This is a genomic window from Natronobacillus azotifigens, assembly GCF_026805325.1.
GTDB lineage: Bacteria > Bacillota > Bacilli > Bacillales > Amphibacillaceae > Natronobacillus > Natronobacillus azotifigens.
In genome coordinates this window covers 1-57,671 of the sequence record NZ_JAPRAT010000002.1, presented here as the reverse complement: position 1 = coordinate 57,671, position 57,671 = coordinate 1, and the positions used below count along the sequence as shown (strand labels likewise).

Annotated in this window: 63 protein-coding genes, 1 pseudogene and 1 riboswitch (1 of these 65 running past the window's edge); of the genes and pseudogenes, 11 read left to right on the top strand and 53 right to left on the bottom strand. The window is 36.1% G+C overall.

Translation table 11 applies throughout. The annotated features are described in order from the left end of the window. The 5 genes from OWO01_RS01310 to OWO01_RS01290 form a co-directional block, all read right to left on the bottom strand. Nucleotides 1–25 carry the start of a lysophospholipid acyltransferase family protein gene (locus tag OWO01_RS01310; RefSeq protein WP_268778616.1) on the bottom strand. 557 nt of this gene lie to the left of the window's left edge, so 25 of the gene's 582 nt are visible here — the first part of the coding sequence; its start codon is at nt 23–25; the stop codon falls past the left edge of the window. A gap of 2 nt (nt 26–27) precedes the next feature. After that, nucleotides 28–705, bottom strand: coding sequence for a (d)CMP kinase (gene cmk, locus OWO01_RS01305; RefSeq protein ID WP_268778615.1), 678 nt, complete (start codon nt 703–705; stop codon nt 28–30). 42 nt (nt 706–747) lie between these two features. Beyond that, a complete protein-coding gene (locus OWO01_RS01300) occupies nt 748–1,416 on the bottom strand; it encodes a flagellar brake protein (RefSeq protein WP_268778614.1) in 669 nt (222 codons plus the stop codon). A 375-nt stretch (nt 1,417–1,791) separates the two neighbouring features. Then, entirely contained in the window at nt 1,792–3,126 is a 1,335-nt protein-coding gene (gene ypeB / locus OWO01_RS01295; protein WP_268778613.1) for a germination protein YpeB, read from the bottom strand. Between the two features lie 18 nt (nt 3,127–3,144). After that, nucleotides 3,145–4,347 carry a cell wall hydrolase gene (locus tag OWO01_RS01290; RefSeq protein WP_418936188.1) on the bottom strand — a complete coding sequence of 401 codons (1,203 nt, stop codon included), beginning with the start codon at nt 4,345–4,347 and terminating at the stop codon, nt 3,145–3,147. A 379-nt stretch (nt 4,348–4,726) separates the two neighbouring features. On the opposite strand from OWO01_RS01290, the gene OWO01_RS01285 reads away from it, so the two are divergent. Further along, nucleotides 4,727–5,698 carry an asparaginase gene (locus OWO01_RS01285; RefSeq protein WP_268778612.1) on the top strand — a complete coding sequence of 324 codons (972 nt, stop codon included), beginning with the start codon at nt 4,727–4,729 and terminating at the stop codon, nt 5,696–5,698. A gap of 221 nt (nt 5,699–5,919) precedes the next feature. Here the strand turns inward: OWO01_RS01285 and OWO01_RS01280 are convergent, their stop codons facing one another. Then, nucleotides 5,920–6,504 carry a genetic competence negative regulator gene (locus OWO01_RS01280; protein WP_268778611.1) on the bottom strand — a complete coding sequence of 195 codons (585 nt, stop codon included), beginning with the start codon at nt 6,502–6,504 and terminating at the stop codon, nt 5,920–5,922. 387 nt (nt 6,505–6,891) lie between these two features. Between OWO01_RS01280 and OWO01_RS01275 the strand changes: the two genes are divergently transcribed. Genes OWO01_RS01275 through OWO01_RS01265 form a run of 3 tightly spaced genes read left to right on the top strand, consistent with a single transcriptional unit; the run spans nt 6,892 to nt 7,962 of the window. Beyond that, entirely contained in the window at nt 6,892–7,083 is a 192-nt protein-coding gene (locus OWO01_RS01275; protein ID WP_268778610.1) for a spore coat associated protein CotJA, read from the top strand. 23 nt (nt 7,084–7,106) lie between these two features. Continuing rightward, nucleotides 7,107–7,376: a spore coat protein CotJB gene (locus OWO01_RS01270; RefSeq protein ID WP_268778609.1), complete on the top strand. Its 270-nt coding sequence runs from the start codon at nt 7,107–7,109 to the stop codon at nt 7,374–7,376. A 16-nt stretch (nt 7,377–7,392) separates the two neighbouring features. After that, on the top strand, nt 7,393–7,962 hold the full coding sequence (locus OWO01_RS01265) for a manganese catalase family protein (RefSeq protein ID WP_268778608.1): 570 nt from the start codon (nt 7,393–7,395) through the stop codon (nt 7,960–7,962). Nucleotides 7,963–7,976: 14 nt separating this feature from the next. Here the strand turns inward: OWO01_RS01265 and OWO01_RS01260 are convergent, their stop codons facing one another. Genes OWO01_RS01260 through OWO01_RS01245 form a run of 4 tightly spaced genes read right to left on the bottom strand, consistent with a single transcriptional unit; the run spans nt 7,977 to nt 11,732 of the window. After that, a complete protein-coding gene (locus OWO01_RS01260; RefSeq protein ID WP_268778607.1) occupies nt 7,977–8,567 on the bottom strand; it encodes a hypothetical protein in 591 nt (196 codons plus the stop codon). Then, nucleotides 8,560–9,150 carry a CPBP family intramembrane glutamic endopeptidase gene (locus OWO01_RS01255; RefSeq protein ID WP_268778606.1) on the bottom strand — a complete coding sequence of 197 codons (591 nt, stop codon included), beginning with the start codon at nt 9,148–9,150 and terminating at the stop codon, nt 8,560–8,562. The genes OWO01_RS01260 and OWO01_RS01255 overlap by 8 nt, the downstream gene beginning before the upstream one ends. Beyond that, nucleotides 9,147–10,667: a RecQ family ATP-dependent DNA helicase gene (locus OWO01_RS01250; RefSeq protein WP_268778605.1), complete on the bottom strand. Its 1,521-nt coding sequence runs from the start codon at nt 10,665–10,667 to the stop codon at nt 9,147–9,149. Before OWO01_RS01250 ends, OWO01_RS01255 begins: the two co-directional genes overlap by 4 nt. A 6-nt stretch (nt 10,668–10,673) precedes the next feature. After that, entirely contained in the window at nt 10,674–11,732 is a 1,059-nt protein-coding gene (locus OWO01_RS01245) for a YpbB family protein (protein WP_268778604.1), read from the bottom strand. A 131-nt stretch (nt 11,733–11,863) separates the two neighbouring features. Between OWO01_RS01245 and OWO01_RS01240 the strand changes: the two genes are divergently transcribed. After that, nucleotides 11,864–12,103 carry a ferredoxin gene (locus OWO01_RS01240; RefSeq protein WP_268778603.1) on the top strand — a complete coding sequence of 80 codons (240 nt, stop codon included), beginning with the start codon at nt 11,864–11,866 and terminating at the stop codon, nt 12,101–12,103. 118 nt (nt 12,104–12,221) lie between these two features. Here OWO01_RS01240 and OWO01_RS01235 read toward each other — a convergent pair whose 3' ends face one another. From OWO01_RS01235 to OWO01_RS01085, 31 genes are all read right to left on the bottom strand, one after another. Beyond that, a complete protein-coding gene (locus OWO01_RS01235) occupies nt 12,222–12,461 on the bottom strand; it encodes a hypothetical protein (RefSeq protein WP_268778602.1) in 240 nt (79 codons plus the stop codon). Nucleotides 12,462–12,992: 531 nt separating this feature from the next. Continuing rightward, nucleotides 12,993–13,280 (bottom strand): DUF2178 domain-containing protein, encoded by a 288-nt coding sequence (locus tag OWO01_RS01230; protein WP_268778601.1) that lies wholly within the window; start codon nt 13,278–13,280, stop codon nt 12,993–12,995. Nucleotides 13,281–13,297: 17 nt separating this feature from the next. After that, a complete protein-coding gene (locus OWO01_RS01225) occupies nt 13,298–13,510 on the bottom strand; it encodes a helix-turn-helix transcriptional regulator (RefSeq protein WP_268778600.1) in 213 nt (70 codons plus the stop codon). Between the two features lie 480 nt (nt 13,511–13,990). After that, on the bottom strand, nt 13,991–15,205 hold the full coding sequence (locus tag OWO01_RS01220) for a hypothetical protein (RefSeq protein ID WP_268778599.1): 1,215 nt from the start codon (nt 15,203–15,205) through the stop codon (nt 13,991–13,993). Beyond that, the gene (locus OWO01_RS01215) at nt 15,198–15,734 is read right to left on the bottom strand and encodes an RNA polymerase sigma factor SigX (protein WP_268778598.1); all 537 of its coding nucleotides are present in this window, start codon (nt 15,732–15,734) and stop codon (nt 15,198–15,200) included. Before OWO01_RS01215 ends, OWO01_RS01220 begins: the two co-directional genes overlap by 8 nt. Before the next feature lie 69 nt (nt 15,735–15,803). After that, on the bottom strand, nt 15,804–16,289 hold the full coding sequence (locus OWO01_RS01210; protein WP_268778597.1) for a DUF6580 family putative transport protein: 486 nt from the start codon (nt 16,287–16,289) through the stop codon (nt 15,804–15,806). A 7-nt stretch (nt 16,290–16,296) separates the two neighbouring features. Further along, the gene (locus OWO01_RS01205) at nt 16,297–16,677 is read right to left on the bottom strand and encodes a DUF4430 domain-containing protein (RefSeq protein ID WP_268778596.1); all 381 of its coding nucleotides are present in this window, start codon (nt 16,675–16,677) and stop codon (nt 16,297–16,299) included. Nucleotides 16,678–16,759: 82 nt separating this feature from the next. Continuing rightward, nucleotides 16,760–16,926, bottom strand: a riboswitch (cobalamin riboswitch). Beyond that, nucleotides 16,923–18,665 (bottom strand): ATP-binding protein, encoded by a 1,743-nt coding sequence (locus OWO01_RS01200; protein WP_272505964.1) that lies wholly within the window; start codon nt 18,663–18,665, stop codon nt 16,923–16,925. (Overlaps the previous riboswitch by 4 nt.) Further along, nucleotides 18,665–19,381, bottom strand: coding sequence for a response regulator transcription factor (locus tag OWO01_RS01195; protein ID WP_268778594.1), 717 nt, complete (start codon nt 19,379–19,381; stop codon nt 18,665–18,667). Before OWO01_RS01195 ends, OWO01_RS01200 begins: the two co-directional genes overlap by 1 nt. A gap of 103 nt (nt 19,382–19,484) precedes the next feature. Continuing rightward, nucleotides 19,485–20,228 carry a pseudouridine synthase gene (locus OWO01_RS01190; RefSeq protein WP_268778593.1) on the bottom strand — a complete coding sequence of 248 codons (744 nt, stop codon included), beginning with the start codon at nt 20,226–20,228 and terminating at the stop codon, nt 19,485–19,487. Nucleotides 20,229–20,349: 121 nt separating this feature from the next. Beyond that, entirely contained in the window at nt 20,350–20,880 is a 531-nt protein-coding gene (locus OWO01_RS01185) for a spore maturation protein (RefSeq protein ID WP_268778592.1), read from the bottom strand. After that, on the bottom strand, nt 20,881–21,465 hold the full coding sequence (locus tag OWO01_RS01180; RefSeq protein WP_268778591.1) for a nucleoside recognition domain-containing protein: 585 nt from the start codon (nt 21,463–21,465) through the stop codon (nt 20,881–20,883). 1 nt (nt 21,466) lies between these two features. Next, nucleotides 21,467–22,363 (bottom strand): D-alanyl-D-alanine carboxypeptidase family protein, encoded by an 897-nt coding sequence (locus OWO01_RS01175; protein WP_418936187.1) that lies wholly within the window; start codon nt 22,361–22,363, stop codon nt 21,467–21,469. Nucleotides 22,364–22,664: 301 nt separating this feature from the next. Further along, nucleotides 22,665–23,270 (bottom strand): SMC-Scp complex subunit ScpB, encoded by a 606-nt coding sequence (scpB, locus tag OWO01_RS01170; protein ID WP_268778590.1) that lies wholly within the window; start codon nt 23,268–23,270, stop codon nt 22,665–22,667. Next, nucleotides 23,267–24,013 (bottom strand): segregation/condensation protein A, encoded by a 747-nt coding sequence (locus tag OWO01_RS01165; RefSeq protein ID WP_268778589.1) that lies wholly within the window; start codon nt 24,011–24,013, stop codon nt 23,267–23,269. The genes scpB and OWO01_RS01165 overlap by 4 nt, the downstream gene beginning before the upstream one ends. Before the next feature lie 168 nt (nt 24,014–24,181). Continuing rightward, the gene (locus OWO01_RS01160; protein WP_268778588.1) at nt 24,182–24,538 is read right to left on the bottom strand and encodes a GNAT family N-acetyltransferase; all 357 of its coding nucleotides are present in this window, start codon (nt 24,536–24,538) and stop codon (nt 24,182–24,184) included. Between the two features lie 169 nt (nt 24,539–24,707). Continuing rightward, nucleotides 24,708–25,142: a peptidylprolyl isomerase gene (locus OWO01_RS01155; protein WP_268778587.1), complete on the bottom strand. Its 435-nt coding sequence runs from the start codon at nt 25,140–25,142 to the stop codon at nt 24,708–24,710. Between the two features lie 15 nt (nt 25,143–25,157). Further along, nucleotides 25,158–26,456 carry a diaminopimelate decarboxylase gene (lysA, locus tag OWO01_RS01150; protein ID WP_268778586.1) on the bottom strand — a complete coding sequence of 433 codons (1,299 nt, stop codon included), beginning with the start codon at nt 26,454–26,456 and terminating at the stop codon, nt 25,158–25,160. 186 nt (nt 26,457–26,642) lie between these two features. After that, complete coding sequence (locus tag OWO01_RS01145) at nt 26,643–28,112, bottom strand: spore germination protein (RefSeq protein WP_268778585.1); 1,470 nt, start codon at nt 28,110–28,112, stop codon at nt 26,643–26,645. A 377-nt stretch (nt 28,113–28,489) separates the two neighbouring features. Continuing rightward, the gene (gene sigF, locus OWO01_RS01140) at nt 28,490–29,239 is read right to left on the bottom strand and encodes an RNA polymerase sporulation sigma factor SigF (protein ID WP_268778584.1); all 750 of its coding nucleotides are present in this window, start codon (nt 29,237–29,239) and stop codon (nt 28,490–28,492) included. Nucleotides 29,240–29,254: 15 nt separating this feature from the next. After that, nucleotides 29,255–29,695 carry an anti-sigma F factor gene (gene spoIIAB, locus OWO01_RS01135; protein ID WP_268778583.1) on the bottom strand — a complete coding sequence of 147 codons (441 nt, stop codon included), beginning with the start codon at nt 29,693–29,695 and terminating at the stop codon, nt 29,255–29,257. Further along, entirely contained in the window at nt 29,692–30,045 is a 354-nt protein-coding gene (spoIIAA, locus tag OWO01_RS01130; protein ID WP_268778582.1) for an anti-sigma F factor antagonist, read from the bottom strand. The genes spoIIAB and spoIIAA overlap by 4 nt, the downstream gene beginning before the upstream one ends. Nucleotides 30,046–30,149: 104 nt before the next feature. Further along, complete coding sequence (locus OWO01_RS01125) at nt 30,150–31,316, bottom strand: D-alanyl-D-alanine carboxypeptidase family protein (protein ID WP_268778581.1); 1,167 nt, start codon at nt 31,314–31,316, stop codon at nt 30,150–30,152. A gap of 119 nt (nt 31,317–31,435) precedes the next feature. Next, complete coding sequence (xerD, locus tag OWO01_RS01120) at nt 31,436–32,323, bottom strand: site-specific tyrosine recombinase XerD (protein WP_268778780.1); 888 nt, start codon at nt 32,321–32,323, stop codon at nt 31,436–31,438. 2 nt (nt 32,324–32,325) lie between these two features. Continuing rightward, nucleotides 32,326–32,544: a DUF4227 family protein gene (locus OWO01_RS01115; RefSeq protein WP_268778580.1), complete on the bottom strand. Its 219-nt coding sequence runs from the start codon at nt 32,542–32,544 to the stop codon at nt 32,326–32,328. 334 nt (nt 32,545–32,878) lie between these two features. Then, nucleotides 32,879–33,316, bottom strand: a complete 438-nt coding sequence (gene fur / locus OWO01_RS01110; RefSeq protein WP_268778579.1) for a ferric iron uptake transcriptional regulator — start codon at nt 33,314–33,316, stop codon at nt 32,879–32,881. A 694-nt stretch (nt 33,317–34,010) separates the two neighbouring features. Beyond that, nucleotides 34,011–34,652, bottom strand: a complete 642-nt coding sequence (spoIIM, locus tag OWO01_RS01105) for a stage II sporulation protein M (protein ID WP_268778578.1) — start codon at nt 34,650–34,652, stop codon at nt 34,011–34,013. Nucleotides 34,653–34,786: 134 nt separating this feature from the next. Next, nucleotides 34,787–35,950: an endonuclease Q family protein gene (locus OWO01_RS01100; protein WP_268778577.1), complete on the bottom strand. Its 1,164-nt coding sequence runs from the start codon at nt 35,948–35,950 to the stop codon at nt 34,787–34,789. Between the two features lie 177 nt (nt 35,951–36,127). Continuing rightward, nucleotides 36,128–36,688 (bottom strand): NUDIX hydrolase, encoded by a 561-nt coding sequence (locus tag OWO01_RS01095; protein WP_268778576.1) that lies wholly within the window; start codon nt 36,686–36,688, stop codon nt 36,128–36,130. 91 nt (nt 36,689–36,779) lie between these two features. Continuing rightward, nucleotides 36,780–37,124, bottom strand: coding sequence for an iron-sulfur cluster biosynthesis family protein (locus OWO01_RS01090; RefSeq protein WP_268778575.1), 345 nt, complete (start codon nt 37,122–37,124; stop codon nt 36,780–36,782). Between the two features lie 15 nt (nt 37,125–37,139). Beyond that, nucleotides 37,140–37,931, bottom strand: coding sequence for an SDR family NAD(P)-dependent oxidoreductase (locus OWO01_RS01085; RefSeq protein ID WP_268778574.1), 792 nt, complete (start codon nt 37,929–37,931; stop codon nt 37,140–37,142). Between the two features lie 209 nt (nt 37,932–38,140). On the opposite strand from OWO01_RS01085, the gene OWO01_RS01080 reads away from it, so the two are divergent. Genes OWO01_RS01080 through rnz form a run of 3 tightly spaced genes read left to right on the top strand, consistent with a single transcriptional unit; the run spans nt 38,141 to nt 40,858 of the window. Continuing rightward, nucleotides 38,141–38,887 (top strand): glycerophosphodiester phosphodiesterase, encoded by a 747-nt coding sequence (locus OWO01_RS01080; RefSeq protein ID WP_268778573.1) that lies wholly within the window; start codon nt 38,141–38,143, stop codon nt 38,885–38,887. A gap of 16 nt (nt 38,888–38,903) precedes the next feature. Next, a complete protein-coding gene (namA, locus tag OWO01_RS01075) occupies nt 38,904–39,923 on the top strand; it encodes an NADPH dehydrogenase NamA (RefSeq protein ID WP_268778572.1) in 1,020 nt (339 codons plus the stop codon). Nucleotides 39,924–39,925: 2 nt separating this feature from the next. After that, nucleotides 39,926–40,858 carry a ribonuclease Z gene (gene rnz, locus OWO01_RS01070; protein WP_268778571.1) on the top strand — a complete coding sequence of 311 codons (933 nt, stop codon included), beginning with the start codon at nt 39,926–39,928 and terminating at the stop codon, nt 40,856–40,858. A gap of 7 nt (nt 40,859–40,865) precedes the next feature. Here the strand turns inward: rnz and OWO01_RS01065 are convergent, their stop codons facing one another. The 3 genes from OWO01_RS01065 to OWO01_RS01055 all read right to left on the bottom strand — a co-directional run bounded on the left by OWO01_RS01065 (nt 40,866) and on the right by OWO01_RS01055 (nt 44,149). After that, nucleotides 40,866–42,113 carry a DNA polymerase IV gene (locus OWO01_RS01065; RefSeq protein WP_268778570.1) on the bottom strand — a complete coding sequence of 416 codons (1,248 nt, stop codon included), beginning with the start codon at nt 42,111–42,113 and terminating at the stop codon, nt 40,866–40,868. A gap of 401 nt (nt 42,114–42,514) precedes the next feature. Then, nucleotides 42,515–42,799 carry a hypothetical protein gene (locus OWO01_RS01060; RefSeq protein ID WP_268778569.1) on the bottom strand — a complete coding sequence of 95 codons (285 nt, stop codon included), beginning with the start codon at nt 42,797–42,799 and terminating at the stop codon, nt 42,515–42,517. Nucleotides 42,800–43,018: 219 nt separating this feature from the next. Beyond that, the gene (locus tag OWO01_RS01055) at nt 43,019–44,149 is read right to left on the bottom strand and encodes a M20/M25/M40 family metallo-hydrolase (protein ID WP_268778568.1); all 1,131 of its coding nucleotides are present in this window, start codon (nt 44,147–44,149) and stop codon (nt 43,019–43,021) included. A 159-nt stretch (nt 44,150–44,308) separates the two neighbouring features. On the opposite strand from OWO01_RS01055, the gene prli42 reads away from it, so the two are divergent. Continuing rightward, entirely contained in the window at nt 44,309–44,455 is a 147-nt protein-coding gene (gene prli42 / locus OWO01_RS01050) for a stressosome-associated protein Prli42 (RefSeq protein ID WP_268778567.1), read from the top strand. Nucleotides 44,456–44,599: 144 nt separating this feature from the next. Here the strand turns inward: prli42 and OWO01_RS01045 are convergent, their stop codons facing one another. After that, nucleotides 44,600–45,106, bottom strand: a complete 507-nt coding sequence (locus OWO01_RS01045) for a L,D-transpeptidase (protein ID WP_268778566.1) — start codon at nt 45,104–45,106, stop codon at nt 44,600–44,602. 60 nt (nt 45,107–45,166) lie between these two features. After that, the gene (locus OWO01_RS16045) at nt 45,167–46,108 is read right to left on the bottom strand and encodes an aromatic acid exporter family protein (protein WP_268778565.1); all 942 of its coding nucleotides are present in this window, start codon (nt 46,106–46,108) and stop codon (nt 45,167–45,169) included. Nucleotides 46,109–46,565: 457 nt separating this feature from the next. Between OWO01_RS16045 and OWO01_RS01035 the strand changes: the two genes are divergently transcribed. Further along, nucleotides 46,566–46,898 carry a DUF5634 family protein gene (locus OWO01_RS01035; protein ID WP_268778564.1) on the top strand — a complete coding sequence of 111 codons (333 nt, stop codon included), beginning with the start codon at nt 46,566–46,568 and terminating at the stop codon, nt 46,896–46,898. 76 nt (nt 46,899–46,974) lie between these two features. Here OWO01_RS01035 and OWO01_RS01030 read toward each other — a convergent pair whose 3' ends face one another. The 7 genes from OWO01_RS01030 to safA form a co-directional block, all read right to left on the bottom strand. Further along, entirely contained in the window at nt 46,975–49,053 is a 2,079-nt protein-coding gene (locus tag OWO01_RS01030) for a methyl-accepting chemotaxis protein (protein WP_268778563.1), read from the bottom strand. 668 nt (nt 49,054–49,721) lie between these two features. After that, complete coding sequence (locus OWO01_RS01025) at nt 49,722–50,972, bottom strand: dihydrolipoamide acetyltransferase family protein (RefSeq protein ID WP_268778562.1); 1,251 nt, start codon at nt 50,970–50,972, stop codon at nt 49,722–49,724. 19 nt (nt 50,973–50,991) lie between these two features. Then, nucleotides 50,992–51,975, bottom strand: coding sequence for an alpha-ketoacid dehydrogenase subunit beta (locus OWO01_RS01020; protein ID WP_268778561.1), 984 nt, complete (start codon nt 51,973–51,975; stop codon nt 50,992–50,994). A gap of 13 nt (nt 51,976–51,988) precedes the next feature. Beyond that, nucleotides 51,989–52,981 carry a thiamine pyrophosphate-dependent dehydrogenase E1 component subunit alpha gene (locus OWO01_RS01015; RefSeq protein WP_268778560.1) on the bottom strand — a complete coding sequence of 331 codons (993 nt, stop codon included), beginning with the start codon at nt 52,979–52,981 and terminating at the stop codon, nt 51,989–51,991. A 14-nt stretch (nt 52,982–52,995) separates the two neighbouring features. Continuing rightward, the gene (lpdA, locus tag OWO01_RS01010; protein WP_268778559.1) at nt 52,996–54,417 is read right to left on the bottom strand and encodes a dihydrolipoyl dehydrogenase; all 1,422 of its coding nucleotides are present in this window, start codon (nt 54,415–54,417) and stop codon (nt 52,996–52,998) included. A 244-nt stretch (nt 54,418–54,661) separates the two neighbouring features. Further along, nucleotides 54,662–56,020, bottom strand: a complete 1,359-nt coding sequence (locus OWO01_RS01005) for an aspartate kinase (protein WP_268778558.1) — start codon at nt 56,018–56,020, stop codon at nt 54,662–54,664. Between the two features lie 205 nt (nt 56,021–56,225). Next, nucleotides 56,226–56,822 carry a SafA/ExsA family spore coat assembly protein gene (safA, locus tag OWO01_RS01000; protein WP_268778557.1) on the bottom strand — a complete coding sequence of 199 codons (597 nt, stop codon included), beginning with the start codon at nt 56,820–56,822 and terminating at the stop codon, nt 56,226–56,228. Between the two features lie 592 nt (nt 56,823–57,414). Between safA and OWO01_RS00995 the strand changes: the two are divergent. Continuing rightward, nucleotides 57,415–57,671, top strand: a pseudogene (locus OWO01_RS00995) (transposase); the annotation flags it as partial.

The following is a 57,671-nucleotide window of genomic DNA, read 5'->3' as shown; positions in this document are numbered from 1 at the left end:
TTTTTGCAAATTTATAAAACAGCATCTCTATTCTCCTTTACGCTTTACTATTTCTAGTATTTTTTCACTTACTTCTTGAATAGATAGTGATGTTGTATCAATTTCAATAGCATCTGAAGCTTTAACTAATGGAGAAATTTCACGTTCTGTATCTAATTGGTCTCTTCTTTCAATCTCATTTTCTAACTGTTTTAGATCTGAAGGGTAACCTTTTTTTGTATTTTCCTTATGCCTTCTTTCTGCACGTTCTTTTACCGATGCAATTAAGAATATTTTGACTTCTGCATCAGGAATAACATGGGATCCGATATCACGACCATCCATAACAACACCACGTTTTTTCGATAATTCACGTTGTCTCTTGACCATCTCTTTTCGAACCAAACCGTGTTGAGCTACAACAGAAACTTTATTTGTAACCATTTGATTTCGAATATCCTCTGTTACATCGGTGCTATCTAGAAATACCTTTTGTTCTTTGGCCCCTTGTTGAAGATCGATAGTAGTTTTTTTCAATAATTGATAAAGTTCTTCACCATTGTCCAAGTCAATATCATTAATTATTGCTTTATGTGTGATAGCACGATACATTGCCCCAGTATCAATATAAATATATTGTAATTTTTTTGCTACAATTTTTGCCACGGTACTTTTTCCAGCTGCCGCTGGTCCGTCAATGGCTATGGCTAATTTACTTTTTAACATGTTTTTCTCCCTTTCACAACAATGGACATCTTATTTCCATCATTAAATCCCTGATTCCAATTGATTTCTGCGTTCTTTTAACTGCGTATCGAAACAAAATTGTATAATTTTATCTCGGTCTTTTTCTCCAATATCTTTGAATTTAACCGATAATAGCTGTTTGTTCTGATGATTTTTCTCGTGAATTCGAATAGCTTCCGCTTCTACAGATACATATAGATTGCTTGCTTTCGTTGTCGGAATAACGATCCATATCGCTAATAACTGACCGGCTTTCATTTTATGATTTTCAGGTAACAAAATCGCCAGTCCTCCACCACTGATATCGGTTGTTAACGATGTAAATGGGAGAAAGTTATTCTCCGGATGATGGACAGAGACATCAAGATTAGCATCGACACGAACATACTCACGGCGCTGAATTTTTTGTATTTTAGAAAAATCGATATGTAATAATAGCATTGGAATTTTATTCTTCTTCTTCCCCTTAATTTCCGTTTCAAACGTATAAACAGAATCATGCTCACCAACGAAATACGCAGAAAACGAACTTCCTTTAGGGAAAATATCCGTACGACCTGTTTTCACATTAATAGGATAATCAATATAAATAGTATGGCTCTTTAACTCCACGATTCTACAACGATAACGTTCGCACACACCATCAGGCCCTTCACGTTCAAGCGTTAAGTTTGTACCAATCTTAATCAATTTGTTCCCCTGCCTTCACTATCAATAATTATGTATACTGTTATTATTGCAAAAAAGATAGGGATTGCGCAAGTTGATTATTTTATATTTGTATAAGTATCTTTTTTTTGAATATAAACCTATGTTTGCGATTTTACTTTTTTTAACAAAAAAACGACATGTTATCAGTTTGTCAACAGTTAACTAAATACAAATAAATCACATTTATGTTGTAAAAAAAGAAAACGACGTATGCCGTTTTCTTTTTTCTTTATTCCTTTATCTTTATTTTGGAATAACAGATGTTAGAGCCCTGATGACATAGGAGTATCTAGCTCATCCTGTAATTGAATGATCAGTCGGAAAAAGCCACCGATTTACTCTAGTTTTCCTTTATTAACCCCATTTTGATTCCACATCATTCAATCTTTCTACATAAACTTCCATGCCAGTTTCAGCGTCAATGACAATTCGATAGGTATCATTATCAATCGTACCAAGGAAAGTGTAAGCTACCAATTCATCTCCACGATTATCTTCAACGATAGCCAAATGATAATCTTGAATCGTTACAGATGGATTAACCTTATCTTGTGCTTCTTCTAATGTTAATTTAGGTTCATCTATTTCTCTTTCTTTATGGTTTCGATAATAATCTCTCGTAGTAAATCCTAGTATATCTCCATTATCTAACGCAACTTTCACTTGAACTCGGTCAGGATAAACATGGTAATCGTCTTGTTGGTAAATAAACTGAAACACACCCGAATCACTATACTGACTACCTTGAAGAAGAATCATATTTTCTAATCCTTGATCAGCTAACAATTCTTCTGCTCTATGCTGTGCGTCATTCAAACTTATTTGAGTTTCATTTACATCTCTATTCAACATAAATGATAAGATATGCCCACCCTGTTTAGACAGTGTCACATAACCATGCTCCTCTTGGCCGTCAAAGGAAGCACTATAGGTTGGAAGCTGTGCACCCTCACCACTCTCTGCGATAGATAGAGTTAAATCATCATTTAAATTAAATTCCTCTCTAACTTTTTCCTCTGCTTCTCTTTCAGAAAGTGTTCTTCCAGAAATATTTAGATAACCATCATGCTGTTCAGGCATCCCAGCAATTAAATTAGGAAATTGTGCTTCTGAATAGCCTTGCACCGCATGCTCTACCGTTTCAAAACCGTTTATAATTAGGTTATCATAAGGTCCTTCATTGGACAGTAGCGCTAATTCAACATCCATCCACCTTAGATTCTCGTTCAGCACTTGATGTTGTACGGTTCTTAATTCTTGACGAATTTCATCTGATGATACATATAGTTGGCGTAGCTTTTCTACCTCATCTTCAGAAAGTGGATCGTGTTCTAGATTACGAACAGCTACTTCATAAGTAAAGTTACCTATTTCTGATAAGAATTGTTCCGTCTTATTAAAGGGAAGCAACGCAAGTGGTAATTGTCCTACGTCCATTTGTGCTTCAGATGTTAATCTCCAAATATCAATTAATTGTGGTGAGAGCTGCTCATTTGTATTTAAAGCAAGTGTCGTACCAATCTTATCATGCAATAGATCCATGTGATAAGTCAGATCATGAAATGCTCGTTGATAATTGTTTTCCGCTTGAATCATCATCGCATTTTTCTCTTGATGTTCCTGATAACCCCAAGCGCCTGTTCCAATCACTGCAATTGCTAATATTCCTACTAAAATCCATCGTCTCATTTTTATACCACCTCTTTCTTAATCACAAAAAATATGCTTACCTATTCTCTTAATTTGTGGTCTAGACCAAATCCAACTAGACGTTGCTGTATCTGGGTTAAAATAATAAATTGCTTCACCAGAAGGATCCCATCCATTAATTGCATCAATTACAGCTCGTCTAGCTGTTTCATTAGGTTCCATATAAATTTGACCGTCAGCCACAGCCGTGAAGGCTCTTGGTTCAAAAATTACATTAGATACTGTATTTGGGAAAATCGGGCTTTGGATACGATTTAGTATTACTGCAGCAACAGCGACTTGTCCTTCATACGGTTCGCCTCTTGCTTCGCCATAAACAGCTTGAGCCATTAATTGAATATCATTCTGTGAATATCCATCTGGTATATTTACTGAAGTTGGTTCAATTGGAGCATCATCAATAGTATCCGCTTGATCTGTATCTTGTTGTTGCTCGGCTTGATCCGGTTGTTGTTCAGGTGTGGGCTGTTGCTCCTCTTGTTCTGGTTGTTGTTCAGGCGCAGGTTGTTGCTCACCTTGATCTTCTTGTTGCTCAGGACCGGGTTGTTGCTCGGCTTGATCTTGTTGTTGTTCAGGCGCAGGTTGTTGCTCGGCTTGATCCGGTTGTTGTTGAGGTGCGGGTTGTTGCTCGGCCTGATCCGGTTGTTGTTCAGGTGCGGGTTGTTGCTCGGCCTGATCCGGTTGTTGTTCAGGTGCGGGTTGTTGCTCGGCCTGATCTTGTTGTTTCTCAGGTGCAGGCTGTTGCTCACCTTGATCTTGTTGTTGCTGTGGTGCTGGCGTTTGCTGTCTACCTGAATGGTGCCTTTTCACCTGATGTTCCCATGGCATTCCACCATAATGGGTAAACGTGTTCCCTTCTTCTAAGTTTTTTCTAACAAAATCTTTATTGTAATCTGTTGCTCTCACTAGCATATCTTTTGCTTGATCACCAGCGAGACCATCGACAGGCATACCAAATTCATCTTGAAAATGGCGTAGCGCCCAATAGGTTCCCCAACCAAAAACACCATCAATCGTGCCGTGGTAGAAACCTATATATTGCAATCTTGCTTGAAGTTCAATAACATCCTCTCCTGTTGCCCCATGTTGAATTACTTGTTCACTAAATGCATTTACATTAGAAACAGGGTATAGGAACATTACACCAGATAGCAAAGTTACTATACATAATGTTAAAAACCTACTTTTCTTGATCTCCATTTAAATCTCCTCCTCAAGTTGAGCAGTAATTATCACTTTGTTGTTGCTATATATTGTTTAGTGAATTGAATATTTTATACATAAAAATATTCCTTCCTTCAACAAACTTTCATTTTGAAAAAGGTTAAAAATCTTTTATTATGATTAAAAAAAGCGTATGATAAAGTGAAACTTCAATCAGTGAGAGTTTTTAGGTATTCCCCCACTGATTGTTAGCCCTAAAGGATGACCTAAAGGCCTTTGAACCATTTGGGGGCTACCGTCCTTTGCTCCCACGTAAACAACTTGGTGTTTTCGTTGTTTTGAGGTAGGAGTCTTACGGACGGTTGCTCTGGGATAAATAGATGGAGAGTTTTCTCATTATATTTGGGGGTGCAAAATGAAAAAAATATTAATTATCCATACTGGTGGAACAATTGCTATGGCAGAAGATCAAAAAACCGGGGCAATTTCAACAGCTGTTGAGCATCCATTAACAAAACATTTCGACCAAATGAAGTCAATGGCAGATATTCATGAAGACTTCCTCTTTGACTTACCGTCTCCACATATTACACCAAGTCACATGCTAGATATGGGTATACATATTGAGGAAAAATTAGATCAGGAAAGTTATGATGGAATTGTTGTCACACACGGAACAGATACTCTGGAAGAGACTGCTTACTTTCTCGATTTATATTTGGATATTCAAGTCCCGGTTGTCATTACTGGTGCCATGAGATCCAGTAATGAAGTCGGCTCTGATGGTTTATACAATCTCATTAGTGCAATCCGAGTTGCTAGTAGTGGCGAGGCAAAAGAAAAAGGAATTCTTGTCGTAATGAATGATGAGATTCATAGTGCTGCCTACGTTACGAAAACTTCTACAAGTAATGTAGCTACTTTTCAAAGTCCACAATATGGACCTATTGGAATTTTGACAAAACAAGAGGTTTACTTCTATCATAAATGGATTAGTTTTGAGAAATTCCGAATACAAACAGTAACAAAAAAAGTATTACTTCTTAAAGTTCATGCAGGCATTGATGTAGAATTCATTCAGGCAATAACAAATCTTTCCATTGACGGACTAGTGATCGAGGGGTTTGGTCAAGGTAATGTTCCACCTGTTTTTGTTGATCCGATTATAACATTGCTAAAAAAAGAGATTCCTGTTGTGGTTGTCTCTCGAAGCTTTGAAGGTGTAGTTCAACCTACATATGACTATGTTGGTGGCGGCAAACAGCTACATGATATTGGTGTATTGTTTGCGAAACGATTGTCCGGTCCTAAAGCACGAATTAAATTAATGATGCTTTTAGAAGCAAAGTATTCGTATGAGCATATCAAAACATTGTTGGAGTTATAATATTCACAAAATACTAGGGGAATCAAATGGTGAGGATTTCTGGGTTTCTTCTATATGTTTGTAGCTAAGAAGACATGAAGACTTTCGAACAAAGAATACGCGAAGCAAACTACATTTCTAGAAGTAAATATTTCTAAGCAAAATAACCGAACCATAATAGATGGTTAGTCAAATTATGGTTCGGTTATTGTTCTGCCTTTTTACGTTTGTTCCTGCTTCTTTTAATTAGTTGGAAAATAATTTTGCAATGCTTCAATCGCATTGTTATGAATAAGTAACTTCCCATATTCTTGTAAACGTTCAATGGTAAGTACACTTGCGGATGAAAATTCTGATAAAACAGCTATAAAATGCTCACGATCGAATGTTTCGATATCTTCATCTAGAAAGTGAAGATAATAATTGTTTTCAAAGTGGTACAAATCTCCACCCAAAATACCAAGTGGTTTCAGGTACAGAGCCAATTGAATAATGTCTTCAAAATCATCAAATAGAAAAATCAATTCTTTACTCTCATCTAGAGTTACCTTCATCTCAACAAAATCATCCTCTTTTTCATCATCAAGCTGATTTTGTGTCACGATAATTAACATGCCTTGAGCTTGTAAGAGGTGGACTTGCACAATTAATATTCCTTCTAATTCAAAATCCAGTTCATCACTTGCCTCAAACATCATGTCATGAAACAATGCTTGCATCTCTGGTAAATCATGCCACAAATCTTCTTTTGTTAATCCTCGCTCTGATAAATCATCAAACGTTAGAAAAATTTTAAATTGATTAGATGAAAGACGTTCCAACCGCATGTCAATTACCTCCCTTTTACTACTTACTAATTATCTCACATAGTAGCATGCTTTAAACTATTATATGCTATTATGTTTATTTTTGAAACGAAATTGATCCATTTCATTATATTTTACAAAAAAATTCTGATTTGTCCAAAAAGATTTATCAAACACTTTATGATTTACACCATGATTTATATCTTTTTCATAAAGTGAAACTTCAATCAGTGGGGGTTTTTAGGTATTCCCCCACTGATTGTTAGCCCTAAAGGATGACCTAAAGGCCCTTGAACCATTCGGGGTGCTAGCGTCCGTTACTCCGGGATAATTAAACAATGTTCTATTCATAGGCCAAGTTACCGCTACATAAACTAAAGGGAAGTATATTATTCGAGGAGGCTTTTTATGCATCAAAGAGACTATCACCCTTACATTAGTCCATTCGATCCATGTAAACCTATAGAAAAGAAAACTTATTCTACTCCACCACATTTATTTCTCGGTTTTCAAGAAGAAAATTCACCTCAATACAAATCAGCTGCAGAAGCATTAAAACGCGGAACGTTATGGCCATCCTTATATGATCCTTATTCTTAAATAAAAGAAAGGAGCTCGCACAAATGGAAAAACCAAAACCAATGCCTGAAGCCTACTATTCTTTATTAGAAAAAATACAAGCAGTGGATTTTGTCTTACTTGAATTGAATTTATATTTAGATACTCACCCGAATGATGCCGATGCAATCGAACAATACAATGAATCATCTTATGAGAGTAGAGCATTAAAAAAAGAATTCGAAGAAAAGTTCGGCCCATTAATGAACTACGGAGCAAGTTACTCTGATTACCCATTTGACTGGGCAACACCACCATGGCCGTGGCAAGTTTAAAAGGAGGTAAGTTTACTTGTGGTATTATGAAAAAAAATTACAATATCCGGTACGTGTTAGAGAATGCAATCCGACTTTAGCAAAATATTTAATCGAACAATATGGAGGAGCAGATGGCGAGTTGTCTGCCGCACTTCGGTACTTAAACCAAAGGTATTCGATTCCCGATAAAGTTGTTGGCTTATTAAATGATATTGGGACAGAAGAGTTCGCTCATCTAGAAATGATCGCTACCATGATATACAAACTCACTAAAGACGCTACACCCGAACAACTGAAAGAAGCTGGACTAGGAGATCATTATGTAGCTCATGATCATGCTTTGTTTTATCATGATGCTGCCGGAAACCCATGGACAGCCACATACATCCAAGGAAAAGGAGATCCAATTGCAGATATCTATGAGGATATTGCTGCAGAAGAGAAGGCGAGAGCTACCTATCAATGGATAATCAATATGTCCGATGATCCGGAATTAAACGACAGCTTAAAATTCCTTCGAGAGCGTGAAATCGTGCACTCTCAACGTTTTAGAGAGGCAGCGCAAATGTTAATCGATGAAAAAGATAAGAAGCGATTTTTCTAAATCGCTTCTTATCTTTATTCTTGAATAGTCGGCAAAAAGATCTGTTGGTTATTTTCTAAAGAAGAATCCTCAGTTAGATTGTTTACCAGCCTTAATAATGAAATGATCTCAGATGACTGATAAAAGCGTTCTGCAATGGACTCTATTGTATCGTCAGCCTTCGTATAATAATATCTACCAGTTAAAGGCGTTAGTTCGTCAATGTCTGGATCCAACTGGGCATAGATCGTTACTTCTTGTGACAGCGAGTCTGTATTAGAAATAATTTGAACGGTTTCACCTGCTCTATTTCTAGCGGCAGCCTGATGTTCGATTGATTGAGAAAACAAATCTCCCCAAAAATGATAAGTCAAGACAATTCCAACAATGATCAAAAACAAAACAACTAGTAAACGAACGAGAGCAATACTTATTTTAAGTCTTGTCTTTGCCCTTTTCTCGTCATGTATCTCACTTCTTGGCGGTAAATTTAGGACATCCATTTCTATTTCTGTATCTTCTCTTTGTCCCTGATCTTCATCCTTATTCATCTCAGCCTCGTGTTGGTTAATACCTTCCATTTGTTTCCTAAGCAATGCCGCTTGATCTTCCTGGTGTTCAGTCATGATTTATTCCCCCATCTGTGTAACGAATATAACTGCCTAAACAAAAATTGATTACAAAATGTGCAGTGATAGACACCAATAAATTCCCTGTATGTTCAAACATAAAACCTAGTCCAAAGCTTAACATAATAATGATCATTAATAAGAACGGTTTCTTTACATAACGAAAATGAATACACGCAAATAATAAACTTGCACCAATATACCCTATGAGAGGCTGTAAGACACCTCGAAATAGCAATTCTTCACAAAAAGCAATCATTAAGGTTAATCCGATTAATTCTCGCATAGAAATATCTCGAAATACTATTTGATTGACTCCTCCGTCATCCCAATGGCTTGATGGAATAACTCGATACAAAACAATCTCTAAGACTACCAGTGAAAATGACGGAACTACGCCAAGGTATAAAATCTCACCACTCGACCAGTCAAAAAGATCGATAAAATGTTCTGTTGGTGAAGAAAACAAAAGAAGTAACAAAATACTAAGTAAAAGAAGTAACCCTTGCGTAGCATAAACATGTAATCTAATTTGTTTACTTGTCATTTGTTCTATCCATACCTGTTGCTTATCAATCATTGGCTTTCTCCTTGAGAAAACAATTGCTGTAGCTGGACTTTCCAATCCTTTGGATCAGATTGTTTCTTTGGTATAACAGGATCCCATTGAGATAGCATAAATCCACATCGATCACAACAAAAATATATTGGTTGATTTATTGTTTTCTGAAAAGGTTGGTACAAAGCTACCCTTCGACACTCATCAACATTAACCCACTGTAACATCTGGTTTAATTTCTTCATTTTATACCGATTTCGTTCTGTGATTTTACAAACGATTTTTTTTGCAATAGCATCATATTCAACACGTGATTTAAGAATACGATTTTCTTTAATCATACCATGTTTTTCGAGTTGAAAGTGTAAAAACCGCCATTGAATTTCTGATAAACAAAATTGCTCTATTAGCTTGTTTTCATCCAATTTTATAGAACTTTGATTTATTACAGACTTTTGCAACATCGAAACTAATGGTCGGACGACTGATGTGTCTGGTAACTCTCCTTCAATCAATCGCTCTGGTATTTTATGATCAAAATTCGTGTATAACAAAATACTTACACTAGATAAGCCATCCCTACCGGATCTTCCTATTTCTTGAATAAATGATTCGATTTGAATAGGTATATGATAGTGAACAACTAAACGAACGTTTGATTTATCAATCCCCATTCCGAAAGCACTCGTACAACAAATAACATCTAATTTTCCTTCCATGAATTGTTGTTGGATCAGGATTCGATCTGTTTGATCCATTCCCCCATGGTAATAGGCAATTTGCAACTCTGGTAATTCACTACTCAACATTTTTGCCACGCGTTCTGCTTCCTTTTTACTCGAAAAATACACCATTGCCGGTACAGTAAATTGACTAAATAAATCAGTCAAATAGCTATCTTTTTCCTGATTTGAACTCACTTTTTCAACCAGAAATGCGATATTGTTTCGGTCCATTGGATAGATATGTTTCACAATTGGAGCATGGTTTAATTGTGCAATGATATCTTCTTGCACTTCTGGCGTAGCTGTAGCACTTAACGCCATAAAAGGTGGAGAACCCAATTCTTCGATTATCCCACGTAATTTAAGATAATCTGGTCTAAATTCATATCCCCATTGAGAAATACAATGAGCTTCATCAATAACAAACAAAGAAATGTTTAAGTATTTCAGTTGAGTCAAAAGTTCACGATTTTGCAATATTTCAGGAGAAAGATAGATTAATTTATAACGATCTAGTGATGGATAAATGGCTTGTTTGTTTTTCAGAAAACTATTAATTGCAATCACTTGTTGAAAGCCTGTCTGTTTTAGTTGTTTTACTTGATCTTCCATCAAGGAAAGTAAAGGAGAAATAACAAGAACCACTCCTGAACGTTCCATGGCAGGAATCTGATAGCAAAGGGATTTACCAGAACCGGTTGGCAACACAGCTAGCACATTACGACCAGCTAATACATCCAAAATAATCTCTTTTTGCCCTGTTCGAAATGTTGAAAAACCAAAATAATGTTGCAACGTTTTCTCCAATTCCATGTTATATTATCCCCTCCTTGTTCGTAGATCACTACTGCTTGCTAACACCAATCGAATTTGAAAATAAGAATAATTACCTTGAAGTTCCTGTTTAATTAGTGATAATTTATTGTTCGGGACGTTCCGAATAGCATGGCTAATCTTTTCCACATCATCTGCTCCAACAAAATTAGCAATCGTAAACTGGGGATCTGCATAGGCAATCTCAATAATATGATCATGGATCGTACTTTCTTTTAACCTGCGGAGCCGTGTAATCTCTTTAATAGAATAGCCTTCTTCCATGAGTTTGAACGTTTTAGTCGCCGATTCCGTTATAAAAGTATTTTTTTTGACATGATCTATTGGTACGAAATCACTTAAATAGAGTGGTTTGGTTTGTTCAATATATTGTAGTAATTGATGATAAATTGCCTCTAATGACAATCGAACGTCATGGTCACTTACATTATTTTTGTTAGCTAATTGACCGATCGTTAATCCAACTTTTTGATAACCAGTTAATCGATCGACAAATAGTTGCGCATAAAAGGTAGGTACAGTTTCTAGAAAACCGGACATTTCCTTGTACACACCAGCAAGCCAATTGTCAACTTGTGATTTATGTAACCGATAATGCCCTTTGACCCATTTTTGTGCCTTCTCGTTATCAGTAACTGCCAAAAATTTACGTTGATCTGCCACAATGTTTGTATAAGTTTGAATCCATAGTTGTAATCTCTGCCTGAACAACTCTAAAAAGGATACAAATTCCGTTCCTTTATACATTGATAGCGGATAGTGTCCCTTTTTTTCTTGTAATATTTGGGTACCGATGCAAGTGATTTGACCTACGTGATTATCAGAAATTGAAATCCATTTTTTTTGATGCAAGTTTTCCACTTCTTTCGCAAATGCTTCCCGAGTAAGGTCTCGATAAATGCCGAAATAGTTGGTTAATCGATATAAGTTCGCATCTTGTATTGTTTGAGCTGATCGCTTTCCTTTCAATAGGTGAAAGATCGCAGCTATTGTACGTTGCCCGTTAATTTTATCGATACAGAATAACAATAAGTAATGGAACAATCGTATCCTCCCTTTCTCAACATTATTCTTCATTATCATACCAATATTTTTCACCCAATTCCATTATTGCTAAATAATATAATCAATCGTAGAATAGTAGCATAGGTTTTTGGTGCGAAGGGGGAAGAAAAATGGCATATTATACAACTATAGACAAGGAAACTTGTATTGCTTGTGGTGTGTGTGGGGCGTATGCACCTGATATATATGATTATGATGAGGAAGGCATTGCTTTTGTATTACTCGATGATAATAAAGGTACAATTGAGATTCCGGAAGTGTTACTAGAAGATATGTTCGCAGCTTGTGATGGTTGTCCAACTGAATCGGTAAAGGTTGCTGAATTACCCTTTGATAAAAGGACTGAATAAATAAAAAATGTAACAAACAAGTCATTAATCGCGAGGATAAAAATAACCAAAAGAGCTAGAGGAATTCCAAGTTCTTTTGGTTATTTTTATATTGTCTCATCAACTTGTGAAACTCAGATCAAGAAGAGTTATCAGAATTACATTCATTCTTCCATTTTATATTTGTATAAATTAATTGCAAAATCAGCGTAACAACAATTAGCAAACTTAGAATAACGGTTCTTGGAATCAATCCATCTGTTATGAGTAACAGAATAATGGCGATAAAACAAATCGGGATCATCCAAAGGGTTCTTATAAACTTACTTTTATAATTCAACTTCCAATAAATCAAACCAGCATCACTACCGTTTTTCATTGACAACGTCTCCCTTCAATTAATCCTTCTATCTAATTCCTATCCTTATTGAAATAACCACCGCCTGTTCTTGAAAAAGCACCTTTTAAATTACACCCACATAATACTATTTAAATCAGATATTTACAAGTCGAGCCATTCGAGAGGGAACTGCGAGGGTTTAAGGAGGCATTCTTGGAGAGATGTAAAGCAGGAATTTAGCGAATTAATAAAATTAGAGCAAATGTCTTTATTTGATACTATGAAATAGGACTTGTTTCTAGAAAAACTAGATAAAGTGAAACTTCAATCGGTGGGGGTTATTAGGTATTCCCCCCACTGATTGTTAGCCTTAAAGGATGACCTAAAGGACCTTGAACCATTCGGGGTGCTAGCCACTTAAATAACTTGGTATTCTCCTTGTTTTGAAGTGGGAGTCTTACGGACACGTTTGCTCCGGGATAACTAATTATGCTACCGTTGAAATGTTGAGAAGTGCATAAGAAAATACTTCTCGAAGTAAGAGGCCAAATTATAGATTCACTCTAAATTCTAGTATTTCTTTCTTAAATAGAAAATCGAACCACTATAAGAAATAAGAACGAAGGCAAGAAGACAAGTTAAAGCAAATGCAAATTGTACTCCATTTAAAGCGTTAAGAGTATTAACGAGGAAGATTATATTGTAACCGAGCAAAAAGGAGACAAAACCAAGCATTCCCGCTTTCCCTAATATTTTATATCCCCTTTCATCATTTCCTTCTTGTTTTATAAAACGAATAACGAAAACAAATATAGTAAGTCCTAAAAATGAAACTACAAAACCAAATAAGTCGAGCATTAAAAACACCTCCCACTTTACAATTTATACTGAAATACTTGGTGAATTTCTTTACTAAAGACAAAGGAAATTTCAAATGCCAAAATCAAAGAAGGATTATAACGATTTGCCTCTATAGATGCAATGGTTTGTCTGCTAACTCCAACTCGTTGTGCCAACTCTTGTTGCGACCACTTCTTTTCGGCCCTAAGAACAGGAATGTTATTAAATAGTTCACCATTTTTATTCATTACATCTGTTCACCACCCATCCTTAATTAAAATGTAATATATTTTTAACTAATTGTAATATATTTTTAACGGTTAGTCAATGAATAAATAATTGTTAGAAAGTAACAATCATTTAGAAAGACCCAAAATAATAAAACAACCGAACTCACCCTTTTTCGAAAATAAGCAAACAATTTGATTAGAAAGAGCTAATTTACTTCAAATCACAAAATGGATTTAGAGTATAAGTAATTCCCAGTAATTTTTCCATCAACTGGAGCGAATCAATAGAGATAGAGGAATTACATGAAACTTGCTAACCGATGAGAACTTATCGCAGATTGCTTCGTGAAGTTGTCTGTTTTGATGCTTGGAACTGAACATATCTATATCTGTTTCGGAATTGATTCCTTATGCAAATGTTTACTAAGCACAAAAAAGAAGTCCATTTTGGAGTGCAATTTGTTATTTCGCACTTCAAAAGCTGGACTACTTTTTCTCTTAGTGTAAAATTTGTGGATTGATACCATCAGGTACTGGAATTGGGTGGTCTAAATCAAATCGTCCGAACATCCCATCCAATCCTGGAATAGTAAAATCTACTTCTGTGTAACCAAAGCTTTTCGCAGTAGCTAAGATTGCTTGGGTCATTTCATACGTCATTTCATTATAACCGAAGAGTTCATATGATGTGAAAGCAATTACCAATGTCTCATCATCTGAGGTTACAAGACGATAATCAGCTTCTTCTGGTATCGTTGCATAAACATTAAAATCACTTTGATCTTGTTGCATTTCTTCTAATGCAACTTCTATATTAGTAATTTCATTTCCATTCGTCATATCAATCGGAACGAACAATCGTTGCGTGCTTTCTTCATATTGATAAATTTTATAAGCGAGATTGTCTACAGGCTGTAATTCGAGTTGATCTTTCACACCGATTGGTCCCAAATCTACTTGATCGGTTGAATCAGTTTGTAAAGTAATATGGTCAAATGAATATTTTTCAAACATGATGTTCACCATCTTTTGAAACATATACGCATTACTAGAACCAGGTGGGAATTGGTAATCATCAGCCACCGTCATAAATAACTGTTGATTTCCTTTCGTGAATTCAAAAGCTATATCTTCAAAAGGAAATGTCTGGACTCCAAGTTGGTCCTCATCCACAAACGTATCTATTCTGTTATAATAATCATTAGGGTCTCCAGTTGATGATGTGGATACTAAAGTAATTGGAATGGCAAACATATTTTGTTGATCAGCCACTGCTATAGTAAAGGTTGGAAATTGGTGTTCATCTTGATAGTATAACATGAAATCACCGAGCTCTTCTTCTACAAAGCCCTCTGTATTCTGCGCAAATTCATCAAATTCAGCACTTTCCATGTCACCTCTGGCATCATAGCTAGAATCATTTTGATCATGACCTGACATAATCTCCATGTTTTCTTCATGATGTTCCGTAATTTGATCATCCCTAAAAACACCTGATTGAAGTACAACAAATAATATCACTGCTGCAGTAAGTCCAGCCATAGATGGTATCAACCACCTGAACGAAAGTTGTCGTTTGTTTGTATTTTTTCGAGATGGTGTATGGGCTTGAATCTTTTCAAAAAGCAGTTCTTTTGATTGATGATCTTCAATTTTGGGTAATTTTTTTATTTGCTCTTGTAGTTGTTGCTCTGAAAATTTTCTCTTATCCATCACCGTCTCCTCCTCCCCGTTCTGCAACCATCAATTTTTGCAGTTTTTTTATTGCTCGATGTTGTGTTGTTTTCACTTTACTTTCTGACCATGATAAAATATCCGCAGTCTCTCGAATCGATAAGGATTGCAAATACCGTAATATGAGTACATTTTTCTGATCAAAAGAGCATTGATCAAGCAAATGATAAATTCCCTTTAATTCTTCGTTTAGAATAATCACTTCTTCTGGTAACGCAGATTGATCTCTCACTTGTTCTACTTGATCGTTTCGATTAAAAAAATCAGTAATTCGTTGTTTACTACGCTGTTGCTTGCGAAAGAAATCCATCGTAGTATGACGGGCAATCGAAAATAACCACGTCTTCTCACTACTTTCCCCACGAAACTGATCATATGAACGGAGTACCTTGATGTAGACATCTTGAACAATATCTTCCGTAGTAGTCCGATCCTTTACCAAGTAAAAAACATATTGAAAAAGATCTTTATGATACTTATCATAAAAGGAATCAAATGCGGCCCTCATAAGTAAGACCCCCCATTTTCATTATATTAGTCGAACAGATTGTCGAAATGTTACATACTAAACAGCAGTTCAGAGATTTTTTTTAAAAATATAGGAAAGCGGCTTATACAACAAAAAAATAAAGATAGCATTACCTATAGCGTGGTTAACATCAAATGGTAAACCCGCCAAATAATACGCGATAAATTTTCCTGAAACAACATAATTAAGTAAACTAAAGATAAACCCATAAAAAAAACCTGCTCCTATACCCAAACATAAAAGTATAGGAAAGGCTCTACGAACAGACAACTTACCGAACAGACTGGCAAATCCAGCTATGGAAACCCAGGCAACGATTTGCCAAATTGTCCAAAAACCCATACCTAATACCATGTTTGATAAGTAAGTAGTAAGAATCGCCAATAGCATAGCTGATCCAGCACCTAAATAATAGGAACTTATAATAATAATTGCCGTTACCGGTTGAACACTAGGAATAAACTGCATATAGATTCTCCCGATTACACCAATTGCGGCTAAAACAGCTATTAATGTTATTCGTTTCGTAGTCATCTATTTCTTATTCCCATGCGTGCAAATCAAAAACCACTTGATCATCTGGAGAGAGTTCAAAATCCCCAGCCCCCACCTGTGCTTCTTCTCGATTTACTTCATATATCCAGAATCGACTACCATCCTGTTCAATTCCTTCAATCGCTGTTATAAAACCATCCGCAGTTTTTTCAACTTCATACTCTTGTTCAAGTAAATCAAGCAAAACCGTACCCGGTTCTACCATAAAGGAATCATCTGTAATAACCTCATCGCCGTAGTCAACGGATATAGTTACTGTAACTTCAAACGGCTCATCACCTTGTGTTTCTGTTGAATCTTGTGCGCAACCAAATAATAAAGCTACACTAATCATTAAAATAATAGTAAATTGTATTGTTTTTTTCATTTTTCTTCCTCCAATTATTTAGGAGGATTAAACGTTATGATTTCACACAACTAGTCCACATCAAACGCCCAACCCTCGAAGCTTTGATAGAAAACAATTGGTAGGTCTACTGACTGATAGTCTTCCTACTTTGAACCCTTCCCATATCAAGAAGATACAGTGGTTATGTTCATTTCGTCCTATTCACAGTTGCGAGGACAGTTCAGGATTTTCACCCGATTCCCTTACACCAATTGTTCTATTAATCATATTCTATTTATGTCCAAAGGTAGTTGAAAAGTAAACATTGTTCCTTCATTCTCTCTACTTTGAACATCTATCCATCCACCATGTGCTTCAATTATTTGTTTCGCAATCGCTAAACCTAAGCCAGTTCCCATTTTATTTGCAGCTAGCCTAGTTCTTGATTTATCGGCTTTATAAAATCGTTCAAAGATAAACGGCAAGTCGGCTTGCGGTATTCCCGTTCCATTGTCTTGAACGGAAAATTGAGCATACTCATCAGATTTTTCTGCCGATATTTTTATTTCTCCTTGTTCTTCAGTATGACGAATAGCATTATCAATCAAAATAATAAAGACTTGTTCTAGACGATCCGGATCAACGTTAACTGTTGATATGGTTGGATCGATTTGATGGTCTAACGAAATCTTTTTACTTTCTGCAACGCCACTAAATTTCCGGAGAATTCGCGGGATAAATAACTCCAAATCAATAATTGTTCGGTTTAGTTGCATTTGACCGGCCTTCATACGGGCAAGATCAAGTAAATCATTTACGAGTCTGCCCATCCGTAATGATTCGTCAAGTATAATCTGTGCAAGTTCATTCTTCTCTTCTTTAGATGAAGCAACATCATCAATAATAGCCTCACTATACCCTTGTAACAAAGAAATAGGAGTGCGCAATTCATGCGAAACATTCGCAATAAATGCTTCTCGTAATTGATCCATTTTACGCTCTTTTGTCATATCACGAATAACAACTACCACGCCACGCACTTTTGTTTGATCGTAAAGTGGAGACATGATGATTACCCAGTTTCTCCCCTGTATATATAACTCTCGCGATTGTTCTATCTCTGTTTCCATCGCTTCCTGCATAAATGATTCAAGCTCTGATGGTAGAATATTCTCCTTTTTGGTTTCTAGTTCAAATTGACAATCTTTCAAGAACTTTTCTGCCTGCGGATTGGAAATAATAACTTTTCCATCACGATTTATTGTCATTACTCCATCAGCCATAGATCCTAAAATACTATATAGCAATTCCTTTTCTTGCTTGAGTGCGTTCATATGATAATTCAATTGACGTCCCATGCGATTAAAGGCCATCGCAAGTTCACCAATTTCATCATGCGTTAGAATAGGTACTTTTGTTTTGAATTCTCCATTTGCCAATTCTAAAGCAGCTTCTCTCATCTTTATTAGTGGCGCAGTAATTCTATGTGATAGAAAGAATACAAAGATTATCATCATCACAATCGCGAGCATAGCAATAAGCAAGATCGTCCCCGTTGTCTGATCAATTGGAACGTTCGTAACACTCATTGGTTGATAAGTATAGACAAATCCATGTTCAAATGGCGTACCAGACAAAAGAATTTCCATATTATTTTCTAGCTTGATTTTTGTCATGATTTCCGCACGTTCAGATAAACTATTCATTACCGTATCATTCAAAGTGAGCCAATCCGAATGATCATTGCCGTCTGTAGTTACCCACTGTCCACCGTCATCATAATGTACAGAAACAAAAACAGATTCGTCTTTCATTTGTTCAATAACATCTACTACCCATGTCTGATCATGATATTCATCTAGAAGGTTCGCAACAGAATTGGCTGTTTCTAATAATTTTTCTTGCGCTTCATGGATATAAGATTGATTAAAAAACTCAAATAGCAACAAGCTGATAATTGAAATTAAGCTAAAAATGACAACCGAAAAGATGAACCATAACTTACCAACTACACTACGCCAAAACATCACGCTTCCGCTACTTCGAATTTGTAGCCAACACCCCAGACGGTCACAATCATTTTCGCAGCATCTTTCGAAACTTTATTCAGTTTTTCTCTTAATCGTTTGACATGTGTATCTACTGTTCTTAAGTCACCAAAGAATTCGTATTTCCAAACTTCCTTTAATAATTGCTCCCTTTCATAAACACGATCATGATTGCTAGCTAGAAAATAAAGTAGTTCATATTCCTTTGGGGTAAGGACTACCTCGACATCTTCTGCTAGCACACGATGAGCATCATTATCTATGGTCAAATACTCAAATTCTAAAATATCTTTTGTAACTGTATCTGCTGGAGCCAAAGAAGCGGATTGAGATCTGCGTAATAGTGCTTTTATTCGTAACATCACTTCTCGCGGACTAAAAGGTTTTACGATATAATCATCTGCCCCAACTTCAAAACCTTCAATTCGGTTCGCTTCTTCCCCTTTTGCTGTTAACATAATAATCGGTGTTGCTTTTTCTTCTCGAATGGACTTACAAACAGTTATTCCATCTGTTTCTGGTAACATTAAATCCAAAATAATCAATGTGTAATCAAATGCCTTGGCCATCTCTATGCCTTTGGTTCCATTTTCCGCTTCTTCAACTAAATAACTTTCTCTTTCTAGGTACATTCTAAGTAATCTTCGGATTCTATCTTCGTCTTCTATAATTAAGATTGTTTGATTACCTTCCATCCCAAATACCCCTCTCTAACAAAAAACACCCCTAAATGAATCGTTTGATCATTTTTATCTTTATACTATTCTACATTTTTTGCAAAAAACATAAAAGTTTTTCTTATCTATTTTTTGCTTGAATTGCTTCAGCACGCAGTTGTTTTACTTCATGTACTGTCAGTTCACGGAAATCTCCAGATGTAAGTCCTTTTAGATTGAGAAAACCATAGCGTTCGCGTTTCAGTTTCAATATTGGGTGGTTTACTGCTTCAAGCATCCTTCTTACTTGTCGATTCTTCCCCTCATGTAGAGTCAGTTCGACAATAGCGGTTTCTTTCTTTACATCTGCGGAGATAATCTTGGCGTCAACTGCTGTTAATTTCTCCCCTTCTGAATTAATTCCACGCTTTAACTTGTTTAATGTTTGTTTTGTTGGAATTCCTTTTACTTTAGCAACATAGACTTTGTCCATCTCATGACTAGGATGCATAAGTAACTGTGCTAAATCACCATCATTTGTTAAGATAATTAGCCCTGATGTATCATAGTCCAATCGTCCAACTGGATAAACTCGTTCATTTAATTTAGGAATTAAATCAGTCACCACTTTTCGATTTTTATCATCCTGAACGCTTGAAATGACACCACGTGGTTTATAAAGTAAGAAATAAACAAGATCCTCCTTCACAAGTGGAACACCATTTACTTCAATTTTATCATCTTTATTTACCTTTGAACCTAGTGTAGTTACTGTTTCACCGTTAACCGTTACTTTTCCATCCGTTATCAATTTCTCTGCTTTTCTTCTTGACGTCACCCCGCTTTGTGCGATCACTTTTTGTAGACGTTCTTCACTTGTTGACATATAATCACCATATTTCCTTATTTAGTATAATACATTTTTCATCTGAATAGGTCACTTGTACTTATTTTGCCAGAAATAAATAAACAAAACAATAGCGTTAACATGTATGTTAACGCTAGGCTTAGGAAAATACAATCGTTACGATAATGATAGATGTTATTATACCAATAATATCTGCTAATAGTCCAACTTTTAATGCATCCCCCATTTTCCGAATCCCAACTGCACCAAAATAAACAGTGATAATATAAAAGGTTGTATCCGTGCTACCTTGCATCGTTGATGCTAAACGACCAATAAAGGAATCCGGACCATATATTTTTAATAGATCAGCAGTGATCGCCAAAGCAGCAGTTCCTGAAATCGGTCTGGTAAGAGCTAACGGAGCAATCTCACCTGGTATCGATAAAAAGCTCAACACGGGCTGTATCAGTCCGATCGCAGCGTCCAGTGCTCCTGAACTTCGAAAGATAGAAATGGATACAATCATTCCAACTAAATAGGGTAATAAAGAAACTGCCATCGAAACCCCTTCTTTACCGCCTTCTACAAAAAGTTCATACGTAGGTAGTTTTTTCACTGAACCAACAACTAAAATCAATAAAATTGTACATGGAATAATTGCGACACTAATCATAGATACAATATTCATTTAACGATTACTCACCCTTCTGAGGTAAAAGATTCGATCAATGATAATGGCTGCAGTAGTTGTAATTAGAGTGGCTATCACGGTAGTTCCTACAATCTCGGTTGGAAACGCGGATTTGTATTGCATTCGAATAGCGATAATGGTTGTAGGGACTAACGTTAAGCTAGAAGTATTAATTACCAGAAATGTAATCATAGATCTACTTGCCTTCTCTGATCCAGATAATTCTTTCATTTCCTTCATCGCTTTAATCCCCATCGGGGTTGCAGCATTGCCTAGTCCAAATAAATTGGCAATAAAATTTGATAATATATAGCCCATCGCAGGATGATCTTTAGGGATATCAGGAAATAACCTCGTGATTAATGGTTTAAATACAGCAGAAAGACTTTTTAATATTCCGGCTTTTTCAGCAATACGCATTAACCCAAGCCAAAATACAAGTATACTTATTAAACCAATGGAAAGATTCACTGCTTCTGCAGCGCTATTAAAAATAGCTTCATTTACTTGATCGATTGTTCCGTTGAACAACGCATAAATAATTCCGATTACTGCCATGCCTGCCCATATTAAATGAACCATTTTAAACGACACCAACTATCTGTTTAAAAAGCTTTATCACTTGTTCAAATAATGTATCATCACTTTCTAAGTCTTCATCTGTATAGTTGGAGGCTAGCGCTGTCGATTCTACTTGATTAAAACCCCAATCAAACAAACGAATGTGATCTTGCCAATCGTTAGGATCGTTCAGCGTTACCGCAATTAGAGTTATCCCATCTTTTTCAGCTATAGAAACTAATGTTCTTCCAGCGGCTTTCGTATAACCTGTTTTTCCACCAATCGTATAGCTATAATAAGAGGTTAATAATTTATTCTTATTTCCCCAAGCATAAGTTCTATTATCAGATCGAAATGATTTTTCCCCAGTAATCTGAGCAAATTCCGGATTATTCATCGCGTATTTTGTTAGTAAGGCCATATCATACGCTGTTGAATAATGTTTTTCTGAATCTAATCCGTGGGGGTTTTCAAAACTTGAATCTGTCATTCCTAGCCATGCGGCTTTTTCGTTCATTAAATAGACGAAACCCTCAACACTTCCACCTACATGTTCCGCTATTGCAACCGCCGCATCATTACCTGAACGAAGCATTAGACCATACACAAGGTCTAATAATTTAATTTCTTCGTTCTCTACTAAGTAAATCGATGAACCTTCAGTCATGATTGCATTTCTACTAACTTTTACATGCTCGTCCAACATCCCTGATTCAATTGCTAGCAATGCAGTCATGATTTTGGTAATACTTGCAATCAATTGTGGTTTTTTTGCATCTTTTTCATATAGAATTTCGCCTGTAGCCTGATCAATTAATATGGCTTGTTCTGCTGAAACACCTGGCCTTGCTAAAACATTACCTGGTAAAAGTAAGGTTAGACAAATACATCCAATCATTAATAGCTTTAGTGATTTCATATTCTTCAATCCTCTCACAATTCTGTCTGTTACATCTTATGCGAATTGGACATGTATATGATTTTTTTCGTTTAATTCATGATGATTCTTTGTCGTCATTAGAGGTTATTGATTATTGTGAGGTTTTATTTTTGATACATTTGATTTCATGAGGAGCATCTATCTATTTACACGGCAGATAGAGGTCCAGTATATACATTTAACCTTTAATCCATTTTGGGATTAAATAGATAGAATCAGAGGAGTATAACTATTTTATTATCCATTTTCAAAGAAACATACAAAAAAAAGAGAACGCATTTTAGTCCTCTTGTTCTTGTACAGCATTATCTGAGTCTTGGTTTCGATTTGATAAAAATAAATCAGCTTCCTGTTCGATATTAATATCATCAAAATCTTCTAGTAATGGAGGTAATTCATCAATAGACTTTAGACCAAAATAAGTAAGGAAATCAATCGTTGTTCCAAACATCATTGGTCTACCTACCCCCTCTTTTCTGCCAACCTCCTCGATCAAGGCACGTGATACCAAAGTTTGAATAGGACGATCACTTTTTACCCCTCGAATCTCTTCAACCTCTACTCTTGTAATCGGTTGATTGTAAGCAACGATCGCAAGTGTTTCTAAACTGGCTTGTGAGAGCTTAGAAGCTTGTGGTGCTGCTAGTAATTTTTTAAAATAACTAGCATACTCTGGTTTAGTCGCTAAATAAAAGATTTCCTCAGATTCGATCATGTTAATACCTCGATCTGTACGCTCATAATCGTATTTTAATTCGTCAATAATATGACGTACTGTTACATAGTCGATATCCAAAACATTGGAAACTTGTTTTATCGTTAGCCCATCTGTTCCAGCTGCGAATAACAATCCTTCAAGAATGGCTTTATATTCATTTAAATTCACACCTGATGCCCCCTGTTATATAAAATTAATTGATCGAACGCATGCTCTTGTTGGCAATAGATTTGATTATTCTTCATAAGTTCTAGTACTGCCATAAATGTAATAACAATATAAGAGCGTGTTGGGTAAGGAAACAGATCGTCAAAAACGATACCGTCTTTACTAGTTTTAATTTGATCCAAAACTTCCTCCATCCGTTGTTTTATCGGAATTTCACTACGCTCAATCGTTGTTGCAAGTGGACGATTCCATTTCTTTCGTTCAAATACTTGCTGCATAGCTGCCAACATATCGTAAATGCTACCATTTCCATCGAGCATCGGGCGCTGTTCTTCTTTATCCAAAGAAATTTTTTCGGGAGCACGCGTAAAAATAGATTGTTCATCATCTTCTTTTTCCTTTAACTGTCCAGCAGCTTCTTTATACTTACGGTATTCGATCAGACGATTAATAAGTTCCTCGCGAGGATCTTCTTCATATTCTTCTCCATCATCGATCAGCTCTTGATTAGGAAGTAATAAGGAACTCTTAATCGCCAATAAAGTAGCAGCCATTACTAAATACTCACTAGCAATGTTCAGCTCAAGTTGTTGCATTGTTTGTATGTAATACATATATTGCTCCGTTATTTCTGATACAGGAATATCATAAATATCAATTTCATAACGATTCACAAGATGTAAAAGTAAATCTAACGGCCCTTCAAAGCCTTCTAACTTAACATGATAGATAGCTTGATGCATATTGGTTTCCCCTTTAAATTGGTTAGAATTCGTAACTATTGTATCATATATACCTTTTGCAAGTACGGTATCATTTGTTCGTCTCGCTACAATAATGCTCTACTCGTCTAATGAAAATACCACAGCGATGGACACTGTGGCATTCTAGAAATCATTATTGAAAAAGTTTCAATTTTCTTCACATCTTGATAAGAAATTTCCGGTCAAATCATTTGCACATACTTGATTCTTCTCTTGATAGATATCCTTAATCGCTTGAACCATTTCTTGACCAATTCCATTTTCACGATGAGATGGGTTCACGGAAATATGTTGGATAATGATTTGTCGTTTCTCATCATTGATCAGAATACCTACTGCTCCAAGAACATCTTCATCTTCTTTCCATAGATATAACTGCCAATTTTGATTTTCCTCATACTCTTTAATGGTTTGTTGCAATTTCTTTACATCTTTTTCTTCTGGCATAAATGATAACAGACCCATTGCGATTTTTTCCATTGATTTCTTATATTTTATTAACATAATTACCCCTCACCAGATTAGAACTTAAGTAATAGTAAGTTTATGTTGAGTATTACAAAAGGTTCATCAATCTTATTAACTTTTTTGGAATGGTTAGTTATGTGTCATTCATAAATGTGATCGTTGGTGTAATTACGAAATATAGGTAAAACAATTAACGATTTCTTGCTTATTTTTCTTCAACAACGACTTTTTCCATAACATCACCTTGCTGAATACGTAGGACTACATCCATTCCTTCTACTACTTGTCCGAATACAGTATGCACACCGTCTAAATGTGGTTGTGGTTCATGAACCAAAAAGAATTGACTGCCACCTGTATCTTTCCCTGCATGTGCCATGGATAAAGACCCTGCGACATGTTTGTGTGGATTTCCAGCTGTTTCACATTTAATCGAGTACCCTGGTCCACCAGCTCCAGTTCCCGTTGGATCTCCACCTTGGGCAACAAATCCTGGAATCACACGGTGGAAAGTTACTCCATCATAAAAACCACTATTCGCAAGCTTCTCAAAATTCTCTACTGTTTTAGGTGCAGCATCTTCATACATTTCGATTACAATTTTTTCACCGTTCTCAAACGTTATTATTGCTTGTTTCATTCGTATTTCCTCCTATTATTCGTAAGATAAGTCATTTCGCACTAAATCTTGATATGTTTCTCGTCTAATCACCAATGTATCTTTATCATTCTCAATAAATACGACAGCAGCTTTTGGAAAGCGATTATAATGACTAGACATCGAATAGCCATAAGCACCTGTGCTAAATACTGCAAGTATATCACCAGACTCAACCGAAGGCAATAACAGATCCCACATTAACATATCACCAGATTCACAACATTTACCAGCAACCGATGTTGTATACGTATTTGGTTGATCAGCTTTATTTGCTAAAATAGCATCGTACTTCGCTTGGTACAGTGCTGGTCGAATATTATCGGTCATGCCGCCATCTACAGCAATATAGTTACGAACTTCTGGAATTTCTTTTTTAGAACCTACACTATATAACGTAACTGCAGTATTGCCGACAATTGCACGACCTGGTTCAATCCATATTTCCGGAACATCCATCTGATGGATAGTGACTTGCTTTTTAATTTCTGTTACCAATGCTCGTACGTATTCATTCAACGGTAACGGGTCATCTTCGTTTGTATACCGGATACCAAATCCTCCACCAAGGTTCAATACATTTGCTTCAAATTGATATTTCCGCTTCCAATCAGCAAGGGTATCGAACAAGCGACGGATCGCCATAATAAATCCATCCGTTTCAAAAATTTGGGAACCAATATGACAGTGTAGTCCCTTAAGATGAATTCTATCTTTCTGGTTCAAGAGACGAAATGCTTTCTCTGCCTGTCCATTCGCTATATCAAAACCGAATTTAGAATCTTCATTACCTGTTAGAATATAATCATGTGTATGTGCTTCAATGCCCGGAGTGACACGTAACAACACATCAACTTCTTTTTCGTAGTTTGCTAGTATATCTGTTAATAAATCAATTTCATGAAAATTATCAATAACGATACAACCGATATTATGTTGAATCGCCATTTCCAACTCTTCACGATTTTTATTATTTCCATGTAAGTGTATTTTCTCTACAGGAAACTCTGCTTGAAGTGCTGTATACAATTCTCCTTGGGAAACAACATCTAGACTTAGATTTTCTTGCTTCGCTACTTGTAACATAGCTATAGATGAAAAAGCTTTACTCGCATATGCAACTTGTGCTTTAACACCAAGTGAAGCGAACGTTTCTACGAAAGCTCGCGCATTCTCCCTAATTTTGGTGACATCATAAACAAAAAGGGGTGTACTATATTTATCAGCCAAGTAGGTAGTATCAACGCCTCCAACTGTTAAGTGACCTTTTTCATTTATCTCTAGTTGTTTATTCACCAAAATCCCCCCTTTATATTAAGACTTTTGACAGTGCTCGTTTTTAATCAACAAAAATGAAAACCCCCTCCCATATAATAACGATTACGATCGATAATAGGAAGGGATTTCAATAAATACGCTCGAAGATTATTTTTTTGAATAAAATTAATTTACCACAACTAAGGGTACTATTCAACTGCCAAGTTAGGATTGTCTTTTAATACTTTTCGGGTGCACAACACTTGGTCTTGATTGAGATGCTGGAACGGAAAACCGAAATAAAATCTGAAGCATTGCTCGAAAATTAAATGGCATAAATGGCCAAAAATAGGGAGTATTTAGCGACGATGTTTTCGTTAATGCTAGTAAATAGATAGTAATACCAACAACAAAGCCTTTAACTCCTAATGTCGCAGCTAATAGAATCAATAATACTCTGGTTAATTTGTTCGCAATACTCAACTCATAACTTGGTGTAGCATAAGAACCAATAGTTGCTGCTGCTACATACAAGATAACTTCAGCCGTAAATAGACCAACTGTAATAGCGATATCTCCAATCAAAACAGCTGCAATCAAACCCATCGCAGTCGCTAGAGGTGTTGGTGTATGGATAGCTGCCATCCTTAGAAACTCGATCCCAATATCCGCAATAATTATTTGAGCGAATAAAGGAATACTTCCTTCATCAGAAGGTCCAATAAATTCAAGGCCCTCTGGTAACAATTCTGGTTGGTTAGACAGAATATACCAAAAAGGTAATAGAAAGACCGAAACAAAGATCCCTAAAAAACGTATCCAACGAATAAACGAACCGATAACCGGTGATTGACGATATTCTTCTGCATGTTGAACATGATGAAAAAAGGTAGTCGGTGTAATAATCATACTCGGAGAAGTATCTACCATCACCAAAATATGTCCTTCGAATAAATGATTGGATGCTACATCCGGCCTTTCCGTATATCGCACCAACGGAAAGGGATTAAAACCTTGATGGACTAAATATTCTTCTAATGTTTTATCCGCCATTGATAATCCGGTTGTATCAATCGCCTGAATTTCATTTTTGAGCATTTCTACAAGTCCTGGATCTGCTACATCTTGAATATACGATATACATACGTCTGTTTTTGATCGATCTCCAACTTGAAAAATTTCATTACGTAGACGTTCATCCCTAACTCTACGCCTTGTTAAACCCGTGTTCTCAATAATATTTTCTGTATAACCATCACGTGATCCTCGTACAACTCGCTCTGTATCTGGTTCTTCAGGTCCTCTACCAGGATAACTTCTGACATCAACAACAAACGTTTGCTCGTAACCATCAACAAATATTAAAATTAGACCAGATAATAATTGAGTAACCGCTTTTCCTATCTCATCAATTTCTTCCACTTGCTGATGCACCAGACGGTTTTTAACAATTAACGGTAATTCGTCTTGGTTAGATTCTTCATCATTGATGGAAATTAATTTTTTTAACAATTCGACAACTACCGGCGTGTCATTTAATCCGTTTAAATAGTATAACTGTACTTTCTTTTTTAGTATAATGACTTCACGAAATCCAACATCAAATGATGTTCCTACTCCAACCCTAGTTTCCATGTAAGATTGTACGTCATCGATTCTTTCCAACTTCAAGTCGTTCGTTTTTCTTCTTTTCATAAAATGCCCTCTCTCATACCACTAGTAAAGTAATATTTGATGTGGTTATTCCTATTTACATAATTCTTTTATAGTATGGAATAAACATGAGAAAGTTATGCGTATCATTTAAGAACGATAAAGTGAAACTTCAATCAGCGGGGGTTTTTAGCTATTCCCCCACTGATTGTTAGTTGAACCATTCGGGGTGCTAGCGTCCGTTACTCCCACTTAAACAACTTGTTTTTCTCGTTGTTTTGAAGTGGGAGTCTTACGGACGGTTGCTCCAGGATAAACTGGGGTTCTAACTTTTGTACAACAGATTATCAAATAAATAGAGAAAAAACTCCCCAAAAGTTTTGGCTTAATGAATACTTAAGGGAAGCATTTTCGTTTTCTCAGACACTTATTTGATTTTTCATCCAGGCCAATATTTTCTTCTCTAAACGAGATACTTGAACTTGTGATATTCCCAAACGCTTGGCAACTTCTGATTGTGTTTGATCTTGATAATAACGCAGATAAACGATTAAGCGTTCTCTTGAATCAAGCTCTGAAATGGTTTCCTGTAAAGTAATTTTATCAAACCAATTCGTGTCGGTTTCAGAAATTTGATCTAATAGCGTAATTGGATCACCGTCATTTTCATATACCGTTTCATGAATAGAATGAGGCGCTCGAATAGCTTCTTGCGCATGAACAACTTCCTCCACGGTAATGTCTAATTCACTCGCTATCTCGCTTACCGTTGGAGATCGGCCAAATTTCTTGGAAAGTTCATCTCTTTTCCTTCGAATTTTATGACCAATTTCTTTTAGGGAACGACTAACTTTTATACTACCGTCATCGCGAATAAACCGCTGAATTTCACCAATGATCATAGGAACAGCATAGGTGGAAAAGCGTACATCATAACTTAAATCAAACTTGTCAATTGATTTTAGTAAACCAATACAACCAATTTGAAACAGATCATCCGGGTCATAGCCCCGATTGATAAAACGTTGTACGACTGACCACACAAGTCGAACATTACGTTCCACCAATATATCTTTTGCTTGTTGATCCCCTTCTTGACTTTGACGAAGATACCTCTTTACCTCTTCGTCTGTTAACTGTTTACTTGTCTTGGATTGTTTCATATCCATTTTACGTAGCCGCCTTTAGTTGCACAAACTTCGTGTGGATTGAAATTCTTTGATTAACTTTACTGTCGTTCCTTGTCCAGGAGCCGACTCGATTTCTACTTTATCCATAAAGTTTTCCATTATGGTAAAGCCCATGCCGGATCTTTCTAACTCTGGTTTTGACGTATAAAGAGGCTGAATGGCTTCGTCAATATTAGAAATTCCAATACCAGTGTCTTCAATTGTGATTTCTACGATATTGTCGTCAATAGAGCAAGATAATGTTACGATTTCGTCCTCCGCTTTTTCATATCCATGTATAATCGCATTTGTGACAGCTTCAGAAACAACGGTTTTCACTTCCGTTAATTCATCCATTGTTGGATCTAATGGAGCGATGAATGAAGCGATCGTCACCCGCGCAAATGATTCATTGGAACTTACACTGCTAAAGGATACGCGCATAGAATTTTTCATGACGCCACCCCCAAATGAATGAGTGCGAATGCCTCATTTTCCTCCAAGCGAATAATTTTGAATAAGCCCGATAAATCAAACAAACGTTTTACTGTTGGTGATATGGAACAGACGACCATTTCACCGCCTTGTTGTTTCATTTCTTTATAACGGCCTAAAATGACGCCTAAGCCTGAACTATCCATGAAATGTAACTGTTCCAGATTTAAAATGATATGCTCTGCACTCATATCTTTTATCTTCTTTTGCCACTTTTCTTTTAACAATTCTGCTTCGTGATGATCTAATTCACCAGCCAAACGAACCAATAAGACATTTTCCTTCATGGTAAATTCTGTTGATAAGCTCACGTAAACTTCCTCCTCTTTATCCTTTGTTCCCTACTTTTTTCTCTTTTTACATTGTCAATCCCTGCTACTCGACAAAACTAGTGTAAAAAATAATTCTTGCTCAATTACCTACCGCTTTTCAACAATTCTCGCCAAGAATATTTAATTAGTCGCCAAAGCGATGCTTGCTCTAGGTCCTCTGCTACTAATAAATTTGTTTCTGAAATTACTTGATCATCTAATTTTATGAGTAATTTCCCTACTTCACTATTTGCTTCTAATGGTAATGCTAGTTCTTTACTCATGTGAAGTTCAGTCGTAATATCTTCACTGCTTTCCCCTTTTTTTAGTAACAAGGAAACGGCATCTTCTGTAATTACATCAACACGATCTTTATTTGCTTTAGGAAGGGACAAGTCGGTTACTTTTTCACCTCTTGTAAAGAGTTGTTCTGTTTTATACTGTGAAAAACCATAATCCAAAAGTTGACTGATAATATGATTTCTTGTCTTTGGAGTTTCTGCTCCCATCACAACAGCAACCAAACGCATATCATCTTTTTTTGCAGTTGCTGTTAAACAATATTTTGCTTTCGATGTGTAACCTGTTTTTAAACCATCTACCCCTTGATAAAACTTTATTAGCCTATTTGTATTGACTAACCAGAATTCATCTTCCGTTCCTTTTCGCAAATAGTCTTCATAAATACTTGTATATTGTGTAATGTTCTCGTGTTTCAATAATTCTCTCGCAATTACCGCCATATCGTGCGCAGTAGAATAATGGTTTTCTGCTGGTAAACCTGTTGTATTAGCAAAATTAGTATTCTTTAAACCCAGTTTCTTTACTTTTTGATTCATTTTCTCGACAAAACTTGGTTCACTTCCTGCAATTCTCTCTGCTAAAGCAACACTTGCGTCATTACCTGAAGCAACAGCAATAGCCTTTAGCAAATCATCTACAGACATTTCTTCACCGGCTTCAAGAAAGATCTGCGAACCTCCCATAGACGCCGCATATTCACTAACTCTTACCTGTTCATCAAGTGCTATCTTCCCTTCTTCAATCGCTTCCATAATGAGAAGCAGAGTCATCATTTTTGTCATACTTGCTGGTGGTAACATTTCTTCGGCATTATCTTGATATAATATTTCCCCTGTATCTCTTTCAATTAAAATAGCGCTTTTCGCTTCATCAGAGAAAGAAAGTTCCTTACTCTGCTCGTTGGCAGAAAGCGATAGATTCGATACGAAAAACAATACAGCAAATAAAAGAAGTACGGTTTTTTTCATTTTTTCTAACCTCCAATTACGTAATGTTCATATTTTTTCCATAAACGAAAATTTTATAACTAAAAAAAAGAATGAACAAAATAAATTTTTGTTCATTCTTTCTATATTCGAAAAAACTATTAAGCTCTCGGATGAAAATTTACATAAATATCTTTTAACCTTTTCTTGGATACATGCGTATATATCTGTGTGGTTGAAATATCGGCATGACCCAACATCTCTTGTACAGCCCTTAGATCTGCGCCATTTTCTAACAAATGTGTGGCGAAAGAATGACGTAACATGTGAGGAGTAAGTTCTTTTTTTATCCCTTTGTCACGTGCTAACGTTTTTAAAATTTTCCAAAAACCTTGCCTAGACAAGCTATTGCCATGATGGTTTACGAACAATGCATCTATTTTTTTTCGTTTAATTAATATCGGTCTAGATTGGGATAAATATATTTCAATAGCTTCCTTGGCAATATCGCCCAAAGGAACAATTCGTTCTTTTCCCCCTTTACCATAACAACGTACAAATCCCATCAATAGATGAACATCACTAACTTGTAAAGAAACTAATTCGGAAACCCTTAAGCCAGTGGCATAAAGCAATTCTAACATCGCTTTATTACGTATAGATAAAGGATCATTATTATTTAGATCTAACAATTGATCAACTTCATTAGTAGAAAGGACTTTCGGTAATTTACGAACTTTTTTTGGTGATTCAATATGTAAACTCGGATCAGTAGATAGCTTATATTCACGGACAAGAAATTGATGAAACAAACGTATAGATGATAAAGATCGAGCTATCGTTGCTTGAGAACGTTCTTGGTCATTTAATGTATACAAATAGTTTAAGATATCACTTCTATCTACTTGTTCCCAGCGATCTTTGTTACTGTTTTTTTTTACATACTGCTCATATTGGGTTAAATCTCTTTGGTAAGCTTGTAAAGTATTCACCGATAAACCACGTTCTACTTGAATATAGTGAATGAAGTCTTGAATGGCAGTTTGCATTTTCATTCTCCTAATCTTAAAAAGATAGCAAATCGATCAACAAAGGATTGTTCCTCTTGATTCATTACTTTAATTGCTTTTCCCTCTGGAGGATCATAACGATGATAGTTTTGATATTCGGACTGCATAGCTGTTAAACCTAAATAAAATATGGTTGTACATAGGAGAAATAGGATCACTAGTTTAATTGTATCCTTTCCATAGCTCCAGATCAATTTCATTTTGCATATCTCCTTTTTAAACGTAGTTCATAATCCATTTTAGACATATTTACTACAAGATATGCCAACTTTTAGACAAACTATACATGTTAACATTATATTTTTGCTAAAAAAGAAAAGAGCCTTTATGTAAGGGCTCTTCGATTACGAAAAAACGAAACTTCAATCAGTGGGAATTTCAGTCTTCTTTCACCAATGATTGTTAATGGGAGTCTTCGAGATGCTTAGTACGGGTACTCCAACAAAAAACTTTGATCTTCTCTTTGTTTTGAAATGGGAGTCTTACACACGACTCTCTAGGATAGATAATGCAATAATTCTAAATTATTTCACTTTACTTTTGGCAATCACGGCAGATACCATGAAATGTCAAACGATGGTCTTTCACCTGAAAACCCCAATCATTTTCTACAATTTTTTCTACATCTTCTAGTAAATCATCAACTATTTCTTCAACCGAACCACATTCCATACAAACCAAATGATGATGAAAGTGTGCAGCGCCTTCTTTTCTTAAATCATAGCGCGAAACACCGTCACCGAAATTTATTTTGTCAACAACTTTTAACTCTGATAATAACTCCAGTGTCCGGTAAACAGTAGCTAACCCAATTTCGGGGGCTTTTTCTTTTACTAATAAATAAACATCTTCTGCACTTAAATGATCTTCTTCTCGTTCTAATAAAACACGAACCGTTGCTTCACGTTGTGGAGTCAGTTTATAGCTTTGTGCATGTAATTGCTTTTTTATTCGATCAATTCGATGTTCCATAACGGAAACCTCCCTTACCTTCTCAATTATAATAAGAGAGTGAAAACGTGTCAATTAAAATTATTACAATTTAAGCAGGATAGGAATTATTATTTTATAATCATTATCGATAACAGGATTGAAATTAATTTTTTATACATGATATTGCAGTGTTGACACAAACAGCGCAGTAAGTAATTTGAAAAGCAACCTCCTACGGAGTCGCTCCGGAAAGAAAGGGGCTACGCTTTCCGCAGGCACGGCCTCAACTAACTTGGTAAAGAAGAACACTTTACCAAGTGGATTTTCGGCTCGCGCTATTCCTGCAGGAGTCTTGCCCCTTTCTTTCCTCCGCTTGGTGAAGCTGTTAAATTGAATTACAGCGTCGTTGATGTGATTTCCGTAAGTATAGTAAATATAATATCTAAAGGAGCTAAGGGAACTTAGTCTTTAATAATTGATGAAAAAACTTCAAAAACAACTAGCTCTCTAACTAGCGTATCAAATGAAATTGACGACACTCCTGCAGGAATAGCGCGAGCTGAAGATCGACTTCTCCTAGCGTTCTTTGCTAGGAGAAGTTAGCTGAAGCCGCGCCCTGCGGAAAGGGAGTCAATTTCATTTGAGAAGCGGGTATAAAAACTTCTCGTTAATGCACAGTTTACAGATACTATGCTACTGCGTGGGACCGGATAGTTTTTGTTTGAGATAAGGATTAACTGCTGGTAATCCATGCGGCAAGTTTTTCCATAGCGAAATTTGCGATATATGCTTCTATAAAAGCTGCTATAACTGACAGAGCTACTAAGCATAGAAATACAATACAATACTGAATTAATGGTTGCACTTTTGTCTGCGTTGTTCTTCTGGCAATAAGTTTTTTCAGTAACCCCAAAGAAAAGATCATCGCAACACTACTTCCAATTAAATAAATCGGTATAATAAAAAGATTCTGTGGAGCAATTCCAGTAGCTGCTAAAATTAGTCCTTGCCAACCGTACTGGTTAACAAAAAAACCAACAGAAAACCCAACAACGATTCCTTTAATAAATATAAGTACCCAAATAATAGGCAACCCAATAATAGAAATACCTAACAAAAAGAATAGAATCAAATATTGAATATGATAGGATAACGCGGTTTGGAATACATCTGCACTTTCTATAATGGAGTCATTAACCATCCACTCTAAATATTGTTCTATATAGAAAAACAGGTCCTGTTTTTGAATAAATCCCATACTAGTCACAATAATTGATCCGAAAATAATACCAATAAGAAATAAGACAATCATGAAAAAATAGATGAGGCGATACTGATAGATATGCTTTGATATATAACTGGATTTATAATACATTGATATCCTCCATTCCACTATCTATAATTATCAGCAAAACAACTTAATGAATGAAATCTATCTTGTTATCATTACTGAATAATCACTTATAATGAAATCTATGAAAATATCAAAATAAATAGAACTTAATTGACTTAATTCACCCTACCATATTTTCCTCCACCACCAGCTTGAATCTGTAGTATTCCTTTACGCATTTGAATAATTTGTTTCGCAATGGAAGGCTTTACTACTTCGGCTAGCTCTTCTTCACTTGTTTGATGAATAATCTGCATTTCTGTTCCAAATCTATTCAATAATTTCTCAAACGTTTTTTTACCTAAACCGGACAAATATTCTAATGGCACCTGATAGTTATAAGGTGGGCGTTTTTTTGGTATGTCACTTGCATTTGCTAGTTCTTTAATACGTGTGGACACTCCCTTTACCACCCCTTGCTTTCCACAAGTTAAACAATATTGATCTTGTGTACTTTCTGCTAAACAATGCTTGCAAACCGTTGTATAGTATTTCCCCAGCTGTGGATGCATACCGAAATTTGCTAGAACCCTGCGCCCCTCAATTTGGTGAAGTGCCCAGTATAATTCTTTAAAAGTTACTTCGTTTACAAGCATACTCTGATATTCTCTTGCAATTTTGAGTAATGAATGAGCATCGGAATTGGTTAGAAAAGTGTAGTTATGTAACTCTTGGATTGAATCTGCCATTTTTGTGTCTGCGCTAAGTCCCAATTCGATCGCATCAATCAGATCAGCATCTAATACTTCAGATAACGTGCTGATCACTCCTTTTCCATATAAACTTTTAAACGGTGTAAAAACATGGGCGGGAATAAACAACCCACCAAGTTCTTTTACTTTATACTGTAATTCCTTAGCAGTTGCATAAATTCTTTGTGAACTCAAATTGATGTTTGTCATTCGAGTAGCTAACCATTCTGTAAAAACCTCCATCGTTTTTATAAATGGGAAATAACACAAAACATGTATCGGTCCACCACAAGAATGGTCATAAATTTCTATTTCTGCTCCTAAAATCAATGTTACCGATTCGAAACGAATGCCTCCGTCCGCTAATTCAACCGCTTCGTTTGTCTCAAGTAATTGCTTGATTTCTGCTTGAACACCTGGGGCATGACAATCAATGATGCCGATTAAATCGACCCCTTTATTCCTACTTGCTTCTATTAATACATTTGTCAATGTTAATGATTTTGCTCCTGTTATTTTAACAGGTCGATTGTTTATATCTCGACCTATGTGAATATGCAAGTCAGCATAAATGTTTTCTAGCGACATATTTGTATACTCCTTACTTCGATAAAGTGAAACTTCAAACAGTGAAGCTTTTTGGGGTTCCCCTCACTGTTTGTTAGTCCTAAAAAATGACCTAAAACCCCTTGAATCCTTCGGGGTGCTAGCGCCTGTTGCTCCCATGAAAAAAAACTTAATTTTTCGTTGTTTTAAAGTGGAGTCTTACGGACGGTTATTCCAAGATAACTTATCTTTTAGAAATAAAAGTGCATATACAGTTTTTACATCATGAATTTTTTCTTCTAATACGAACTTTTCGGCTTCTTCAAGTGTCAATTCAAATAATTCAACAAATTCATCATCATCCAACTTTTTTTCTTCCTTAACAGGGCTTAGTTGGTCTGTGAAGTAAACATACAAGAGCTCGTCAGCAAATCCTGGTGATGTATAAAACGAAGTAACAAATTCTAATTTCTCTGTTGTATAACCTGTTTCTTCTTCTAATTCACGAATAGCTGTTACTTCCGGCTGTTCACCTAATTCTAATTTACCGGCTGGAATTTCTAAGATGCTTTTTTCTAGAGGTTTTCTATATTGCTCAACCAAAACAATCTTTTTTTCTGGTGTTATTGCAATAACGGCCACAGCACCTGGGTGCTTAATGACTTCCCTTTTTGAGACTTCCCCATTTGGTAACAATACATCATCGACTTGCAAATGTACTACTTTCCCTTGAAAAATTTGCTCTGTTTTCAGCGTTTTTTCTTCAAATTTGTTATGCATTACAATCTCTCCCTCATTCATTTTTCTATGTAATGAGGGAAGGCGTGGAGGAAAAATAGAACTTCATTCCGCCTTACCTTCCCCTCTTATGTTACATTCTTTGCTCTCCAGAGAATCCTTCTTTTACAGCATGTTCAGAAATTATTGGATTGATCATTCCTGCAGGGCTATTCAGACGGAATCCATGATTGTTGTGCTCTAATATTAATTCTTCCTCAAAAAACATTCTATCTCCATCAGCAACAATCACTTGAAATTCATTTGCTTTCACTTCTTGATCCCCAGAACGCTTTTCTTTAACGAAACGAACTATTGGAGTGCCGTCAATACTACACATACAATCATCCGTATTATATTCTAACAATAAATAGGGTTTACTTGGATTGCTTATTGCTTTTAATTTTGAAACGGCTTCATCTGTAATCTTCAGTTGCATGACAATTCCCTCCCGTTATTTTTTATTCAGTGATCCGCTCATTAGCTTTTCAGCTATTCCAGGTGCCATGGCATACATTCTACTACCAAACTCCATCCATTTTGGCAAATTGATTTCTCTTTTTGGTTTAAACAAATTTTTAATAATATGTTTCGCTACTGATTCCGGATCTAACATATACCGAGAAACAGCTTTTTGATAAGCTCCAGATGGATCTGCTGTTTGAAAAAAAGCAGTTCGAACCGGACCTAAGTTAACTGAAGTAACATAGACACCATAAGGTTTTACTTCTGACCGAACAGCATTGGTATAACCTAAAACAGCATGCTTGGTAGCACTATAAATCGATGATTTTGATGTCGCTATTTTTCCTGCGAACGAAGCGATGTTTATAATATGACCATGTTTTTGTTTCATGAAATATGGAAGCAAAGCCTTTGTCGCTTCCATTATTGCAAAGACATTTACTTGAAACATTTTTTCTATATCTTCTGAAGTCATCGTGACGGCATGATCAAAAATGCCAAAACCGGCATTATTAATAATACCGTCTATCGATTGGTGCTTTTTCATGATCTCTTCCAAAGTTTGCTTCCATTCTGATTGATTGGATAAATCAACGGTATAAAACTCACTTGAACGTTGATACAAGTTAAATAATTTTTCTTGCATTTTTTTTAATTTCTCTGTTGACCGAGCAATCATAATTACTTGGGCTTTGTGTTTTATTAATTGCTCACATGTTTTTTCACCTATCCCACTAGTTGCTCCTGTAACAATGATAGTTTTCCCTTTGAAATTGCGCATATACTCCCTCTTTTATTAAGAAAAATCTGTATAACATTATTGCGTGTTTTTTCCTTTTTATTATCCTATTATTCCATGAGAACTGCAAACAAAAAGAGACAAAGCAAACGAAAACACCATGTTATTTCATTGACAATTGCAGATAAATAACAGACAATCAATACAAATATCTCTATCCTGGCTAACAGGATCATTATTGAGGTGATCAAATGAAAACGTTAATTTTTGCTCATCGTGGTGCCAGTAAATATGCTCCAGAAAATACCATGCCTGCATTTGAATTAGCTTATCAACAGGGTGCTGAAGGTATTGAAACAGATGTACAACTAACAAAAGATCACATTCCTGTGCTCATTCATGACGAAAGAATTAATCGCGTTACGAATAAAACTGGATTTGTTGCGGACTATACCTATGATCAACTACACACACTTGACGCTGGCTCCTGGTTTAGCAAAAAATTTGCCGGTACAAAAATTATTTCCCTCGATACATTTTTGCATTGGGCAAAACCGAAGAATATGTTAATTAATTTAGAGTTGAAAACAAATGTCATCGAGTATAAAGGTATCGAGCAACTTGTTTATCAACTCATAAAAAAGTATGATATGTTAAATCGAATCATTTTATCCAGTTTCAATCACGAAACGATTGCTCGTTGCAAAGAAATTGATTCGTCCCTAACAACCGCTTTTATCACTTCAACTAAGCGTGCTGACTTAGCAAACTTTGCGAATCAATTACATGCTTCGGGTCTACATATTAAGTATCGATTGTTAACAAGAAATCAAACGAAAATGGCAGCGGAATCCAACCTTTATACGGGTTGCTATACAGTCAACCGCCCACATCAAATGATGCGCTGTTTTAAATTAAAATGTTATAATCTTTTTACTGATAAACCTGATCTCGCATTAAAAACGAGAAAATTATATGAAGATAATATTATTTATTAAAACGGAGGAATATACTATGGAAAGAAAATTATTTACCCCAATCACTTTTAAAGATGTCACATTAAAGAATCGAATCGTTATGTCCCCGATGTGTATACTTTCGACAGAGTCTGAGGATGGACAGGTGAATCCCTTTCATATTACCCACTATGAATCGAGAGCAGTTGGGCAAGTTGGGTTGATTATGGTAGAAGCAACTGCGGTGCAACCAGAAGGAAGAATCATGACAAAAGATCTCGGGATCTGGAGTGATGAGCATATTGAGGGATTACAACGACTAAATGAGCGAATTCATGCTCACGGGTCAAAAAGTAGTATCCAATTAGCTCATGCAGGTAGAAAAGCGAATACTCCTCAACCTAAAATGGCTCCAAGTTCAATTCGTGAAGGTGAAAATGAAACTGTTCCTACAGAAATGAGCGATACTGACATTAAAGAAACAATTAAAGCATTCCAAATGGGCGCAAAACGAGCAAAAAAAGCTGGTTTTGATATCATCGAATTACATGCTGCGCACGGTTATTTAATAAATCAATTCCTTTCTCCATTATCTAATAAACGGGATGATGAGTATGGGGGATCACGTGAAAATCGGTATCGACTTTTAAGAGAAATAATTGAAGGGACAAAAAAAGAATTTACAGGGCCGATATTTGTTCGGATTTCTGCTGATGAATATCATCAAGAAGGTAATCAAATGGAAGACTTCGTTTACTTCAGTAAAGAAATGAAAAAACAAGGAATTTCATTAATTGATGTAAGCACTGGAGGGATTGTCTTAGCTGATATCCAAGTATATCCTGGTTACCAAGTAAAACATGCGGAAACAATAAAGAAAGCAGTCGAAATTCCGACTGGTGCTGTTGGTCTAATAACATCTGGTGTTCAAGCCGAAGAAATCTTACAAAATGAGCGAGCAGATTTGATCTTTTTAGGTCGCGTACTTCTACGTAAACCTTATTGGGCAAAAGAAGCCGCTGATGAGCTTAATTTCAAATTAGATCCACCTAAGCAGTATCAACGTGGATGGTACTAAGAATGGAGTTAAGATTCTTAGGCACCGGTGCCGGAATTCCTTCCAAGGAAAGGAACGTTAGTGCAATGGCATTAGAGCTTTTACAGGAACGTGGTTCCGTTTGGTTATTTGATTGTGGAGAAGCAACCCAACATCAAATCTTACACACGTCCATTCGTCCAAGAAAGCTCGAAAAAATATTCATTACCCATTTACACGGGGACCATATCTATGGTCTCCCCGGGATACTGAGTAGTCGATCTTTTCAAGATGGAATTACACCGCTTACCGTGTACGGACCAGAAGGCATAGAAGAATATGTAAGAACAAGCTTGCAAATTAGTGGTACACAGCTAACTTATCCACTTTATTTTCAGACTGTAGCAGAAGGCATCGTGTTTGAAGATGAGCAGTTTACTATCCAATGTTTAGAATTAGATCATAAGGTACCTTCTTATGGTTATCGTATTACAGAGAAAGATTTACCTGGCCAATTACTTGTTGATAAATTAAAGGACTTGGGAATCAATCCAGGACCAATCTACCAACAGATTAAAGAAAATGAACAAACCTTTCTACCCGATGGTAAAATCATTGAACGTAAAGATTTTATTGGTCAAAATAAACAAGGTAGAGTCATTTCCATTATTGGTGATACAAGGTATTTCAAAGAATTAATACCATTTGTTAATGGAAGTGACCTTTTAGTGCATGAAGCAACATTTCAAGCTGCAGATCATCGGTTAGCACACACCTATTTTCATAGTACAACTGAACAAGCTGCAAATCTAGCTGCTTCAGCTAATGTAAAAAGCTTAGTGTTGACCCATATTTCATCTCGATACCAAGGGAAAGCACTGCAACAACTTATTCAAGAAGCCACAACGATCTTTTCGAATACTACAATTGCTAATGATTTTGATTCCTTTCAAATTACAAATAGCGAAGCAAATTAATGCTTCGCTATTTTCGATAATCATCTAAAAAATCTTTTTGAAAACTTGTCCGTGGTTGAGAACGGTCTTCTTGTACCTCAGACTTTTGAAAAATATTTTTTCCATATTTGCTTGTCAATTTATTCATAACATCGATTAATTTCTCATTTTTTGTTTCTTTTTGATAACTAAACAAGTCCAATTGCTCGGAAATCTCTTTTTTCTCCACTAAGCTTTGCACCGTCACGCCTAATAATCGTATTGGGTCACCAGACCAATGTTTTTCAAATAAATCATAAGCGAGTGAGAAGATCTCGTCTTCCTCTTCTAAAAAATTGGATTGCGTGATACTTCTTGTAATGGTTTTACGATCGTCATAACGAATCATCACTTGTAACGTTTGACCGACAACCTTTTTACGCTTTAAACGTACCGATACTTTTCTTGATAATTTACGAAATAATGGTTTAATAACATTATCATCTGTTGTATCTTCACGCAATGTTTCTGAGTTACCAATACTTTTAAAATCATAGATAGCATCCGGATCAACTGGACTACTATCAATTCCTTTAGCCCGATTTTGAAGTCTTTCTCCATTAATTCCCAGCACTCTTTTCAATTGAAAAAGATCTGAACCAACCAAATCCCCAATCGTATAGATATCGAGCTTATTTAATTTTTCCGCAGTCTTCTCTCCAACTCCATACATTTCTCCAATAGCTAATGGCCATAACTTTTGTGGTAAATCTCTTTTACGAAGAACAGTTATTCCCATTGGCTTTTTCATATCGGATGCCATTTTTGCTAGAAATTTGTTGGGAGCAATCCCTATGCTACATGGGAGATCTAATTCATTAAGAATCTTTGCTTGTAATTGTTCAGCAATTTCTAATGGTGAACCCTGCTCATGACAATCGGTAATATCTAGATAACCTTCATCAATCGAGACTGGTTGAACATAAGGGGTTATTTCTGCCATCATTTTAAATATTTCACTGGATGCTTTTCGATATCGTTCAAAGTTTGGACGCATGACAATTAACTCTGGACATAATTTTTTTGCTTGCCAAAGAGGCATCGTTGTTTTGACACCTTTTGCTCGTGCTTCATAACTACTCGTTACAATAATCCCTCTTCGCTCTTCCGGATTACCAGCAATGGCCAGCGGTTTTCCCTTTAAATCTGGATTATAGGCCGCCTCAACGGATGCATAAAAACTGTTCATATCAACATGAAAGATAACTCTTCCATTTTTCGGATACCATCGTGTCATCGTCATCTTCCTTCTCAGGAACATTAGTTCTTCTATTATAACATGATTCACCATGCTTGTCTTAAAACAAGAAACATTGAATGAAAAAGGAAAACAGCTTGCGAAAAACACGACTTCCGATTTAAAAGTCGTGTTTTTACTTTTAAATCTATTTACCCTTTGACTAACGCCATTTTAGTTAAAGAATTAATTTTTCATTTTCTTTTCTTTATAAATATAAATAAATGTGAGTATTGTACCTATTAGAATACCTAAGGAAGTTAAATACGAAAAACCTAATATAGGTCCTGGACCATTTTTAGGTCGGACGATACTTGTATCTACTACTAACGATAATATGACAACGAAAAATCCAAACCACTGCATCCCTTTAAAATGAGTCTTCTTTTGTTCTTGAGTCATTATTTCTTATTTTTTCTTTCTAAAAGTATTGGTGCTATATTTATCAAGATTGAAATAATTGTCAAAAACCATAATGTCATTTCCATGCTTGGTACTACATCCATTAAAGCAGACCAATCTCCCTCTTCTACCCACCCCGACACAAGACTGTATTGTGCACAAAGTGTTAATGCTGTAAATGACAATCCCATTGCCATAGCAAGCTTATAATCCTTACCAGACTTATACATATAAAGATTTGTAATAGTTGCTATTATAGCAATAACTCCTAATATCATCCACATAACTATACCTCCCTATAATTTAATTAGTGTCCTGTAATAATACTTCGTTGAACGAGACATGCATCTAAATATTGAATTGAGATAACCTTAGTTTATCATAGTTTCTGTGATTTGTATTAATTTTCCTTTAAATATCAAAACTGATATACACTCTTTTATTCTCTTCATTAATCAGGCATAAAAAAATCAGCTGACTACACTCATCAGCTGATTTTCAAATTAATCATTTGTTGTATTTGAAACTTCTTCAATAATTGCCAAAACCAATTCGGTTATTTTCACCAATTCGGTTATGGACATCCGCTCATTTGTTGTATGAATATCTTCATACCCAACTGCTAAATTAACGGTAGGGATACCATAACTTGCAATAACATTCGCGTCACTGCCACCACCACTTTGTTTCAGTTCACTCTTTCTTCCAATTCTTTTAGCTGCAGCTCTTGCAATTTCGACCACTTGATCCCCAGCTTCTTGCTTATAGCCTGGGTACATTAATGTCGTCTCTACTTCTACTTCCCCACCCATTTCACTGGCTGCATCATGAAATGCTTTTTCCATGAGAGCAACTTGTTGATTCATTTTTTCTGCTTCTAATGAACGTGCTTCTGCCAAAACCTCTACATAATCACAAACGATATTGGTCTTTTGTCCACCTTCAAATCGTCCGATATTTGCTGTTGTTTCTTCGTCAATTCTTCCAAGCGGCATTTTAGCAATTGCTTTTGAAGCGATTGTGATAGCTGATACCCCTCGTTCTGGAGCCACGCCGGCATGTGCGGTTTTTCCTTTTACTCTAGCAAAAACTTTGGTTTGCGTTGGTGCGGCAACAATAATATCGCCAACTTTCCCATCACTGTCTAGCGCATAACCAAACGCTGCATGCAATAAACTTGCATCCAATGCTTTTGCACCAACAAGTCCAGACTCTTCTCCTACGGTGATAACGAATTGTATGTCACCATAATTACGATTAGACTCTTTCAATACAAGAATCGATTCAATCATGGCAGCAATCCCTGCTTTATCATCAGCACCTAAAATCGTTGTACCATCTGAAACAATATAATCTTCTTTAATCGATGGCTGAATTCCTTTACCAGGAACTACCGTATCCATATGAGAGGTGAAATAAATCTGTTCTACGTCCGTTTTCGTTCCTTTTAATGTACAGATCAGATTACCTGCTCCATGACCTGTTTCTTTTTTACTGTTATCTTCCTTCACAGATAACCCTAATTTTGTGAATTTATCTTTTAGTTTTTCTGCAATTTCACTTTCTTCTGTTGTTTCAGAATCAATTTGGATCAACTCAATAAACTCATCAATTAGTCTCTTTTTATTTAGCATCGTGATTTCCCTTTCTATATCAAGATTTATCGTCTGTGTAGTACGTTAGCGAAAGAAATGGATTTTGTCAATTTGTTCGTACAATAATACTTGTGCCTAGACTCATTTCGCGATAAAATAAAAATAGTAAGAAGAGTGGATTTAAGGAGGCGGGATACAATGGGTAAAAGCAAGCAATCAAACCAAAAACCGAATCAACCAAGAAAACTATCTAAACGCGAAAAAAGAAACAAATTAATTGTATATTTAATGATTATTGCTATGGTGTTAACAACACTAACTGCAGGTTTAGCTGCTTTTATATAAAGAGAGATCTCCTTATGTGCTAAATCAAGAGCATTACAGACGATTTAGCCAATAAAATAGTAAAGAAACCCATCCTCTCGTGATTTTGGGTTTCTTTTTTATTTCTCTCTGTAATTAACCTTTCGCATCAGGAGAAGTTTCCCTTTATGGAGTCGCTCCAATATCCTTTGCTAGCGTTTCAAAATCTTCTACGGTAGAAACAATCCAAACCTTTGTTCCGATAATAATCTGATCAAAAAGCTCTTCTACTTCTTCGTTATGCATCCGAATACAACCACTTGATCGATGCTCGCCAATCGACTCTGGCTGATTTGTTCCATGAATTCCATAAATGCGCCCATCTGTTTCTTTCGCATCAAAACCGATCCATCTTGTTCCAAGAGGGTTTTCTGGTGTACCTCCTGGGATATTCTTTTTTCGATAATAAGGATTCTCAGCTTTTACAGTGATCGTATGAAGTCCATCAGGTGTTTGCTCCTGAGATACTCCAGTTGCGACAGAATAGACAGTCTGAACTTCACCTTTATCGATATGCGCTAATTGATTTGAGTTTGTATTAACAATAATAAGTGGTGCATTTAAAGTTGGATTCTGACCAAACGGCCATAGTGGTGACAAGACCATTACTAATGTTAGAAGACGTAAGATCATACCATGCTCCTCATTCTACTGCATTTTCCTCTTATTATCTCTAGTTTCTCTCCCTTTATTCTAGGTTAAACTTTTATTCTTTATGATGAGGTATTGTTCAATTTCATACAGTAAACGAAACAAATTTGCTCTTATTTCAAATTCCTGTCTCGTTTTTGGTAACTCATCTTGTTCAAAATGCTCTTTTAATTTTTGAACAGTTATGAGATGATCTTGAACGGTGTTTTGCGGATAAATAGAATCTGCTAAATCATCAAACAAATCTGCAATTCGATGCGATTGATTTAGTGTTTTTGTTAACGGACTAACTAATGGAATCATCCGCTCCAGTATATCAAATTGCATTCTTCTCATGATGAAATATTCTTTGTAAATATGTTCTTCTCGAAAAAAGTTATTCTCCACATCACGTTGAACCAATTCTTCCGCTTCATTAAAAAGCTTTTTTGTTAAGCTGATCTCGCTTGTTGGTAATTCTTTATTCTCCCTATGTAAATATGCGGCAAATCCTTTGAAAATCTTCTGATAATTACGTTCAACGTTTTTTTGAATTTGTTGTAATTCTTTATCTAGGCTTGGCATGTAGATATTCACTAATAATGCTGAACCAATTCCTACAAAAAGTATAGCAAGTTCATTAACAATTAATGGCCAACCAACATTTTCTGCAACGTAAAAATGAAATAAAACAACTAAACTGGTTACAATTCCTGGTACCAATTTTAGATAGCTCATAAGAGGAATAAATAATAATAATAACAATCCAATCGAGAGTGGATGATATCCGACAAATTCAAAGATGACATATGCATATACAATCGATACAAGAGCAGCACCAATTCGATGCCATGCTGTCAATAATGAACTTTTTCTTGTGGGAAGAATACACAGTACAGCAATAATTCCTGCTGATCCATGGTATTCCAATTGCAATAATTCCGCTATCCAAATGGCAAATGGTGCTGCCAATGCTGTTTTTAAAGTCCGATAACCAATTTTCACTCAAAATCCCCCTTTCTTTATGATTTATCCCGGAGTAATCGGCCGTAAGACTCCCACTTCAAAACAACGAGAAAAGCAAGTTATTTAAGTGGGAGTAACGGACGCTAGCGACCCCGAATGGTTCAACGGCCTTTAGGTCATCCTTTAGGGCTAACAATCAGTGGGCGAATACTTAAAAACCCCCACTGAATGAAGTTTCACTTTATTATGTAACTATGCAACCCGAAACTTATTTTAACATATCAAAACGAAAGAGGAAATATTTCCTGGGAAAGCGCAAATTCCTTCCTGATTCTTCATTTTTTTCATGCTAACAAAATTAATGCTGTGATAACAAAACTCCGTCTCAAGTGACTTGATTGAATTGCGATAAACATATTAATACACCATTTTCCTTATTAAGGTATAAAAAAACTAAATAAAAGAAATAATGAAAATAATAAGGAGGAATATTGATATGACTACATTAACAAAACATCAAGTAATTAACCAGTTTAAAAACAAATTTTCTGAAATTATGAATATACCTACTATTAAAAACGTGTCTCTCTTTCACGAAGAAGATATTGCAGATATAATCAAACTAGGCTATAAAATAGAGACTTCCCACAACGTTTACTATATTTCCTTAAGGTATATGAAATTATCTGAACAACTTTTACTACCCTTCACTCCGATATGGTCATTCAAACAAATGAACAACAACGGAAGCTTTCCAAAGGGATATGACAGTCTAGAAGAATGTTTAAGTGAACTAAAAGAAATAGAATATGAATCAAAAATTAGTTGAATTAATATTTATTGAAAAAAGGTAACTCTATCTAGAAATACCTTTTTTACATCTATCCCCTTTAACAATGCTATCCTTACACTTTAAATGCACTTATCATCTCTTGTAGTTGATTTGATAACTCTTGTAATCCAAGCGCCTGTTCCGATAAATATTCAACCACATCTCGTTGCTCTTGAATAAATGCTACTGTCTCTCCAATACCTGCAGTGCTTTCTTCAGATACTGCTGCAATTTGGTTGATCCCATTGTTCATCTCCTTACTATTTTTCTCAATAGAAAGTAAAGCCTGTGCTACGACTGCAATATTTTTATTCATGGTAGCTACTTCCTTCTTTATGTCTGCAAAAAAGTTGGCAGACTCTTTGATTACTGCAACACCTTTATCGGCTTGTTCAAAAGTTTCATGCAGAGAATGCCCTAACTCTTTTGACTCTTGTTGCATCTCACTAATTACATTTGCAATATCAACTGCCGAACCACTTACTTGTTCTGCAAGTTTGCGGATCTCATTAGCTACCACATTGAATCCTTTACCCGCCTCTCCTGCACGAGCAGATTCTATTGCTGCATTAAGTGCTAGTAAATTGGTTTGTTCGGTAATATTGTTGATTACTTCTGTTAATTCAGATACAGCTGATGCTCGATCCTCCAATTCTTTGACTCGAACCACAGCATTTTCAACTGCAGAGTTCACCAGATTCATCTGATTTAGAGAAGAATCCATTTGCTTCGTTCCATCCGTAGATAGTTTCCATACATTTTTTGATGATTGTTCCATGAAAACAGCTTGCTCGCTTACCGCATTTATTTGCTCATCTAATTTTTGACTAGCTGATACAATGTTACCAGAATGACTAGCTTGGTTTTCCGCACCTGCTGCAATCTCCTGCATTGTCGAGGTTAACTGTTCACTACCAGATTGAAGTTCACCACAAATTTTCTTCAATGAACTACTCTGTTGATCCACTCGATTTGATGCTTTATGCGTCTGTTTAATCGTTTTTTGCAAGTTATCAATCATTGTGTTCATTGCATCAGCTAATAATTGAATTTCTGCAGAACCTTTGACAATAATTTTTTCCGCCAAATTACCATTAGCCACCAATAATGCTTGATTTTTTAATTTAATTAGTGGCTTTGCAATACTATTGGAAATGAAGATCGAAAGTACAGTAACGGTCAAAAGTGTAGCAGCTGTTACCCATAAAATCATATTTCCTAGTTGAGAAATCGAACTCAACGCTACTTGTGTTGGTTCACTTACAATTAGGCTCCAATTATTTCCGCGATAAGTATGATATCCAGCGCTTGTAGCGAAACCGATCATCGCTTCTTCACCTATACTATTCTCATCTTTAATGAAACCAGTATGTCCTGCATCAGCATTCGTAATGATCTGATAAATACGTGATGACGGATCTATTTGCTCATCAACGATACTGGCGCTCGTTGTAGCATCAATTTCATTCGAGTTTACATTTTGAATAGATTCTATCACACTTGCGCTAGAGACAGTGTCCGCAATCTTTGTACCTTCATTATTCACTAATTCTACAATGCTATTTTCCGAAACAATATGATTAACATCATCCCAAATATGTTCAACATTATATTTTGCTTCTAAAAGTCCTATTGTACGATTATTAGTAGATATAGTTGTGTGGATAATAATGACGTGCCTATCTAGATTTTTATCATATGTAATATCTGAATAAGCTAATCCAGCATCAATCGTTTCTGTCCACCAGGCATCATTTGGATTGTATGTATTTACTTGCTCATTACTAGTTTGATCTGTTACAACCCCATTAAGGTCATATATACTGAACGACTCATAATAGGATAAAGTATTTAGTTGTTGGTCCAAAAACGGGGTTAACGATTCCTCGTTCTGTTGAAATGTGATAATTTCATTTCTTTCTGATAAATTTTGTATATCTCTTGTTCTTTCATACATTGTACGATCAAGTTTTTCCATTTGAACCCTAGCAAAATCTTCAACTTTATGACCTACTTCTTGTTCAAGTGATACCGATGCTTGATAATAGGCAATTCCACCAATAACAAGGAGTGGAAGTACGGCTATAATACTAAAACTAAATATTAATCTACATCTTATCCCCTTTTTTCGTCCTTTTCTCTTTGTTGTCAAAATAAATTCATCCCTTCTCCACCATTAGACATTTTACAAAAAATACTTAACCCTAATTACAAACGATATTAATTATACTACAATAGCGATTAAGTTTGAGAACTATTGGGCATTTTTTTTTATATTTTTGTAAACATTAATAGAATTATGGGTATTTCAATATCTATGATTCTATAAAGTGAAACTTCAATCAGTGGGGGTTTTTAGGTATTCCCCCACTGATTGTTAGCCCTAAAGGATGACCTAAAGCCCTTGAACCATTCGGGGGGGATAGCGTCCGTTACTCCCACTTAAACAACTTGATATTCTCGTTGTTTTGAAGTGGGAGTCTTACGGACGGTTGCTCCGGGATAAAACACATATAATTTCCATAAACTGCGAGGTAGCGATTCTAAGTTTAAGTGAGCGTTCCTATGAGGTTTGTAGCATTTTTTCGTCCTGAACCTAGGCAAAATTGGGCATCTTGACGAGGTTAGAGCCTTTTTTCAGCTCCTTCATCATGTGAACCTCATTAAAGTGAAAAAAATGAATTATTTACCACGCAGTTTGTGTCTACTGTACTGTATTTAGCGGTATTAAATGGGGGTTCTTATGATAGAGGAATTATTGATGTGACTTTACTCAGTAGAGGTAATGAATGGAAAAGAAAAACCCGGAAAACCGGGTTTTTAATAGATAGGCGTTGTATCTCCAGATATATTTTCTAAGATTTCTTTCACATGAGACATAAATTTCCCACAAATGACACCATCTAAAATACGATGATCTAGCGACAAACAAAGATTCACCATGTCTCTTGCTGCAAACATATCGTTAATTATAACTGGTCGTTTTACGATAGATTCTACCTGTAATATTGCTGCTTGCGGATAATTTATTACCCCCATCGACTGTACAGAACCAAATGTACCCGTGTTATTCACTGTAAACGTTCCACCTGACATATCTTCTTGTGTAAGGTTTCCATTTCTCGCTTTATTCGCTAATATATGAACTTCTTTTGCAATACCCTTAATACTTTTTTCATCAACATTACGAAGAACAGGTACAAACAATTCCTGTTCATTACCAACTGCAATAGACAAATTGATCTCTTTGTGTTGGATGATTTTATTTCCTGCCCAAGAACTATTTAATTGTGGAAACTTTTTCAACGCCTTAGCTACAGCATTTAGGAAGAAGGCAAAGTATGAGAGATTATATCCTTCATTGTTTTTAAAATGATCTTTTTCGGCATTTCGATAATTCACCAAATTTGTAACATCTACTTCAATCATCATCCAAGCGTGAGGAATTTCTGTTGTGGCACGTACCATATTAGTTGCCACTGCTTTTCTTATGCCTGTAACTGGTATTTCGCGATCTCCAGGTAAACTTTGAGTAAATGCTTTCTTTTTTTGTTCAGTATTCGTACTTTTATTTTCTGATGCAGGTGTCGTAAGTAACTCATCTTTCGGTTTTTGAGATTCTTCAGAGATCAACTTTTCGATATCCTTACGAGTAATACGACCGCCTCTACCGCTACCGTTCACTTCCGATAAGTTAATTTGATGTTCCTGAGCTAATCGCATAACTGCTGGGGAGTACCTAGTTTTCATACTTTGAGAATCTATCGTTTCCTTTTGATCCTCTTGTTTCGAATTTGCCTCCACGTTTTGCTGTTCTTTAGTACCCTTGCCATCAACCTCAATCGAATATATTGCTTCTCCTACTGCAACTGTCTCACCTTCTTCAGCATGAAACGCTGTGATTTCACCGGTATGATATGCAGGTATTTCTGTATTTACTTTATCAGTCATTACTTCAGCAATTGGCTGATATTTTTCTACTTTATCACCAATTTCGACTAACCAAGTACTAATCGTTCCTTCAATTACACTCTCACCTAATTGAGGCATAACAATTTTCTCCACTGTCAAACAGATCCCTCCTAACTTATTAAAATTCTGCTAACGAACGCATCGCTTGCTCGATTTTATCTTTATTCACCATAAATTCTTTTTCAAGTGGTGGAGCATAAGGCATAGCCGGAACATCTGGACCAGCGATTCGTTGAATTGGTGCATCTAGATCAAATAAACAGTGCTCACTGATTATTGCTGCTACCTCTCCAAGAATACTTCCTTCTTTATTATCTTCTGTAATCAACAGTACCTTACCAGTCTTACTAGCAGCCTTGATAATTGCGTCTTGATCTAGAGGATAAATCGTACGTAAATCTAAAATATGAGCGTCAATGCCCTCTTCTGCTAAATTATTTGCAGCCTCTAGAGCAAAGTGAACACAGAGACCATAGGTGATAACAGTAATATCTGAACCTTCGCGTTTCACATCCGCTTCACCAATCGGAATTAATTCATCGGTTTCCGGCACTTCTTCTTTTAACATTCTATACGCTCTTTTATGCTCGAAAAATAGAACTGGATCTGGGTCGCGAATGGCGGATTTTAATAATCCTTTTGCATCTCTAGGAGTAGCTGGCATCACAATCTTTAATCCCGGTTGATTTGCAAAAACAGCTTCAATGGATTGAGAGTGGTATAATGCACCGTGAACTCCTCCTCCATAAGGCGCTCGAATCGTAATTGGACATGTCCAATCATTATTAGATCGATATCTCATTTTAGCCGCTTCAGAAATAATTTGATTGACCGCTGGCAGAATAAAATCTGCAAATTGCATTTCTGCTACAGGACGCATACCATACATTGCTGCACCAATACCGACACCTGCAATTGCAGATTCAGCTAACGGTGTATCAATCACTCGTTCTTCTCCAAATTGTTCATATAAACCATTCGTGGCTCTAAAAACTCCACCTCGAACCCCAACATCTTCGCCGAGAACAAAAACTTTCTCATCTCGCTTCATTTCTTCTGCTAATGCTTTCGTTATCGCTTGTATATAAGATAAAACAGCCATCTTTCACCCTCCTTTATTCACCGTAAACATGATGATAAATTGATTTTGGTTCTGCATAACTTGCTGCTTCCGCATAGGTTGTTGCCTGATCAATTTCTTCTTTCAACGATTGTTCTAAATCACTTTCCACTGAGTCAGTTAAAATATTTAAATCTCGCAGATATTGTGCAAAAGTAAGAACACCGTCTTTCTTCTTTGCTTCCTCTACTTCTTCTTTATTACGGTAAACCGAATCATCATCATCACTAGAATGTGGTGTTAGACGATAGGAAACAGTCTCAATTAATGTGGGGCCTTCACTAGCTCTCGCTCGATCAGCAGCTTGTTTCACCGCTTGATATACTGCTAGAGGGTCATTTCCGTCCACAGTAATTCCTGGAATCCCATACCCAAGTGCTCGATCTGATATTTTCTCGCAAGCTACTTGTTTCTTTAGCGGAATTGAAATGGCATATTGATTGTTTTCAACCATCACAATAACAGGTAATTTGTGAACGGAAGCAAAATTCAACCCTTCATGAAAATCACCTTGATTTGAAGATCCCTCTCCTAACGTTACAAAAGAAACAATATCTTTCTTTTCAATCTTTGCTGCCAATCCAATACCTACAGCATGAGGAACTTGTGTTGTAACGGGTGATGAACCAGACAACATTCTTAATTTTTTCGCTCCAAAGTGCCCTGGCATTTGACGTCCGCCAGAATTTGGATCCTCTGCCTTAGCAAAAGCCTGCAACATTAATTCACGAGCAGTCATCCCTAAAGCTAATACAACACCAACATCACGATAATAAGGTGCCGTGTAATCTTTCTCTCGGTCTAATGCAAAAGCAGCTCCAACCTGCTGAGCCTCTTGCCCTTGACAAGAAACAACAAAAGGTATTTTTCCTGCTCTATTTAACAACCACATACGCTCATCAACTCTTCTAGCTAATAGCATCATACGATATAATTCAAGGACATCTTGATCTGATAAACCTAAGCTTTCATGTCGATTAATGGTCATAGTATCCCTACTTTCTATCCGTGTATTTTCATATTGTCAATATCTAGAGCTGCTTCTGCCATCGCTTCCGCTAATGATGGGTGTGGATGAATCGTTGAGCCAATCTCCCAAGAAGTAGCATCCAATACTTTTGCAGTTGTTGCTTCGGCAATAAGCTCCGTTACTTTTGGCCCAATCATGTGAACTCCTAATATATCGTTATTCTTTTCATTGGTTATTATTTTGATAAAACCATCTGATTCACCCAAAACTTTTGCTTTGCCATTTGCCTTAAAGTGCATGATTCCAATCTTTATTTGATACCCTGATTCGTGAGCTTCTTGTTCAGAAATTCCAATCGTAGCAACTTCAGGATTCGAATAAATGCAAGAAGGAATTTCCGTCTCATTCATTTTTAGCGGATTTTGGCCTTCCATGTGCTCTACAGCATATTTCCCTTCATAGGAAGCAACATGAGCAAGTTGTTTCCCACCGATCACATCACCAATTGCATAGATGTGTGATTCTTTTGTTTGCCTATCTTGGTTCACTTTAATGAATCCTGATTGATCTAATTCAATATCCGTATTTTGAATACCTATATCAGTTGTATTTGCCGTTCGGCCAATTGCTAACAACATTTTTTCAACTTCTACTGTTTCCCAGTTATCTTCTCTTTCTATTTGGAGGGATAAACCTTTTTCTTGATCAATTGATTTTGAGATTTTGGCATTGGTATAGATTTTGATTCCTTTTTTCTTTAAATTCCGATGCAATTCTTTAGCAATATCTCGATCAATTGTTGGTATGAGTTGCTTGGCTGCTTCAACAATGGTTATTTTTACTCCAAAGTCAGCTAACATGGACGCCCACTCTACTCCAATAACTCCACCACCTACAATTAGAAGTGAGTTTGGCAATTTTTCAAAGAGCAGAGCATCATCAGATGTTATGATTTTCTCCCCATCGACTGGAAATTCCGCAAGTGTTTTTGCGGTGGATCCAGTTGCAATAATGACATTTTTAGCGACCAACATTTCATTTTCTGATCCGTCTGCTGGTTGAAAGGAGATCGTTCCAGAACTAGGCGAGAAAATCGACGGACCTAACATCCTGCCGTGTCCATGATAAAAATCTATTTTATTTTTCTTTATCAAATGAAGAACACCTTGATACAATTCTTCAACCACTTGCTCTTTTCGTTTTTGCACTTTTGAGAAATTCAATTCTACATTTTCTACTTTGACCCCAAAGAATTCGCTATCTTTTGTTTGTTGATAAACTTCTGCGCTTCGAAGTAACGCTTTCGTGGGAATGCATCCTTTATGTAAACAGACGCCACCAAGTTTTTCCTTTTCGACGATTGCTACAGATTTTCCTAATTGGGCAGCACGAATCGCTGCAACATAGCCACCAGTACCACCACCCAATATGACCAGGTCATAATTTTTCGCCATAAAAAAACTCCTTTCATTCGAATATATTATATGTTCTAAAAGAATTCGTGTTTGATTAAAAATATATTTATTATTATCATAGCTTTTTCTTGTCATTTTAGCAAGGATTTATTATATATAGTATTAATACCTGGTTCTAATCTGATGTTTAATTTGCACTCAGCTCAGATATCTAATTTTAGGTTGTTTTTCATTTTGATATCTAAAAAAGGAAAAAGGAACTAGTCAGCTAGTTCCCTTCCTTTTACCATAGTTCAGTTTCAAAAAATGCACGATATAACGATTGAACAGCGCGATTAACCCCTTCTGCTTTGACGCCAAACATTAATGATACTTCCGATGAGCCTTGATTTATCATTTCAATATTAACCTCAGCATCTTCTAAAGCCTTTGTCGCACGAGCGGCCGTTCCAATATAGCTATGCATTTCTTCTCCAACGATCATGATTAACGCTAGTCCTCTTTCGGTATACACCGCGTCTGGTTGTAATTCATTTTTAATTCGATTAATAATCGTTTCTTCTTTTTCTGGTGTCAATTGACTTTCGCGAATAATCACGGATAAATCGTCAATCCCTGATGGGGTATGTTCGTAGGAGATCCCTTCATCTTCCAGAATATTCAATAGCCTTCTACCGAAACCAATTTCTCTATTCATTAAGTATTTGCTAACATATAGACTAAGAAATCCAGCATCACTTGCGATACCAACTACCGGATTACCACGCACTTCTTTTCTCGATACAATGATTGTACCCAAACCATCAGGATTATTCGTGTTTTTGATACAAACAGGTATTTTCGCTTTAAAAGCAGGTATGAGCGCTTCCGCATGAAAAACGGAGAATCCTGCATAAGATAATTCTCGCATTTCCTTATAAGTTAAAGATGTAATTTCTTTTGGATTATCAACTATTTGAGGATTCACACAATATACTGAATCAACATCTGTAAAATTCTCATATAACTCTGCTTGTGCACCAGCCGCAACGATGGAACCTGTAATATCAGAACCCCCACGCGAGAAGGTAACTAGCTTCCCTTCTTTTGTATAACCGAAAAAACCAGGGATAACTACAATCTCTTCCCGATTGCGTAGTTGATACAACTTGTCAAAGCTTTCTTCTAGTATTTGAGCACTACCGGGTTGATCACTTACTATGATCCCAGCTTCTTGTGGATTTAAATAAGTAGCGTTCATTCCTAGCGACTGAAGGTAAAGACTTAAAACTTTTGCTAATGAGTCTTCTCCAACAGCCTTTATTGCCTCTAGCTTAAGCTCTATTGTATAATCACTTTGGATTATATCCTTTACGTCGGATTCAATTTCAGTCAACACGTCTGTTGATAATTTTAACTGCTCAACGATGGAACGAAAACGCGTCAAAACCGCATCTAGCTCTTGTTGATAATTTTGACTATCTTGATATGCTTGTCCGAGATCTATCAATAAGTCAGTTACCTTAATATCTTCAGAAAATCGTTTACCTGGTGCAGATACAACAATAGCTTTTCTTTGTTTATCCCCCTGAATAATATTAGCGACTTTTTTTAATTGTTCGGCACTCGCAACCGAACTTCCTCCAAATTTTGCAACCTTCATGTTAAATACCTCTCCATTTGTTTATTTTAGCATCAGTAAAATATTATCACATTTGATCAGATAATGTTATGATAAAATTCTGATTATTTATGAAGATATGGAAGGATATCGCTGTATACTACGAATAATCTATATTCCTACGTTTATTTCTTACTTTACGACACATCATGCTTGTATAGAGAACTTGATTAATTTAGCTAGGTCATCATCTTGTAATAAACATCTGCGTCCAGTATTTCCCATCTTCTACATATCCTACACCAATATGCGTATAATCTCCCAAGATATTGGCACGGTGTCCTGGACTCTTCATCCACGCCCGAACAACTTCATGAGGGGTTTGTTGTCCACGAGCAATATTTTCTGCACCTTGTCGATACGTGACCCCGAAATCTTGCATCATATCAAATGGTGAACCGTAAGTTGGACTTGTATGAGCAAAATAATTTTTTTCAAGCATATCCGCAGATTTATATCGAGCTACACGAGAAAGTTGCCAGTCAGGTCTTAAAGGTTCCAATCCATTTTTTGCTCGTTCTTGATTAGTAAGTTGAATAACAATATGTTCTGTATGTTTAATGGCATCAATATTTGGAATGGTTAACTTATCATTTGGATAAATTAAATCTGGATTATCTAATTGAGGATTGGCCTCGATAATCTCCGTAACGCCAATTTCATACTTTACCGCAATTCTCCATATCGAATCCCCTGGTTGTACCGTATAAGTACTCTCCGCGAAGACGTTGACCGGTACAGATAAGCTCATCAATAACAATACTGTTGCAATAATTTTTTTCATAATAAAACCTCCTTTTTCTTTTAAAATGCAACAAAAAGGAGGTTTTATACAGACTATTTATCTTAAGTCAGTTAAACTTTCTCTTTACATCCGTTCTCGATCTGAATGTTCAATAGAGCTCGTCATTCGCTTCGGTAAATCCACAATGTATATCGAGGGCGAAGAAGGAAGAGAGTAAGGCTACCGTTGTAAAGATTGTCGATAGACGTTCACAGACCTAACTAACACATTTCTTTATCACACACGATTTTTAACTAAAATTTGGAGACTTGTTTCTTGTATTCTGAAAAGGGATGGAGATTTATCAAATCAAGTTCTAAAATCAGAATTCACTTCCCCTATCTTTGCTTCACCTAATAAAGTGAAACTTCAATCAGTGGGGGTTTTTGGGTATTCCCCCACTGATTGTTAGCCCTAAAGGATGACCTAAAGGCCTTTGAACCATTCGGGGTGCTAGCGTCCGTTACTCCCACTTAAACAACTTGATATTCTCGTTGTTTTGAAATGGGAGTCTTACGGACGGTTGCTCCAGGATAAAAAACTACAAAATGAAATGACTTATCTTTGTTATTATGTACAGATGATTCAACAAGAAAGCCTTTATCAAGCGAAATCATGGTCTAAGCCTAGAAAAGTGATTGTAAAATCCGTACGTCCTGCAGGCGAGTTGTTTTTCACCAATTCATTTTTTGTAACGAACTTGATCGATGCTTTCTCTCCAAAAGATATCGTTCTTTCTTACCAGAAAAGAGGTACGATGGAGAATTATATCAAGGAAGCCAAGAATGGTTTCTATTTAGATAAAATGAATAGTCATTCCTTCCAAGTGAATGAAGGAAAGATGATGTT

What these genes read in the sequence shown, in the direction of transcription:
- cmk (WP_268778615.1), bottom strand. Translation starts at nt 705, where the DNA reads ATGTTAAAAAGTAAATTAGCCATAGCCATTGACGGACCAGCGGCAGCT.
- ypeB (WP_268778613.1), bottom strand. Translation starts at nt 3,126, where the DNA reads ATGAGACGATGGATTTTAGTAGGAATATTAGCAATTGCAGTGATTGGA.
- OWO01_RS01290 (WP_418936188.1), bottom strand. Translation starts at nt 4,347, where the DNA reads ATGGAGATCAAGAAAAGTAGGTTTTTAACATTATGTATAGTAACTTTG.
- OWO01_RS01285 (WP_268778612.1), top strand. Translation starts at nt 4,727, where the DNA reads ATGAAAAAAATATTAATTATCCATACTGGTGGAACAATTGCTATGGCA.
- OWO01_RS01280 (WP_268778611.1), bottom strand. Translation starts at nt 6,504, where the DNA reads ATGCGGTTGGAACGTCTTTCATCTAATCAATTTAAAATTTTTCTAACG.
- OWO01_RS01275 (WP_268778610.1), top strand. Translation starts at nt 6,892, where the DNA reads ATGCATCAAAGAGACTATCACCCTTACATTAGTCCATTCGATCCATGT.
- OWO01_RS01270 (WP_268778609.1), top strand. Translation starts at nt 7,107, where the DNA reads ATGGAAAAACCAAAACCAATGCCTGAAGCCTACTATTCTTTATTAGAA.
- OWO01_RS01260 (WP_268778607.1), bottom strand. Translation starts at nt 8,567, where the DNA reads ATGACTGAACACCAGGAAGATCAAGCGGCATTGCTTAGGAAACAAATG.
- OWO01_RS01255 (WP_268778606.1), bottom strand. Translation starts at nt 9,150, where the DNA reads ATGATTGATAAGCAACAGGTATGGATAGAACAAATGACAAGTAAACAA.
- OWO01_RS01250 (WP_268778605.1), bottom strand. Translation starts at nt 10,667, where the DNA reads ATGGAATTGGAGAAAACGTTGCAACATTATTTTGGTTTTTCAACATTT.
- OWO01_RS01240 (WP_268778603.1), top strand. Translation starts at nt 11,864, where the DNA reads ATGGCATATTATACAACTATAGACAAGGAAACTTGTATTGCTTGTGGT.
- OWO01_RS01235 (WP_268778602.1), bottom strand. Translation starts at nt 12,461, where the DNA reads ATGAAAAACGGTAGTGATGCTGGTTTGATTTATTGGAAGTTGAATTAT.
- OWO01_RS01230 (WP_268778601.1), bottom strand. Translation starts at nt 13,280, where the DNA reads ATGCTCGACTTATTTGGTTTTGTAGTTTCATTTTTAGGACTTACTATA.
- OWO01_RS01225 (WP_268778600.1), bottom strand. Translation starts at nt 13,510, where the DNA reads ATGAATAAAAATGGTGAACTATTTAATAACATTCCTGTTCTTAGGGCC.
- OWO01_RS01220 (WP_268778599.1), bottom strand. Translation starts at nt 15,205, where the DNA reads ATGGATAAGAGAAAATTTTCAGAGCAACAACTACAAGAGCAAATAAAA.
- OWO01_RS01215 (WP_268778598.1), bottom strand. Translation starts at nt 15,734, where the DNA reads ATGAGGGCCGCATTTGATTCCTTTTATGATAAGTATCATAAAGATCTT.
- OWO01_RS01210 (WP_268778597.1), bottom strand. Translation starts at nt 16,289, where the DNA reads ATGACTACGAAACGAATAACATTAATAGCTGTTTTAGCCGCAATTGGT.
- OWO01_RS01205 (WP_268778596.1), bottom strand. Translation starts at nt 16,677, where the DNA reads ATGAAAAAAACAATACAATTTACTATTATTTTAATGATTAGTGTAGCT.
- OWO01_RS01200 (WP_272505964.1), bottom strand. Translation starts at nt 18,665, where the DNA reads ATGTTTTGGCGTAGTGTAGTTGGTAAGTTATGGTTCATCTTTTCGGTT.
- OWO01_RS01195 (WP_268778594.1), bottom strand. Translation starts at nt 19,381, where the DNA reads ATGGAAGGTAATCAAACAATCTTAATTATAGAAGACGAAGATAGAATC.
- OWO01_RS01190 (WP_268778593.1), bottom strand. Translation starts at nt 20,228, where the DNA reads ATGTCAACAAGTGAAGAACGTCTACAAAAAGTGATCGCACAAAGCGGG.
- OWO01_RS01185 (WP_268778592.1), bottom strand. Translation starts at nt 20,880, where the DNA reads ATGAATATTGTATCTATGATTAGTGTCGCAATTATTCCATGTACAATT.
- OWO01_RS01180 (WP_268778591.1), bottom strand. Translation starts at nt 21,465, where the DNA reads ATGGTTCATTTAATATGGGCAGGCATGGCAGTAATCGGAATTATTTAT.
- OWO01_RS01175 (WP_418936187.1), bottom strand. Translation starts at nt 22,363, where the DNA reads ATGAAATCACTAAAGCTATTAATGATTGGATGTATTTGTCTAACCTTA.
- OWO01_RS01165 (WP_268778589.1), bottom strand. Translation starts at nt 24,013, where the DNA reads ATGCATCAAGCTATCTATCATGTTAAGTTAGAAGGCTTTGAAGGGCCG.
- OWO01_RS01160 (WP_268778588.1), bottom strand. Translation starts at nt 24,538, where the DNA reads ATGTTAATAAAATATAAGAAATCAATGGAAAAAATCGCAATGGGTCTG.
- OWO01_RS01155 (WP_268778587.1), bottom strand. Translation starts at nt 25,142, where the DNA reads ATGAAACAAGCAATAATAACGTTTGAGAACGGTGAAAAAATTGTAATC.
- OWO01_RS01145 (WP_268778585.1), bottom strand. Translation starts at nt 28,112, where the DNA reads ATGAAAAGAAGAAAAACGAACGACTTGAAGTTGGAAAGAATCGATGAC.
- sigF (WP_268778584.1), bottom strand. Translation starts at nt 29,239, where the DNA reads ATGGATATGAAACAATCCAAGACAAGTAAACAGTTAACAGACGAAGAG.
- spoIIAB (WP_268778583.1), bottom strand. Translation starts at nt 29,695, where the DNA reads ATGAAAAATTCTATGCGCGTATCCTTTAGCAGTGTAAGTTCCAATGAA.
- OWO01_RS01125 (WP_268778581.1), bottom strand. Translation starts at nt 31,316, where the DNA reads ATGAAAAAAACCGTACTTCTTTTATTTGCTGTATTGTTTTTCGTATCG.
- xerD (WP_268778780.1), bottom strand. Translation starts at nt 32,323, where the DNA reads ATGCAAACTGCCATTCAAGACTTCATTCACTATATTCAAGTAGAACGT.
- OWO01_RS01115 (WP_268778580.1), bottom strand. Translation starts at nt 32,544, where the DNA reads ATGAAATTGATCTGGAGCTATGGAAAGGATACAATTAAACTAGTGATC.
- fur (WP_268778579.1), bottom strand. Translation starts at nt 33,316, where the DNA reads ATGGAACATCGAATTGATCGAATAAAAAAGCAATTACATGCACAAAGC.
- spoIIM (WP_268778578.1), bottom strand. Translation starts at nt 34,652, where the DNA reads ATGTATTATAAATCCAGTTATATATCAAAGCATATCTATCAGTATCGC.
- OWO01_RS01100 (WP_268778577.1), bottom strand. Translation starts at nt 35,950, where the DNA reads ATGTCGCTAGAAAACATTTATGCTGACTTGCATATTCACATAGGTCGA.
- OWO01_RS01095 (WP_268778576.1), bottom strand. Translation starts at nt 36,688, where the DNA reads ATGCATAACAAATTTGAAGAAAAAACGCTGAAAACAGAGCAAATTTTT.
- OWO01_RS01090 (WP_268778575.1), bottom strand. Translation starts at nt 37,124, where the DNA reads ATGCAACTGAAGATTACAGATGAAGCCGTTTCAAAATTAAAAGCAATA.
- OWO01_RS01085 (WP_268778574.1), bottom strand. Translation starts at nt 37,931, where the DNA reads ATGCGCAATTTCAAAGGGAAAACTATCATTGTTACAGGAGCAACTAGT.
- OWO01_RS01080 (WP_268778573.1), top strand. Translation starts at nt 38,141, where the DNA reads ATGAAAACGTTAATTTTTGCTCATCGTGGTGCCAGTAAATATGCTCCA.
- namA (WP_268778572.1), top strand. Translation starts at nt 38,904, where the DNA reads ATGGAAAGAAAATTATTTACCCCAATCACTTTTAAAGATGTCACATTA.
- rnz (WP_268778571.1), top strand. Translation starts at nt 39,926, where the DNA reads ATGGAGTTAAGATTCTTAGGCACCGGTGCCGGAATTCCTTCCAAGGAA.
- OWO01_RS01065 (WP_268778570.1), bottom strand. Translation starts at nt 42,113, where the DNA reads ATGACACGATGGTATCCGAAAAATGGAAGAGTTATCTTTCATGTTGAT.
- OWO01_RS01060 (WP_268778569.1), bottom strand. Translation starts at nt 42,799, where the DNA reads ATGTGGATGATATTAGGAGTTATTGCTATAATAGCAACTATTACAAAT.
- OWO01_RS01055 (WP_268778568.1), bottom strand. Translation starts at nt 44,149, where the DNA reads ATGCTAAATAAAAAGAGACTAATTGATGAGTTTATTGAGTTGATCCAA.
- prli42 (WP_268778567.1), top strand. Translation starts at nt 44,309, where the DNA reads ATGGGTAAAAGCAAGCAATCAAACCAAAAACCGAATCAACCAAGAAAA.
- OWO01_RS01045 (WP_268778566.1), bottom strand. Translation starts at nt 45,106, where the DNA reads ATGATCTTACGTCTTCTAACATTAGTAATGGTCTTGTCACCACTATGG.
- OWO01_RS01035 (WP_268778564.1), top strand. Translation starts at nt 46,566, where the DNA reads ATGACTACATTAACAAAACATCAAGTAATTAACCAGTTTAAAAACAAA.
- OWO01_RS01020 (WP_268778561.1), bottom strand. Translation starts at nt 51,975, where the DNA reads ATGGCTGTTTTATCTTATATACAAGCGATAACGAAAGCATTAGCAGAA.
- OWO01_RS01015 (WP_268778560.1), bottom strand. Translation starts at nt 52,981, where the DNA reads ATGACCATTAATCGACATGAAAGCTTAGGTTTATCAGATCAAGATGTC.
- lpdA (WP_268778559.1), bottom strand. Translation starts at nt 54,417, where the DNA reads ATGGCGAAAAATTATGACCTGGTCATATTGGGTGGTGGTACTGGTGGC.
- OWO01_RS01005 (WP_268778558.1), bottom strand. Translation starts at nt 56,020, where the DNA reads ATGAAGGTTGCAAAATTTGGAGGAAGTTCGGTTGCGAGTGCCGAACAA.
- safA (WP_268778557.1), bottom strand. Translation starts at nt 56,822, where the DNA reads ATGAAAAAAATTATTGCAACAGTATTGTTATTGATGAGCTTATCTGTA.